The 57671-nt window shown below is 55.7% G+C and carries 48 protein-coding genes and 1 pseudogene (1 of these 49 running past the window's edge); 29 read left to right on the top strand and 20 right to left on the bottom strand.

Annotation, left to right across the window (positions count from 1 at the left end; translation table 11 throughout):
- The 12 genes from Q8N00_02400 to Q8N00_02345 all read left to right on the top strand — a co-directional run.
- Positions 1-1071: the 3' portion of a sensor histidine kinase gene (locus Q8N00_02400; GenBank protein ID MDP2381634.1), read on the top strand. 54 nt of this gene lie to the left of the window's left edge; the window shows 1071 of its 1125 coding nt (coding positions 55-1125); its start codon lies off the left edge, out of view; its stop codon occupies positions 1069-1071.
- Positions 1068-1712, top strand: coding sequence for a response regulator transcription factor (locus Q8N00_02395; GenBank protein MDP2381633.1), 645 nt, complete (start codon positions 1068-1070; stop codon positions 1710-1712). Before Q8N00_02400 ends, Q8N00_02395 begins: the two co-directional genes overlap by 4 nt.
- A 280-nt stretch (positions 1713-1992) precedes the next feature.
- Positions 1993-2415, top strand: a complete 423-nt coding sequence (locus Q8N00_02390; protein ID MDP2381632.1) for a response regulator — start codon at positions 1993-1995, stop codon at positions 2413-2415.
- An 18-nt stretch (positions 2416-2433) separates the two neighbouring features.
- Complete coding sequence (locus Q8N00_02385; GenBank protein ID MDP2381631.1) at positions 2434-2718, top strand: hypothetical protein; 285 nt, start codon at positions 2434-2436, stop codon at positions 2716-2718.
- A gap of 97 nt (positions 2719-2815) precedes the next feature.
- Positions 2816-3220 (top strand): hypothetical protein, encoded by a 405-nt coding sequence (locus Q8N00_02380; GenBank protein MDP2381630.1) that lies wholly within the window; start codon positions 2816-2818, stop codon positions 3218-3220.
- A gap of 168 nt (positions 3221-3388) precedes the next feature.
- On the top strand, positions 3389-3778 hold the full coding sequence (locus Q8N00_02375; GenBank protein MDP2381629.1) for a response regulator: 390 nt from the start codon (positions 3389-3391) through the stop codon (positions 3776-3778).
- 866 nt (positions 3779-4644) lie between these two features.
- Positions 4645-5157, top strand: a complete 513-nt coding sequence (locus Q8N00_02370; GenBank protein MDP2381628.1) for a hypothetical protein — start codon at positions 4645-4647, stop codon at positions 5155-5157.
- A 234-nt stretch (positions 5158-5391) separates the two neighbouring features.
- Positions 5392-6651, top strand: coding sequence for a TolC family protein (locus Q8N00_02365; GenBank protein ID MDP2381627.1), 1260 nt, complete (start codon positions 5392-5394; stop codon positions 6649-6651).
- A gap of 47 nt (positions 6652-6698) precedes the next feature.
- Positions 6699-7889: an efflux RND transporter periplasmic adaptor subunit gene (locus tag Q8N00_02360; protein ID MDP2381626.1), complete on the top strand. Its 1191-nt coding sequence runs from the start codon at positions 6699-6701 to the stop codon at positions 7887-7889.
- Positions 7889-11101, top strand: a complete 3213-nt coding sequence (locus tag Q8N00_02355; protein MDP2381625.1) for a CusA/CzcA family heavy metal efflux RND transporter — start codon at positions 7889-7891, stop codon at positions 11099-11101. The genes Q8N00_02360 and Q8N00_02355 overlap by 1 nt, the downstream gene beginning before the upstream one ends.
- Before the next feature lie 71 nt (positions 11102-11172).
- A complete protein-coding gene (gene sugE / locus Q8N00_02350; protein ID MDP2381624.1) occupies positions 11173-11487 on the top strand; it encodes a quaternary ammonium compound efflux SMR transporter SugE in 315 nt (104 codons plus the stop codon).
- A gap of 226 nt (positions 11488-11713) precedes the next feature.
- Positions 11714-12451, top strand: a complete 738-nt coding sequence (locus Q8N00_02345; protein ID MDP2381623.1) for a pseudouridine synthase — start codon at positions 11714-11716, stop codon at positions 12449-12451.
- 86 nt (positions 12452-12537) lie between these two features.
- On the opposite strand, the gene Q8N00_02340 is transcribed toward Q8N00_02345, so the two are convergent.
- The gene (locus tag Q8N00_02340; GenBank protein ID MDP2381622.1) at positions 12538-13449 is read right to left on the bottom strand and encodes a hypothetical protein; all 912 of its coding nucleotides are present in this window, start codon (positions 13447-13449) and stop codon (positions 12538-12540) included.
- Here Q8N00_02340 and Q8N00_02335 point away from each other — a divergent pair.
- Positions 13441-13752 (top strand): hypothetical protein, encoded by a 312-nt coding sequence (locus tag Q8N00_02335; protein ID MDP2381621.1) that lies wholly within the window; start codon positions 13441-13443, stop codon positions 13750-13752. The two genes, Q8N00_02340 and Q8N00_02335, sit on opposite strands and share 9 nt — an antisense overlap.
- 231 nt (positions 13753-13983) lie before the next feature.
- Here Q8N00_02335 and Q8N00_02330 read toward each other — a convergent pair whose 3' ends face one another.
- On the bottom strand, positions 13984-14574 hold the full coding sequence (locus Q8N00_02330; protein ID MDP2381620.1) for a DUF3365 domain-containing protein: 591 nt from the start codon (positions 14572-14574) through the stop codon (positions 13984-13986).
- 556 nt (positions 14575-15130) lie between these two features.
- Positions 15131-16765 carry a phosphoenolpyruvate mutase gene (gene aepX / locus Q8N00_02325; GenBank protein ID MDP2381619.1) on the bottom strand — a complete coding sequence of 545 codons (1635 nt, stop codon included), beginning with the start codon at positions 16763-16765 and terminating at the stop codon, positions 15131-15133.
- 801 nt (positions 16766-17566) lie between these two features.
- Here aepX and Q8N00_02320 point away from each other — a divergent pair.
- Complete coding sequence (locus tag Q8N00_02320) at positions 17567-18079, top strand: pyridoxamine 5'-phosphate oxidase family protein (protein ID MDP2381618.1); 513 nt, start codon at positions 17567-17569, stop codon at positions 18077-18079.
- A gap of 144 nt (positions 18080-18223) precedes the next feature.
- On the opposite strand, the gene Q8N00_02315 is transcribed toward Q8N00_02320, so the two are convergent.
- Positions 18224-18439, bottom strand: a complete 216-nt coding sequence (locus tag Q8N00_02315; protein ID MDP2381617.1) for a hypothetical protein — start codon at positions 18437-18439, stop codon at positions 18224-18226.
- A 135-nt stretch (positions 18440-18574) separates the two neighbouring features.
- Positions 18575-20464 carry an acetate--CoA ligase gene (acs, locus tag Q8N00_02310; protein MDP2381616.1) on the bottom strand — a complete coding sequence of 630 codons (1890 nt, stop codon included), beginning with the start codon at positions 20462-20464 and terminating at the stop codon, positions 18575-18577.
- Positions 20465-20849: 385 nt separating this feature from the next.
- On the opposite strand from acs, the gene Q8N00_02305 reads away from it, so the two are divergent.
- A complete protein-coding gene (locus tag Q8N00_02305; protein ID MDP2381615.1) occupies positions 20850-22244 on the top strand; it encodes a caspase family protein in 1395 nt (464 codons plus the stop codon).
- Here Q8N00_02305 and Q8N00_02300 read toward each other — a convergent pair.
- A complete protein-coding gene (locus Q8N00_02300; GenBank protein MDP2381614.1) occupies positions 22241-22411 on the bottom strand; it encodes a hypothetical protein in 171 nt (56 codons plus the stop codon). The two genes, Q8N00_02305 and Q8N00_02300, sit on opposite strands and share 4 nt — an antisense overlap.
- Positions 22412-22587: 176 nt before the next feature.
- On the opposite strand from Q8N00_02300, the gene Q8N00_02295 reads away from it, so the two are divergent.
- The 7 genes from Q8N00_02295 (at position 22588) to lexA (ending at position 28716) form a co-directional block, all read left to right on the top strand.
- The gene (locus tag Q8N00_02295; GenBank protein MDP2381613.1) at positions 22588-23154 is read left to right on the top strand and encodes a hypothetical protein; all 567 of its coding nucleotides are present in this window, start codon (positions 22588-22590) and stop codon (positions 23152-23154) included.
- 59 nt (positions 23155-23213) lie between these two features.
- Positions 23214-23816 carry a penicillin-binding protein activator LpoB gene (locus Q8N00_02290; GenBank protein ID MDP2381612.1) on the top strand — a complete coding sequence of 201 codons (603 nt, stop codon included), beginning with the start codon at positions 23214-23216 and terminating at the stop codon, positions 23814-23816.
- Between the two features lie 15 nt (positions 23817-23831).
- Positions 23832-25322, top strand: coding sequence for a hypothetical protein (locus tag Q8N00_02285; GenBank protein MDP2381611.1), 1491 nt, complete (start codon positions 23832-23834; stop codon positions 25320-25322).
- Entirely contained in the window at positions 25319-26482 is a 1164-nt protein-coding gene (locus Q8N00_02280; GenBank protein ID MDP2381610.1) for an LPP20 family lipoprotein, read from the top strand. Before Q8N00_02285 ends, Q8N00_02280 begins: the two co-directional genes overlap by 4 nt.
- Positions 26483-26500: 18 nt before the next feature.
- A complete protein-coding gene (locus Q8N00_02275) occupies positions 26501-26779 on the top strand; it encodes a hypothetical protein (protein MDP2381609.1) in 279 nt (92 codons plus the stop codon).
- A 4-nt stretch (positions 26780-26783) separates the two neighbouring features.
- The gene (locus Q8N00_02270) at positions 26784-27227 is read left to right on the top strand and encodes a type II toxin-antitoxin system VapC family toxin (protein MDP2381608.1); all 444 of its coding nucleotides are present in this window, start codon (positions 26784-26786) and stop codon (positions 27225-27227) included.
- Between the two features lie 943 nt (positions 27228-28170).
- Complete coding sequence (gene lexA, locus Q8N00_02265; protein ID MDP2381607.1) at positions 28171-28716, top strand: transcriptional repressor LexA; 546 nt, start codon at positions 28171-28173, stop codon at positions 28714-28716.
- Positions 28717-29398: 682 nt separating this feature from the next.
- On the opposite strand, the gene Q8N00_02260 is transcribed toward lexA, so the two are convergent.
- Entirely contained in the window at positions 29399-29758 is a 360-nt protein-coding gene (locus Q8N00_02260; protein MDP2381606.1) for an IS3 family transposase, read from the bottom strand.
- Between the two features lie 77 nt (positions 29759-29835).
- Positions 29836-29982: a hypothetical protein gene (locus Q8N00_02255; GenBank protein MDP2381605.1), complete on the bottom strand. Its 147-nt coding sequence runs from the start codon at positions 29980-29982 to the stop codon at positions 29836-29838.
- A gap of 685 nt (positions 29983-30667) precedes the next feature.
- Here Q8N00_02255 and Q8N00_02250 point away from each other — a divergent pair.
- The 4 genes from Q8N00_02250 to Q8N00_02235 all read left to right on the top strand — a co-directional run bounded on the left by Q8N00_02250 (position 30668) and on the right by Q8N00_02235 (position 40923).
- Complete coding sequence (locus Q8N00_02250; GenBank protein MDP2381604.1) at positions 30668-33997, top strand: PAS domain S-box protein; 3330 nt, start codon at positions 30668-30670, stop codon at positions 33995-33997.
- Positions 33978-34637, top strand: a complete 660-nt coding sequence (locus Q8N00_02245; GenBank protein ID MDP2381603.1) for a response regulator transcription factor — start codon at positions 33978-33980, stop codon at positions 34635-34637. The genes Q8N00_02250 and Q8N00_02245 overlap by 20 nt, the downstream gene beginning before the upstream one ends.
- 938 nt (positions 34638-35575) lie before the next feature.
- Complete coding sequence (locus Q8N00_02240; protein MDP2381602.1) at positions 35576-36364, top strand: response regulator; 789 nt, start codon at positions 35576-35578, stop codon at positions 36362-36364.
- Positions 36365-37035: 671 nt separating this feature from the next.
- Positions 37036-40923: a PAS domain S-box protein gene (locus Q8N00_02235; GenBank protein MDP2381601.1), complete on the top strand. Its 3888-nt coding sequence runs from the start codon at positions 37036-37038 to the stop codon at positions 40921-40923.
- A gap of 697 nt (positions 40924-41620) precedes the next feature.
- On the opposite strand, the gene Q8N00_02230 is transcribed toward Q8N00_02235, so the two are convergent.
- Entirely contained in the window at positions 41621-41902 is a 282-nt protein-coding gene (locus tag Q8N00_02230) for a hypothetical protein (GenBank protein MDP2381600.1), read from the bottom strand.
- A gap of 372 nt (positions 41903-42274) precedes the next feature.
- Complete coding sequence (locus Q8N00_02225) at positions 42275-42910, bottom strand: outer membrane beta-barrel protein (GenBank protein MDP2381599.1); 636 nt, start codon at positions 42908-42910, stop codon at positions 42275-42277.
- 166 nt (positions 42911-43076) lie between these two features.
- On the opposite strand from Q8N00_02225, the gene Q8N00_02220 reads away from it, so the two are divergent.
- Entirely contained in the window at positions 43077-43340 is a 264-nt protein-coding gene (locus Q8N00_02220; GenBank protein ID MDP2381598.1) for a helix-turn-helix transcriptional regulator, read from the top strand.
- A gap of 442 nt (positions 43341-43782) precedes the next feature.
- Here the strand turns inward: Q8N00_02220 and Q8N00_02215 are convergent, their stop codons facing one another.
- The 5 genes from Q8N00_02215 to Q8N00_02195 all read right to left on the bottom strand — a co-directional run bounded on the left by Q8N00_02215 (position 43783) and on the right by Q8N00_02195 (position 48053).
- The gene (locus tag Q8N00_02215) at positions 43783-44139 is read right to left on the bottom strand and encodes a response regulator (GenBank protein ID MDP2381597.1); all 357 of its coding nucleotides are present in this window, start codon (positions 44137-44139) and stop codon (positions 43783-43785) included.
- 283 nt (positions 44140-44422) lie between these two features.
- Entirely contained in the window at positions 44423-44881 is a 459-nt protein-coding gene (locus Q8N00_02210) for an avidin/streptavidin family protein (protein MDP2381596.1), read from the bottom strand.
- A 2-nt stretch (positions 44882-44883) separates the two neighbouring features.
- Entirely contained in the window at positions 44884-45087 is a 204-nt protein-coding gene (locus Q8N00_02205; GenBank protein MDP2381595.1) for a hypothetical protein, read from the bottom strand.
- Between the two features lie 346 nt (positions 45088-45433).
- Positions 45434-45586: a hypothetical protein gene (locus Q8N00_02200; protein MDP2381594.1), complete on the bottom strand. Its 153-nt coding sequence runs from the start codon at positions 45584-45586 to the stop codon at positions 45434-45436.
- Between the two features lie 769 nt (positions 45587-46355).
- Positions 46356-48053 (bottom strand): AIPR family protein, encoded by a 1698-nt coding sequence (locus Q8N00_02195; protein ID MDP2381593.1) that lies wholly within the window; start codon positions 48051-48053, stop codon positions 46356-46358.
- A 757-nt stretch (positions 48054-48810) separates the two neighbouring features.
- On the opposite strand from Q8N00_02195, the gene Q8N00_02190 reads away from it, so the two are divergent.
- Complete coding sequence (locus tag Q8N00_02190; protein MDP2381592.1) at positions 48811-52578, top strand: SIR2 family protein; 3768 nt, start codon at positions 48811-48813, stop codon at positions 52576-52578.
- 183 nt (positions 52579-52761) lie between these two features.
- Here the strand turns inward: Q8N00_02190 and Q8N00_02185 are convergent, their stop codons facing one another.
- From Q8N00_02185 to Q8N00_02165, 5 genes and pseudogenes are all read right to left on the bottom strand, one after another.
- Positions 52762-52932, bottom strand: a complete 171-nt coding sequence (locus Q8N00_02185; protein MDP2381591.1) for a hypothetical protein — start codon at positions 52930-52932, stop codon at positions 52762-52764.
- Positions 52925-53806 carry a hypothetical protein gene (locus Q8N00_02180; protein MDP2381590.1) on the bottom strand — a complete coding sequence of 294 codons (882 nt, stop codon included), beginning with the start codon at positions 53804-53806 and terminating at the stop codon, positions 52925-52927. The genes Q8N00_02185 and Q8N00_02180 overlap by 8 nt, the downstream gene beginning before the upstream one ends.
- 145 nt (positions 53807-53951) lie before the next feature.
- On the bottom strand, positions 53952-54473 hold the full coding sequence (locus Q8N00_02175; protein ID MDP2381589.1) for a hypothetical protein: 522 nt from the start codon (positions 54471-54473) through the stop codon (positions 53952-53954).
- Between the two features lie 405 nt (positions 54474-54878).
- Positions 54879-55058, bottom strand: coding sequence for a hypothetical protein (locus Q8N00_02170; protein ID MDP2381588.1), 180 nt, complete (start codon positions 55056-55058; stop codon positions 54879-54881).
- A gap of 192 nt (positions 55059-55250) precedes the next feature.
- A pseudogene (locus Q8N00_02165) lies at positions 55251-56081 on the bottom strand (bacteriophage abortive infection AbiH family protein).
- A gap of 78 nt (positions 56082-56159) precedes the next feature.
- On the opposite strand from Q8N00_02165, the gene Q8N00_02160 reads away from it, so the two are divergent.
- Positions 56160-57307 (top strand): IS3 family transposase gene (locus Q8N00_02160; GenBank protein ID MDP2381587.1). Its coding sequence is split into 2 segments (ribosomal slippage): positions 56160-56409 and positions 56409-57307, totalling 1149 coding nucleotides; the frame shifts between segments, so codons are not numbered across the junction.
- Positions 57308-57671: the final 364 nt, after the last annotated feature.

Here is a 57671-nt window from a genome sequence, read left to right as displayed (position 1 = left end):
GTCGTGCTCTTTGTCTTGGATCTTCACACGCCGCTGACTCTGGCCACTCATGTGCTCTATATCGTGCCGGTCCTGCTGGCGCTATTTTCTCCGGTTCGGTGGTTTCCTGTTACGGTTGCCATCGTGGTAACTGTATTGACGGCCATCGGGGGCATCTGGAGTCCTCACCTGTATGACATTCCCCTCTGGATCCCGTTGGTCAATCACCTGCTCAGTGGCGTCGTGATTTGGATGCCGGTCTGGTTCTCCTTCCAACGGCGCAAGCATGAAGAGGAGTTGCAACAACTCAACGAAGCGTTGGATAGGCGTGTGCAGGATCGGACGAAAGAGCTGGCATTGGTCAACGAATCATTGGTGGTTGAAGTGGCTGAACGGATGCAAACCGAGCAGTCGCTCGAGTTCAGCCGGCAAGAGCTGCAGCAGTTGGCATCTCGTCTGTTGCGGGTGCAGGAGGAAGAGCGTCGCCGTATCTCCCGCGACCTCCATGATGATATCAATCAACGGCTCGCACTTCTTGTCATGGAGATCGAAGCGGTGGAACATCAGCTGAGTTCCTCACCGGCTCATGTGGGCCGAGCCGTTCGAGCGATGCAAGATCGGGTCGTGGAGTTGTCGGAGGATGTGCGTCATTTGGCCTATCAGTTCCATCCATCTATTCTTGATGACCTTGGCCTTCCGATCGCGCTGCAGCGTTTAGTGGACGATTTCTCCGCTCGAAGCCACGTCCAAGGGGTCTTTCAGCATAAGAACATTCCAGATGTCGTTCCTCAGGAGATTGCGACCTGTCTCTATCGCGTGGTCCAAGAAAGTCTGAACAACGTGGCTCGTCATGCGCAGGCATCGCGAGTAGGTGTGGAGTTGATCCTGTTGCGATCGGAGTTGACGGTCATGATTACGGATGATGGAATAGGGTTTGTTTCCGAACGATCTGTGAACGGCGGACAGGGACTGGGGTTGCTGAGTATGAAAGAGCGCGTCGCTCTGGTTCAGGGGACCCTGCAGATTGTCTCTGCCGTGGGAGGTGGCACCACGGTACAGGTGGTGGTGCCCGTGCTGGAGGAGGACGAATGAGCAGGCCCCGGGTGCTCTTGGCTGATGACCATACGTTGGTGTTGGACGGATTCCGGAAGCTGTTGGAGGAGCGGTGCGACATTGTGGGCGTCGCGGAGGATGGCCGTACTCTTCTTAGAATGGCAGAAGAACTCCAGCCGGACCTCGTCACGCTCGACATCTCGATGCCGCAGCTCAATGGGATCGACGCCGCTAGGAAGCTGAAGAAAATGCTTCCTCGCACCAAGCTGATTTTCGTCACCATGCATGCCGATTCGGCCTATGTGAATGAAGCGTTCAAGGCAGGTGCTTCCGGTTATCTCCTGAAACGATCCGCCGGCTCAGAATTACTCCAAGCCATTGAGTCGGCTATGGGGGGGCAGTGTTATGTCACCCCATTAGTTGCAAAAGGTCTGGTGAAGGCGGTCATCACCGGCGGCAGGCCTGCCGTGTCGAAGGATGAACCATTGACGGCGCGTCAACGAGAAGTCTTGCAACTCGTTGCGGAAGGGATGACGGTCAAGGAGATTGCGACGACCCTCAATATCTCACCAAAGACCGTCGAGTTTCACAAGTCGCAGATCATGACCCAACTCGATCTTCATACGACGGCAGAGCTGACAAAATACGCACTCCTTCACGGCCTCACCGCATCGGACTAAGCCTTTGTAGGCTCCCTGCCGTACGAGCCGGCTCCCGTAGCCCCATGATGCATCGCAGCTTGTCGCGTATCCGAGCGCCGCGTCGCGGGATCGGCAAACTGAGCGATGATTGCCGCAGACGTCCGATGAAGACCCTGCCACAATCTTCAATCTTCCCAGGGAGATAGTCGTGCTTCCCTAGGGACACGCCTAGTATACGTCTTTCGTGCCTCCACTTTAATATATATCCGGAAGAGATGACCTGAGCTATCTAATCGGAGGAGGGCAGATCGTGGAGAAGATGCGGCTTCTTCTAGCGGATGACAATCAGCATGTGCTGCAGATGTTGGCCTGCCTTTTATCAGACAAAGATCGGATTGTAGGGACGGTCCCGGATGGGAGTGCCCTCCTCACTGCTGCGGTCGAACTCATGCCGGACATCGTGATTTCAGACATCGACATGCCTGGCGTGAATGGATTGGAGGCAGCCCGTCGATTGCGGGAACTGCTTCCGCACACGAAAGTCATTCTCATGAGTGGTCATGACGACTCGGACCATGTTGCGCGCGCCTTTGCCGCGGGAGCCTATGCGTTTGTGTCAAAGGGACAGGCGGGAGATTTGCGAACCACTTTTAATGAAATCATCAGCAATGCCCTTGCACGACCAGCATCCCAAGAATTTGTAGCGCATGGCATGACCGGTACGAAAGCCTGTAGTTTCTGAACAGCGGAATGTTGCCATATGAAGCCTGATGAAGATCTCACGGAAGCAACCGAGTCCGATTTTCACGCGGTTCGCTGCTTGCTCTGCCACAGGATGCGCTTGGCGGAATCATCTGAGCTTGCCGCCCCGCAATGGGATAATTTGCCCGAGCTCCTACATCGTTACCGCATTGGGTTGCCCGAGGTCTTTGTGTCCGATACGTACTGCGATGAATGCGCGGTCTTTTATCGTCAGCTCATGACCTATGGACATCCTGGGCAGGGATCGGGAGTCTGGGACGCGCTTCGCCCGCCGGTCATGTAGGACATGAACATGGCAGCGTCCATGAGGCGTTGCGCTGCGGGCCATGCGTTGAGCCCGTGACCGTGTAAGGCAAGATTTTTCAACGTGTGAGGCGACAATGGGTGCAGGCTCAAGGCCGGCGCTGTACAGTCAAACCGATGACACCGACGTCGGTATCGTCATGCTGGGAGAGTCTTTGCAACTGCATTATGCGAATGATCGGGCACGCCAGTACATGGACCGAGCAGGGGATATGGACTCGGTCGTGCCAGATACACATGACCTCCGTCTCGAAATTATCAAGTTGGGGACACAAATACGTGAACGCAACACGTGGGGATCATGGTCCCATCCAGATGAGGAAGAGGCTCGAAAGACCGTCAGAACGAAGCAGGGGGCATTTAACTTGTGTGCGGTGCGAGTGCTGGGACACAGTGAGCGAGCCGAGCAACAGATTATGATTCTCATTGAAGATCGAGTGAGTGGGGCGCTCTCAACGCAAGTGCCGGAGGCTTCCCGATAGGTGGTGAAGAGGGCGGGGGCGTTGCAACAAGGAGATACGTCATAGCGCCTCTTGAAAGAACGCAATCATCATCGTGAACGGGAGAGACCAGCGCGTATGAGAATTGCCGCTCTTGTTCGGAAAGAATCGTTATCGGAGGAAAGGGGTGCTGCCATCGGGCAGATGTCCATGCGTCGACGCATTCTGGTTATTGATCATGACGATGAAGCGAGGAACATAGTCTGTGAGCACCTGCTCGGGCTTGGGTTCTCTGTGGCGAGTGAAGACAGTGGGTTTTCCGGTCTTGTTCGAATCGCACAGGAAAAGGAGCGGGCTCCCTTCGACGGACTTGTACTTGAACTCGATATGCCCTTGCTTGGAGGGATGGCGATTTTGCAGGAAATGCGGGACCGTCATTCGGAGATCCCCGTGATTGTGACTGCGCTATCGAGCGAGATTAAGCGTCTCCGCGACGCGGTGAATCTGGGAGCCAAAGAGTATCTCGTGAAGCCGTTCGATGCTGAACTGCTCGCGAGGAAATGCCGACGCATATTTCCTGATATTGTCAGTTCGATCTGATCGATTCAAACGTCCAGACGATCAGATCCACGACGGTCGAGTAAGTGAGATCGGTCATTCTGTTCCGTCGAAGTGACCTGCTGCGCTCGACAATGGAGGCCCGGAGAGTGCAGGTTCCAGGCTAAAGATATTCCGGGATATCGCGAGTGGCATATGCGATGTGAACGCTGCTGCGGATTCATCATTCCGATGCATTTCTGCCACGAGCATACATGGGAGTATGACGGGTGGCTCTGTGTGAATTGCGGAAACGTCATCGATCCTCTCATTGAGGCCAATAGGGATGTGCAGGCTCATGGGGACGTAGGGCCCATGACACAACGAGGAATGCGTCCGGCACGGGGCGCAGTGGGTTCGCTCCAACCGCTTCGTGTCCCTCGCTCGTGATTCAAACGGCCACAGATGAAAATCGACATGACGGGGATACGCGAAGGCGATGAGTGTCTCTGCGTTCGTATATCGGGAGGGCACATTCATGAGTGACGAGCGTTAGACATGCAGCCTTTTTGTCGTCGCTCAGGGGCTGGATCTGCAGATGATGGTACGGCTGGCATAGAAGAAGCAGGATGCGAGACTCACGACGCACATGCCGTTTAGGAGCGCTGTGCGGCACATGAAACATCCCATCCCCTCATGATGGTGGATCACCCCAAGTCCCAAGAGGGAAAATTCATGCCATTCTGACAACGAAGCACGAGCATCTAACAATGAAAAGCATCGCGATCGGCAGGGTGAGCCGACCCGTCAACAGGCTGTTCGTAGACAATCCATCTGAGTGGGCAGGACGTTTTGGAGACCCTTCGCGCGTGGCGACTTCGTGAACGCGGTTGAGAAAGAATTCAACTGCATGGCAAGAGGATTACTCAATGTCTGAAGAAATTAAGAAACGCATCCTGTCAATGCTGGGACGGTCCGTTGCCAGGATCCACCAGTTTCGATTTGGTGACCGAAGGAATGCGCAGTGGATCGGCCGCACCGTTGTCTGTGTCTGCTTGGCAGTACTAGCCGGTTGTGCGAGTCCGTCGAGCACTCAGCCGGTACGGATACACGACATTGAAATCTTGGAGCATGTCAGCCCGCAAGCCTTGTATGTTGCCACTGGAGATGAGGTACGATGGCAAAATTTGCGGTCCGATCCCGTCAAAATTGGGCTTCTCAGTCATCACCATCTGAGTCTTGTGTTATGTGAAAAGGGCTTTACGCGGCTCGGTATGGTGGACGATACGGCAACGATTCCACCGATGGGTTATGTGAGCCTATGCTTTTCCCGACCTGGGATTGTTCAGTACAATGTTTGGTTGAATCCTGCCGATCCACGCGGTCGCATGACTCCCACAGCGAGAATCGAGGTCTCTAACCTCTTGGCCGGTCGAAAGTAATAAAGAAAAGCGTATCCTCAAAAAATCTGCATGCCGGAATACGGCTTGCGCGAGGCGTGAGCGCATGTCAGGGTATACAGTAGGAGATTTCTTGAAGACTGACAGCAAGGTCTTATGGTGGATAAAAGGTAGTGCACGATGAACAGAACAATTCAATGGTCGCGTTCCTCAATAGAATGTGTTCGTGAGATTTTCATCGCAAAAAGCAGAACCGCATCGGCAAGGTTCTTCTCGATGATCGCTCTCGTAACGACATGTTCGATGGTTCTCGTCTGCTCAACGACCCATGCAGCCGGAAATGCTCCAGAGACATATACGTTGGAAGGGATTGTCCAGCTGGCTCTGGAGCGTAATCCGACGATGGCAGGCGCGCAAGGGTTTATCGATCAGCAGCGTGGCCAACAAACCGTTGCAGGCTCCTATCCCAATCCGACGGTGACCGGAAACACCGGAGTGGGCGAAATCAGAGATACGGGCCGGGCTGACATCGGTCAATCGCTCGCACGGCAATCGCTGACAGAATATAACGCGACAATCGGGCAGCCCTTGGAATGGCCTGGGATGCGTGCCGCACGGCAGCGGGCGGCAGATGCCGGAGTGGCCACGGCGAATTCCGGTCTTACCGAAACCCGGTTGAATCTTATTGCCCAGGTTAAAGTGGCCTTCTACGATCTCCTGCTGGCCCAGCAGGATGCCAGCTTGGCTCGGCAGAACCTCGACATCGTCGACGGGGTGGCCCGAATCGTCAAAGCCCGGGTGAAATCAGGGGAAGCACCTCAGTTTGAGGCGATCAAGGCCGAAGTTGAAGTTCTCAAGGCGCGGCAACAGCTGGCACGGGCGGACAATTCAGTCCGGATCAGTCGTGTCGTAGTGGATACCTACACCGGCGGCGTCCTGGGACTCTCCTATTCGGTGAGCGGTGAGTTTGTCGACATTCCGAAAGGAATTCACATCGATCCCTTAATGACACGTATGCTGAATCAGCACCCCACCATCCAACGGCTGCTTCAATCGGTCGAACAATCCGAGTGGAAGCTTGAGTTTGAGCGGCAATCCCGAGTGCCGAACGTGACGGTGAACGGCAGCTATTGGCGTGAAATTGGCCGTGAAGCCTGGCAGGGAGGACTCTCGGTTCCGATCCCAACTTGGTATCGCCGACAGGGGGAGATCGCTTCGGCGTTGGGGACCAAGCGACGTGAAGAGGCTGAACTGCTGCGGGCTCGCAACGAACTGGTGCGAGCGGTGCACCAACATTATCAGGACGCCAGGACGACGGCTGAACTGATCGAGGTGTTCGACAAAGGTTTGCTGAAGCAGGCTCAGGAGGCTCTGCGGCTCGCTCAGTTCAGCTTTCAGCAGGGAGCGTCCAGCCTGTTGGAGGTTTTTGACGCGCAACGTGTGCAGCGACAGATCCAGATGGACTACGTGCAGGCTCGGTATGACTTGTCCGTGTCGCTGGCTCGACTCGAACGAGCGGTCGGAGGGACGCTATGAGCGATACCGTTTACCGTATAGAGTCAGGCGTGAAGAGGGCGCCAGGCATGAGGAGGTTGGCACGATATTTCAGGGGCTCGGCTCTCGGTCTGCTCCTCGGCGTGGCCGCGGCGGTATTCGGTTGTGATGGTGCGCCGCCCACGTCTGCGGTTGCTCTTCCGCAGGTCGCTCCCGGCGATGGACTCGTCCGTCTATCGGCGAAAGAATCCTTGCGGGTCGGGGTAGTGGTCGCGCCGGTAGTTCGGAGCGAGTTCCGAACCCACCGGGAGTTTCCTGCCCTCGTTCAGCCGAATCAGCGTGCCATGGCCGACATTACGACGCTCGTCCGGGGCCGTGTCGTCGACGTGTATGCGGATCTAGGCCAGCAGGTCGAAGCGAACGCCCTGCTGGCGATCCTCTATAGCAGCGACTTGGGACTTGCCCAATCTGCCTATCTCAAGGCGCGGGCTAAACTCCACCTCGCAGAGCAGGGGTATGCACGGGCCAAATTTCTCCTGAAAGAACAAGTGATCGGCGAAGCCGAAGCGCAGCGTCGACAGGCGGAGTTGCTCAGTATGCAAGCGGAAGCGGATGAGTCCCGGGACCGCTTGAAACTGCTGGGGATGGACGACGACCAATTTCTCCGTCTTGGCCGCAGCCGGAATATTCAATCCCATGTTCCGATCGTCGCCCCCTTCTCCGGGCGCATCATTGGCCGCAGCCTGACGAGGGGCGAAGTGGTCGAGACGACCGAGAAACTTTTTGTCATCGCCGACCTGTCAGAGGTCTGGGTGCTGGCCAACATTCCCGAGCGGGATATTGCGTTCGTTCACGCCATCCATGCCTCAGGAGCCAGGCATGCGGAGATCAGGGTCAATGCGTACCCGAAAGAGGTAATGACGGGTACCATTACCTATGTGGGCGATGTGCTGGACCCTGCCACTCGTACGATGCAAGTTCGGCTTGAGCTGCCGAACCCTGATGGGCGGCTCAAACCGGAAATGTTTGCAACAATCCGTCTCTCGTCCGAGCCTCAGCCTGATCAGCTGGTGGTGCCGGATGCCGCATTGCAGCAGGATCAGGGCCGGACCTTTGTGTTTGTGCAGCGGGATGCGGATACCTATGAAGCCCGCGATGTTCAGGTCGGCGAATCCAACGGGATTGCCACGACTATTCTCAGCGGCCTGAGCGAAGGAGATCCGGTCGTGACGCACGGCGCCTTCCTCTTAAAATCTGAATTATTGAAGAAGCAAGTTTGATGGTCGCGCGACTCCTTGAACTGTCCCTCCGCCAGCGCATGCTCATCGTGATCTTTTCGATCATGATCGCGGTAGGGGGGCTCTATGCCTTTCGAACCATTCCCATCGATGCGTTTCCCGACGTCACCAGCGTCCTGGTGCAGGTGGTCACCAAGGCACCAGGACTGTCGCCCACTGAAGTCGAACGGCTGGTGACCTATCCGATCGAACTACAGCTGACTGGGGTGCCCTCCCTGACGGAACTGCGATCCCTGACCAAGGTCGGCCTCTCCCTCGTGACGATCGTCTTCGACGACTCGATGGATATCAACCTCGCGCGCCAACTGGTGCTCGAACGGCTGATCGAGGTAAAGGAACTGCTCCCCCCAGGGGCGGAACCGATGTTGGTGCCGAACAGTACGGGGCTCGGGGAGGTTTTTCAATATTATTTGGAGGCACCTTCTCGTCCCTCGCAAGACCCTGCCGCCACTGAGCGGGCATTGATCGATCAGCGTACGGTTCAGGATTGGGTCATTCGACCGCTGTTGAAGCGCACGCCTGAGGTTATCGACGTCAATTCGATGGGCGGGTACAGCAAACAGTACCAGGTCCTGATCGAGCCGGCGATGTTGCGAAAATACAACCTCACCCTCCACGACGTTTTTGAAGCCATCGCCAACAACAATGCCAATGCCGGCGGCGATATTCTGGAAAAACATGCCGAGAAATACATCGTGCGGGGAGTCGGGCTCATCCGCACCATTCAGGATATCGAACGCATCGTCGTGAAAGCTGTCGCAGGGACGCCGGTCTTTGTGGGCGATGTGGCCCAGGTACGGGTCGACCATGCCGTTCGGCATGGCGCCACCGTGTTGAATGGAGAGCGGGAGGTCGTGAGCGGTATCGTCCTGATGTTGCGGGGAGGCAATGCCCGCGACGTCGTTGAAAGCATCAAGGCTCGCATCGAGGACATTCATGCGAAGCAGTTACTCCCTGACGGACTGAAGATCGTGCCGTTCTACGATCGGATCGAGCTGATCAATGCGGCGTTGAGCACCGTCTACAAGGCGCTCGCGGAGGGGGTGGTGTTGGTCGTCATCGTCCTCTTCCTTTTTTTAGGCAACGTCCGGAGCGCGCTGATCGTCGTCGGCACCCTGGTCCTGGCCCCTCTAGCCACGTTCATCGTGATGGGCCAGGTCGGCCTGACGGCCAACCTCATGTCACTGGGCGGATTGACCATTGCGATCGGCATGATCGTAGACGGATCCGTGGTGGTGGTCGAGAACGTCTATCGACATCTCTCGCTGCAGCATGGCAACGTCAGGAAGCACAGTGAGGTGATCCTGTCGGCGGCAAAAGAGGTCGCGCAGCCGGTCGTATTCGGTATCTTGATTATCATCATCGTGTTCCTGCCGGTGCTGTCCCTCCATGGAATGGAGGGTAAAATGTTCAAGCCGCTGGCCTACACCATCATGATCGCGCTCCTGGTGTCCCTCGTCCTATCGCTGACGCTGTCGCCGGTCCTCTGCTCTCTCATGTTGAAACGGGCGAGCGAAGAAGACCCCTGGATCGTCCGCTGGGCCAAGCGCCTCTACGCGCCCTCGCTCCGCTGGGCGCTCGGGAATGGGAAGGTTGTGCTGATCGTGGCAGTCGGATTACTCCTGTCCAGCCTGGCACTCTTGCCGTTTCTGGGGAGTGAGTTTATTCCAACCTTGAACGAGGGAACGGTTGCTCCCCAAACCATTCGGCTGCCCAGCGTGTCGCTGCAGGCCTCGATCGAGATCGAGAAAGATATGCAACGCGCGATGCTGGAATTCCCGGAAGTCGAAATGGTGCTGTCCAAGATCGGCAGAACTGAATTAGGGAACGATCCGCAAGAGGCCAACGAAAGCGACCCGGTTGTGCGGCTTCGCCCGCTTGATCAATGGACGACTGCCCGCACGATGCCGGAACTGATGCAGAAGTTCCGTGAACGGTTGACGCAGGTCCCGGGCGCCACCTTTCTGATCAGTCAGCCAATTCAACAACGAGTCGATGAGTTGATTTCTGGGGTGCGGACGGAAGCGACGGTCAAGTTGTTCGGTGACGATCTGGAGCTGTTGCGGCTCAAAGCGAACGACATCGCCGCTGTGCTTGGCACCGTGCGCGGGGTGCAGGATATCAAGGTTGAGCAACTCTTCGGACAGCCCTACCTGACGATCGACATCGACCGTGGCAAGATTGCCCGGCATGGCATCAACGTTGCCGATGTGCGGGAGATCATTACGACGGCGATCGGGGGGAGCGCTGCCACCCGCGTGTATGAGGGCCAGCAACGGTTCGACCTCTTCGTACGCTTTCCGGAACAGTACCGGAACAGTGCCGAGACCATCGGCAATATTCTCCTGACTGACGCATCCGGCCGGCTGGTTCCCCTTGGCGATCTGGGGACGGTTCGGGTGGAGGAGGGGCCTGGACGGATCAGCCGCGAGCAGCTGCAGCGTTATGTGTCTATCGGGTTCAACACGCTGGGGCGTGATATCGGTAGTTTGGTGTCTGAAGCGCAGGAGAAAATTAGCGCACAGGTGGCGCTTCCGTCCGGCTATACGATCACGTGGGGAGGGTCGTTCGAAAACATGGAACGGGCGATGGCCAGGCTCCGGATCATCGTGCCCTTGACCATCGGGCTCATTTTTCTGTTGCTGTACTCGTCGTTCGATTCGCTCCGTCAGGCCACACTAATCATCCTGAACCTCCCCTTCGCATTGGTGGGAGGAGTGGTGGCGTTATGGTTGACGGGGGAATACCTCAGCGTGCCTGCCTCCATCGGTTTCATCAACCTCTTTGGCGTGGCTGTTTTGAACGGCATTGTGCTGGTTTCGTACATGAACACGTTACGTGAGGAGGGCCGCAGTCTGGACGAGGCCGTAGTGGTAGGCTGTTTGCTTCGGTTGCGCCCTGTCCTCATGACCGCGTTGGTCGCTCTCCTTGGCTTGCTGCCCCTTGCATTTGCCCGTGGCATCGGTTCTGAAGTACAACGGCCTTTGGCGATTGTCGTCATCGGAGGACTCGTCAGTTCCACGTTACTGACATTGATTGTACTACCGGTGCTGTATCGGTGGATGGAGGGTCGGGTCGCGGCTCCGGTCCGTACAACGAAGTCCGATGTCGGCGAGGCTGCGGTGTCTTCGAGCTCTCCTACAACCGGCAATGGCCACGCGGACGGAGTAGAGCCGGTCTCGTTGCATTCGTAGTTCGAACATGCTGGGATATCAATCCTGTAGAAAGAGCTGCTAGGCGAACGATCTGAAGAGAGTGGGGTGTGATGGGTTGGTTCTATTTGTCTGTGGCGGGACTGTTGGAGATAGGCTGGGCGATCGGATTGAAATATACGGAGGGATTCTCACGCCCCTGGCCCAGTGCCTGGACGCTGTTGGCCATGGTGGGCAGTGTCTATTTTCTGGCGCTGGGGCTACGAACCATTCCGGTCGGGACCGGCTATGCCGTATGGACCGGAATTGGAGCCATCGGGACAGCCACGTTGGGGATTCTCTTGTTTGCCGAGTCGACGGCTCTTCCTCGGTTGGCCTCACTTGCCTTAATTATTCTGGGAATCATCGGTCTCAAAGCCAGTTCCTAGCCGAAGGCTGAAGAAACCCGCCAGCGTCTCACGCGCGAAACGTGCAAGTTCCACCTTCGAGTGCCTCGCCACTCTCGCTCGTTCCGTCGATCTTGCGCTACTATCCTGCCAGGGCCTGTCCTGTTATCCCATACATTCGGCATAGGCGACCTACTGTGTTCCGGACTGCTATAATCCGAAACTGTCGGTTCTCAGCGATCACTTTTCAATATGGATAGGGTTTAGGATGGCACAAAAGTCTTCGCTCTCGTCTAAACGGTTCACGGTGGATCGACTGCTCTCGAAGCTTGGTGTTGCGTCACGGAGCATGAGCCAGGAATGGGTCCGCGCAGGTCGAGTTCGCATCAATGGTCGAGTCGTGCAGGATCCGGCCACGTGGGTCCTGTGGCCGAAAGATGCCATCGCGGTTGACGACAAACCGATTCAAGATTCGGCTAAACGATTTATCATGTTTCATAAACCCAAAGGGGTCATCACGACGCACAGTGATGACAAGGACCGGAAGACCATCTTCGATGTATTACCGGCTGACCTGGGCTATCTGCATGCCGTCGGGAGACTCGATCAGGCAACCAGCGGGCTCCTGCTGCTCACCAACGATTCGACCTTATCGAGTTATCTGACCGATCCTGGCCATAAAGTGATGCGGACCTACCTGGTTTCTGTGCGAGGAGAGTTCACGGAGGCGCAAGCGACAGAGGCCGTAGCCGGAGTGGTTGAGGAGGGCGAACGCCTCCAGTGTCATACCGTGAAGATTCAGAAGAGTTCCGGACGCGAATCCCATCTTGAAGTGGTGCTGGTTCAGGGAAAGAATCGTGAGATCAGACGGCTCTTCATGGCGCTGGGACATGAAGTGACCAGGCTAAGGCGTATTCAATATGGCCCGTTCAAATTGGAAGAGCTTCCACCCGGTGCCTGGCGCGAGATTCCGATCGAGGATGTGAGAAAGGCCCTCCGACAGTAGCCAGCCCTGAGCCCCCCGTCTGTAGACTGTTATTGCTCTCTCCACCAAAGGAGATTGCCCAACCAGGACACTAAGCATTGAGCTCATCATACCGCCAGTTGTCTGAGGGCTGGCTTGAGCTGCTTGCGTAATTGTCGATGCAAGTGGTCCTCTACGGCATCGATTAGCATATGTAGCTGCGTATGTTGGAACCCCATTTGTTTTAGCCAGGGATCGCTCAGCATGCCGACGAGTAGGCTCATGGCCGTCACGAAGAGCCCCACGGTGAGCGTGGCTCCTACGACTTGCCAGAATGAGGGCTTCGGGGGAAACAGGGAATAGAAGGCCGATCCAAGACTGGACCCGAACATGAAGGTGGAAGCTGCCCTATCCTTCGCCCTGTTTCTGGCGATCTGATCGCCGATTCCTGAAATGCCGAGCGAGTGATTGCCGAAGAAGAACCACCCCGTTGCCAGTGTCAGTATCGTGGCAGTGGCATCGAATACCAATGCTCGGCTGGCTGCATGTTCGGCAATGAGGCGAGGAATCTCGGACAGGTCCTTGAGTGCTGCATCAGGCAATGCGCCTGATGCAAGCAACGGGGCTAGTTGTTGGTGCTGCACGATATGCTCACGCAATCCGTTCGGCAAGGCCGTTCGATCATTCCTCGGGCCATGCCATTCCAGCAACTCCGTGGCAATCAGCCGTTCAATCTCTATCTGATAACGCGTTTTGATGCCCGTAGGTAGGAGCGCAATCAGGTCGGCGCCTGAGCGCCAGCCTAATTTCACCGGTATCTCGGTGAGCTTTTTTAAAAAGAGAGACGGAATCGCCCAGAGGGCATTGACCGGGTGGCATAGCAGATCGCTCGCGAACGACTGTTTCTGAAGCGCAATGGTTTCCTGAAGAGAAAAATGCCCCGTCACAAAGCCGTCCACACGACCGCGGCAGTCCGCGATGTACTGTTCGATGCATTCTTCGAGCGCCAGAATCGTGGAGGCGGTCTGCTGATGATTCACAGGGATACCCTCGCGACAAAGCCGTACTATACAACGTTATGGATGCGGCTCAAGAAAATCTCCGTTAGCCGCGAAGACCGGAAGGATCGAGTGACGCCGGGTCACGCTCCGGACAGTCTTGCTGGCGCTCCAATTTACTGCGGCTCCAAGATATTCGATGAGCGGTCGAGAGGAATCGATCTGATAGGGGAAGGCCAGCTCAACCGGATTCTCTTTGCACCGCTCCAGGCGAGAGCAGGCGTGCAGGAGCGCAGCATCATTGCCAGGACGACGGGAGTGTGTGCTGTCTCTGGTTATTTATGACGGAAGGGGAGGAGCGCCAGTTTGGAGGAACAACTACCGAGCCCTCAATCGCTTCATGTAAGGCAATCGGCTTCAATCAATCGTCCTGTCTGACTATGAACCCAAACCGTTCTCGGGAAGTTTCCGTTGCATTCCCAAGAAGGCGAGCCGTTGAACAATCTTGCGGTCATTCGGATCGGCACCGCAAGATTGTTCAGTCGTTGAGTGAGAGTCATCTCCACCGGACCATGTCTATTTCACGGGAATACTGATCACAATCGCTCCCATGACATCGTTGATCTTGAAGTCCCGTTTGGGGCTGTCCTGATGGGCATTATGGCAGCCGATGCAAGCCTGGGTCACCGCAAGATCAGGATAGACGGCCTGGAAGTAACGGGCGCCTCCTTCTTTTACAAAGCCGGTATGGGGTTTCGCCGGATGAGTGAGGACCATCCCCAGGCCTGTCTTCTCGAATTCACTGGCGGCGGCATTCTTCTTGTTGATCGGCCAGAGGCTGATCAATCGATACTGTATCCCGACGCCTTTTCTGGCCATGACGCGGCCAGACTCCATCAGAAATTGAGCCGGGAGCGGTAGCGTATTCTTCTGCTCCCAGTTCTCCGAGGCCACGACCACCCCCTTGGCCTGCATCCGTTCCACGACGTGCTTGGTGTATACTTCGCGGTCCGCTTCAATCACGGCATGCACATAGCCCGCCACCATTTCGACTGGCAGACTGACAGCGGTCCCTTCCGATGCTGCATGACTCGTCCCGACTGCGCCGCAGCCCAATCCGAACACCAGGATGAGAGCTCCCCGTAGGAACTTGCCGGAGAATGTCATGGTAGCCTCCTTGGTTTCTCATGGACCGTTCGGCGCCATGCGCCACGGTTCCATGAAGGGGTGTGGTGCTGTACAGAATATAAAATAGGTCATGCCATGTCCTGCTCAGACAGCGTGGCCTCTTCGACACATTCAAGCATCATCTTAGTATTCATCGGTATCTCTTGACGTATAGATAGAGCGAGTTCTGTGCCGCAGATGCGCATGAATGAATTGCTGGGAATTGTTGAGGTAGAGCGGAAGAGCCAGTTGGGGCGTCGCTGACTATGTACCCAAAGCGATTCAGTGCTGAATCATTCTGGATTGCAGAGCATGAGAATATGCGCTTATGGGTACGCTGCAGAACGCTGTTGAGGATGCGGTAAGAGCGAGATTGGAGGTGCGGGAGTATTGGTGTCTATGCTGGGACGAATCAGATGACATCAATTCTCATGATAGGCTTTGAATCCGGCAGTGTGTCGAGCCAATGAGTTACAGGCAGACACTGTTTATGGGTTTGTCTAGTTGAGCGAAACCAAACAGACCAGACTAACCAGATAGACTAGAAGGACCGTACTTAGAAGTTTCCCGCCTGTACCACATCCTCAAGGCTGTTGATGTCGAGCCAATGGCCTGCCGTGTAGAGCACGCGGATCGGGTATTGCCGTTTCAAGAGTTCTTGGAGCAGCTGCGGGATGGTGGCCTTCCGGTTAGCTGGGTTGGCCAGCAGCTCGACAATAATCTCGGTGATCAGGGTGGCGGCGCTTGGCGAGACTTTGAGAAATCCCATCCAGACCCCGTGGATGGATTCTTTAGGAAGGTTGTCGCCCAATTGCTTGAGAAAGATCTTCGCGTTAAAGGCTCTTCTCGAATTGGGGATGGTGCATTCGGTAAACCCGCCGAGGCGGGCATAGCTGCTCTGCTCCTGCCAGTTGCTGTCGACGAAAATTACGCAGTCACCGGTTTCCTGGCAGAGGGACTGGGGAATATATTTGTTGAATAGCACGTCGCCATAAGAAATGATGGTGTCCTTTGTCGGCCCTTTGAGAGATTGGAGGGCCTTCAAGAGCGAATCCAATTCTCCGGTGTCTGCAAAATTATTGTTGTCGACATAGGTGAGGTTGGGCAGATTGACGGTCTCTTTCTTATATCCGCGGACCACCACGATGTCTTTGATCCCAACGGCATTGTAGGCGTCGACGATATGGGACAGGATGGGGATGCCCTGAATCTTGACCATCGTTTTGGGCTGCAGTTCGGTGAGTTCTCCCAGTTCCTTTCCGCGGGAGGCGGCCAGCACGATGGCCGCGGTGCCCTCGGCTCCTTTGGGCAGATAGCGGTCTTCAGCCTCTTGCAGCTCTGCGGCGTTTTGCAGGCGGAAGATTTCTGAGACCGGCGCGACTTTGTCTTCGATGGAGAGCAGGTGTTCCTGCTCCTGTAACGTGCGTGCGGTTTTTTGCATGGCAGCCACGGCCGATCGAAGCATGTGATTGGCCCAAATCACCATCGAAATCCCATGCTGCCGAAATACGTCGGTGGGGGTGGCGTAATATTTGGTGGGCACGATCACGACGGGGCAGCGATTGCCCCATTCCTGTTTGAATGCCAGGATTTCATCCGGCACCGAGAGGGCGCTGTGAATGAGGATGCCGTCCGCCCCCGCCTGATGATAGGCCTCGGCGCGACGCAGCGCTTCCGCCAAGCCCCAGCCGCAGATGAAGGCTTCCACTCGGGCGATAATACAAAAGTCCTGGTCAGTCTGCGCGTCTTTACCTGCTTTGATCTTGCCGCAGAATTCCTGCATGTCCGCCATGGGTTGAGCGTCCCCCTTGATGAAACTATTCGTCTTGGGGAAGAGTTTGTCTTCGATGCAGACCGCTGCGATTTTGCGTTGTTCGAGTTTGCGGACGAGGCGCTGCATATTATTGAAGTTGCCGTATCCCGTGTCGCCATCAAGAAGAATGGGAATCGTAGTGGCGTCGGACATAAATTCCAGAGTCTCAAGCACCTGGGTCCAGCTGGCTTCGTTGTTGTCACGGACGCCGAATTGCGCGGAAATGGAGAGACCGCTGCCCCAGATACCTTTAAAGCCGGCTTCTTGAACGATTTTTGCGCTGAGGCCATTGTGCGCCTCGCAAATGAATTCGAGCTGCTCCGATAACAGAAGTTTTCTAAATTGACGTGCTGTGGTCATGCCTGTGGTCGAACTCATGGATTCCCTTCCTTCTCACGACTCACTCTCATTGAGGCGGTGACGCTCTTGGTATTCGCCGGCTGGAAAGAATACCGTTTTCCCCTGGAGAAATCATCCTGGATTAGGGGCTGTGAGCCCTACGATGTACGAGATGAAACGAGGCGGAGTTTCCTCACCCTCGTTTCGATGGTCTTCTGTTGCGTTAGGTGGTGAATTATCTAGTTATTTGAGGCGGGTAGTTGGCCGATCTGTGAATGCTTGCAATATTTTTCCTGGCGAGATGTAACTTCCACTTTAGCTCTACCGGACAGAGTGCAGATAGCTCTAAAGTTCGGTTCCCCAACTTCTGTGGACAACTCTGTGGACAAACATCATTTTGGTTACGAAATGACTGATACGGAGAGAGTTGCGAGCTGATTGCCTTAAAAATAGGCATTGTGGCCCGCAGAACGGACCCACAACATTTTGTGGCTTGACGGGTATTTCAGCCGTTTTACTACCAGCCGTGGGATTATTTTCAGGACCGACTGATTTCGTGCTTGAAGCGCCAGTCTGAATGTGGGGTGTCGCACGGCAGACCTGACTTATGCACAGCTTCTGAAATATTGCTCAGATGTCAAGAGGAAAAAATCACAGATTTTATGCTCTTTTGGTGAATTGTCGGCTAGCGAGGCCGGTCGATGGTGTTCATCGTTGTTAGTTGTTCTCGACTTCAACAGAGAAGGTTTGTGGAGGGAAGGCAACTCAGCCTGGTTGCTCTCGGGAAGAGGTGGTAGTCTCGAACCATGTGTATCGTGATGTAACGAGGAGGGTATTGCTATGGCAATGACTGAGGCACTGTCGGACGGAGAGGTGCAGGCTGCGTGGGCCAACCTAGCTGAGGAGGTCCGTACGGGGGTTTTGCTGACGCTGAGAAACGGGCGGCCGTTCGGGTCACATGTACCCTATGTTTTTGGCGAACAGTGGACGCGCGCCTATATTCATGTGAGTGGTTTGGCGTTGCATACCGGACATTTGTTGCAGGATAGCCGCGTCGGGCTATTTGTCTCGGAGCCGGATCGTCCAGAGAAGAATCCCTCGGCGCTCCGACGGATGAATCTTCAGGGCGAGGCGGTATTGTTGAATGCTGGTGCACCGAATTATGCGGACGTGAAAGAGCGGTATCTGGCGCGCTTCCCCCAGTCGGCCATGATGTTTGGTTTTGCGGACTTCTCACTCTGGGAACTGCGGTTCCAGGACGCGCATCTGGTTCTGGGATTCGGGCAGGCCTACCTTTCCGATGCGACCCCTCCTCTGGCATGGACACATCAAAAGCCGGAGCAGAAGAAATAGCAGGATGCTGAAACAGTCCGCCAGCTTCGTTCTCGGCTCCTCGAAATCCTCAACGTACCCCGGAGGGTACGCTTCCAGTTTCGACTCACCTGCGGCCTTGCGGGACGACCTTTTTGAGCAACTTGTGGGGAGTGATCTCTGGCGCTAGGGTTCGTTTTGGGCCGAAGCCCGGTAGGTGAAATGCAGCAGGATGGCTCCAGCGGCGGCAATGAACAGGCCGGCGATAAACCGGGTGGAGAAACTCAGTTGCTGGATATAGCGGTGATAGAGGAGCGGTAATAGAAAAGAGGCAAGCAGGGCCAGGGCAAGGCCTAACATATGTCGCTTGAGATAGATCGGTTCGCCCGGCTTACGTTTCATGTTCGACGTGTTCCATTCATCTAATCACGCGTCCACGAGCACTCAGTTTTCTTTCATGAAAAGTCGGCTTGTGCGGTCTTCCGCTGTGCTCGCCTCGCGAAGGCGCTCAGACTATTTCGGCTGAAGCCGGTTGAATCAATCTTCGATCGTCGAGATATCGCCAAGGTCTTGTCCGAGTTCCTTGGCTTTGAGCACCCGTCGCATGATTTTCCCGGACCGGGTTTTGGGGAGCGAGGGGACGATGTCGATCTCAGACGGCACCGCGATCTTACCCAACTCCTGCAGCACTTGATCCTTGATCGACTGGATCAGAGCCGGGCTTTCCACTTCCCCCTGCATTAAAATGATGAAAGCCTTGATGGATTCGCCGACGAGTTTGTGTGGCTTGCCGATGACTGCCGCTTCAGCCACTGCATGATGGCTGACGAGCGCGCTTTCTACTTCGGCGGTGCCGAGCCGGTTGCCGGCCACTTTAATCACGTCGTCGGCGCGGCCCATGAACCACATGTAGCCGTCTTCATCTTTGTGGCAGATGTCCCCGGCGCTGTAGCAGTTCGGGATGGTATTCCAGTAGGTCTTGTAGCGTTCCGGATCTTTGTAGATGGTCCGCATCATCGCAGGCCAGGGCTTCTTGATCACGGCGAAGCCGCCGGTATTGGCAGGGAGGCTGTTGCCTGCGCTGTCTACGACATCGGCTTCGATACCGAGGAATGGTCTGGTGGCAGATCCTGGCTTCAAGGGGACGGTCGGCAGGGGGGTAATCATGATCGATCCTGTCTCCGTCTGCCACCAGGTATCCATGATCGGTTTGTCCCCACCGGTTGCACGATGGAACCATTCCCAGGCTTCCGGATTGATCGGCTCGCCCACGCTGCCCAGGATGCGGAGGCTGGAGAGGTCGTATTTCTTGGGCCAGTCTTCTCCGTAGCGCATGAGCAGACGAATGGCGGTGGGGGTCGTATAGAAAATCGAGACGCCGTAACGTTCGATCAAATCCCACCAACGGCCTGGTGTTGGATAGTCAGGCTTGCCTTCGGCGGTCAGGATCGTGGCGCCGTTCAGGAGGGGGCCATACACAATATAACTATGGCCTGTGACCCAGCCAGGATCGGCGACGCAGAAGTAAACATCGTCTTCTTTCAGGTCGAAGACGTATTTCGTCGTGATGTAGGTCCCGACCATGTAGCCGCCATGGACATGGACCACGCCCTTGGGTTTGCCGGTGGTCCCGGAGGTATACAGGATATAGAGAGGATGTTCGGCATCCAGCTGTTCGGCTTCGCAGACCGCCTTCTCGTTCTTCAGCCAGTCGTGCCAGTCGATTTCTTTCGGCGAGGACAACGTCATACCAGGGGTTTGCCGCTGTAGGACGACGACATGTTCCACGGTGGGAGAGGTCGCGACGGCTTGGTCAACCACCGTCTTGAGTTGCAGGACTTTTCCTCGGTCGTACCCGACATCGGCAGTAATGACCAGTTTGGCTTCGGCATCCTGAATGCGGTTCGCGAGGGCCGGCGCGCTGAACCCGGAATAGACGACACTATGAATGGCACCGATGCGGGCACAGGCGAGCATGGCGACAATCTGTTCGGGAACTTTTGGAAGGTAGATCGTGACCCGGTCACCTTTCGTGATCCCCAGTTTCTTGAGCGCATTCGCGCAACGATTCACCTGTCGATAGAGTTCCGCATAGGTGATGACCCGTTCCTGGTCCTGCTCACCCACCCAGATAATAGCGACCTTGTTCTTGCGCCAGGTTTTGACGTGTCGATCGAGACAGTTATAGGCAATGTTGCAGGTGGCGCCGACGAACCACTTGGCCCAGGGGTAGTTCCATTCCAGGACTTTGGTCCAGGGGGAGAACCACTCCAGCTCCTTGGCGACGTTGGCCCAGAAGCCTTCCGGGTCGGCAATCGATTTCGTATAGGCGCTCTCGTAGTCTTGAATGTGAGCCGCGGCTTTGGTCTGAGCGGTCGGCTGATACATACGGCTTTCCTTGAGGAGGGTGTCGATGTTCTCTGACATGGTGCAATGGCTCCTTTAGCAGGATGCTGAAAACGTCCGCCGGCATCGTTCTCGGCTCATCGAAATTCTCACGTACCCCTGAGGGTCCGCCTCCGGTTTCGATTCGCCTGCGGCCTTGCTGGACGGTCTTTTTGAACATCCGTGTTGGTGTTCTGTTCTTGCTCCAAGCATACAGGGTATCGAAGTCCTGTTGGCGTAATCAAAATAGTTTCTTCGAAGCCTGCTAGATCACGGGGCAAAGCACAGCCTTGATATTATGCTGGAGGGCCAGGGGGAACTCAACTATAGCCGCGATTGCTAAGGCAGTGCTCCATTTCTTGACAGTCACGCAGAGGCGAGAGTAGGCTGAATTTATTCTGCGTTATACACGAGGCTGGCTTAATTGATGTTGCCTATCGTTTCCCGAGCACCGCGGCATTTTCTTCTCGCGTTTCTTTCCTGCTTGCTACTCGCATTGGTTTGTCTGCCATCGGCTTCCGCCCAACTGGGGAAGCCGGAGGGGCTCTACTACAAGTCGTGGGCCATTATCATCGGGGTGGAGAACTATCTTCTGGCGCCGAAGATTCCCGGCGCGATTGAAGATGCCAAGGCTGTGGCCCAAGCGTTCCGCCAACTGGGCTTTGACGAGGTCGTAGAACTCTATGACAAGGATGCCAGTTTCCGTCGTCTCCAGCAGACCCTCTCCGATTTCCTGCCCCGTAAGGTCGGTCGGCATGATCGGCTTGTGCTCTATTTCGTCGGGCATGCCGGGATGACGCAAGATCTTGATGGCAAGGAGCTAGGCTATCTCGTTCCCTGGGATGCGCAGATTGGGAATGTGTCAAAATCGGTGACATTCGAGCAACTCAAAGAATTCAGCCGGCGGAGTGCGTCTAAACATACGCTGTTCCTCGTGAACGCGGCAGTTCGCGGGTGGGAGGTGAGTACGGTTCAGCCCCTTTCCTTTGAAGGGCGCTTGGCTCCAGAAGATGATACGGAGCGGCGCGCGGTGCAGCTGTTGACGGCGGGCGACAAGGGAGAGTCCCTGAGTCAGGAGAATGGGAAGAGTGTCTTCGTGCAGGTGTTGGTGAATGGTCTGAGTGGCATGGCAGATGGCAATAAGAATGGCTGGCTCATGGCTTCGGAAGTTGGGGACTATGTAAAGCAGCACGTGCTGGAACGATCGAAGGGCACCCAGCACGCCCAGTTGGTACAACTTGAGGGGGACGGGGATACGGTCTTGATAGAAGGTCGAAAGGCCGCCTATACGACCGGGGCAGGGCCTCAGTCGTCGGCTGAGCGGCGGCAGGCTGCAAAGATGCAATATGAGCAGGCGTTCGCATTGCTCCAAACAGGGAAGTTGGCGGAGGAAGCGCTGGAGCGGCTGAATAAAGCCTTGGAATACGACCCCACGTTCGGCGATGCCTATGTGCTCAAGAGTTATGTGTTGTTAGAAGTGATCCCGAACCTAGATGCCGCGTTATCGACGGCGGAGCTGGCGGTACAGTATGCGCCGAAGAATCCAGACTCTCAGTACACGCTTGGGTTGATTCACGAAAAGCGCGGGCAGTATGCCGAGGCTGAACGCGCGATGCAGGCGGCGCTGGTGGTCAATCCCAACTATGTGGATGTCTATTTCTCCTTGGGGATTCTCTATGCCGACGAGATGAAGGATCAGGCTAAATCGGTCGAGGCCTTCACGCGTTACCTCGAACTCGGGGGAAGTCATGCTCGCGCCCGAGCTGCCGTTGCACAGCAGTCATCACCCGCCGCACCTGTCGTACCATCTGCCAAGCCTTAGGGTTTTTCTCCGCCCTTGAGATATCCCAGTCCGATCTTCACCGCTTTCCGTGTAATCTCTGCCCAGCGGACTTGAGGGTATTCGGCAAGGACCGCGGCTGCTTTGGGATCTTGCACTTCCATGTTCACAATCTTAATGATACCGTCATTGATCTGAATGTCTGCCACGGGGATCCTCCTTACAGAGAACATTGAGACGGTCAACCGTTGATCGCCTGTTGCGTTGACTGAGGTAGGGGTGCATGTTAGCATGATTTCGTTTGGATTTTCGAACGGTTGTCGCGAGCATCTACCGTTGTGACGTGCTGTGTCACTGTCCAGATCATCACCAAGGAGGCATGGGTATGAATAGGGTACTGGGATTCAGGTCGAGGCTAGTCGGGGGGGGAGTCGCCGTTGCCCTGATGATCGGACTTGTTGCTTGTGGCGGGCCTCCGAAGTGGGTCAAGCAGGGGTCTGGAGCCTTTAACGAGAAAGATAGTAAAGCCTTTTATGGCGTCGGGTCCGTGTCCGGTGTTCGGAATGAGCCGCTGGCTTGGGACACGGCCGAGAATCGTGGGAGAGCCGAAATCGCCAAGACGTTTGAGACCTATACCGGCTACCTGATGCGCGACTATGCGGCCTCCACGACAGCTGGAGACTTTACGAAGAACACGGAAGAGCAGAATGTTGAGCGGGCCATTAAGACGGTGACGACGACGACGCTCAGCGGTGTGCGTCCCATCGAGCGGTACAAGGACGAGAAAACGAACACCTATTACGTGTTGACCAAGTTGAATCTCGAGGAGATGAAGGATAATCTTGAGAAGGCGAAGGAATTGAACGCGCAGGTTCGCGATTATGTCAGGAAGAATGCCGATAAGCTCTTCGATCGGCTCGAGAAAGAAGAAGATAAACGGGCGCCGAAGTAAGGGCGCTGACTCATCGATTGCCAATGGCTGTATGTGCGAGGAGGTATCGCGTGAGCGTGATGGATCGTGGACGAATCGGGGTGATGGCGCTGGCGGTGCTGGTGTTGGCCGGTTGTGCGCAGGAAACGAAAATTACCAGGGTCGATTCCGGGGTCGTCACGGATCTGAGCGGGCGGTGGAACGATACCGATTCCAGGATTGTCGCGGAATCCATGGTCAAAGAGGCGTTGGAGTATCCCTGGCTCAATAATTTTTCCAGTTCGAAGCATCGTCAGCCGGTCGTGGTCGTCGGGGCCATTCAGAACAGCAGTCACGAACATATCAACGTCAACACGTTTGTCACCGATCTTGAACGTGAGCTCACGAATTCTCAAAAAGTGACGTTCGTGGCTGGAAAGGGTGATCGCGACGAGCTGCGCACCGAGCGCAAAGAGCAGGCGATGTATGCGCGCGAGGATACGCAGAAAGCGCCGGGAAAAGAGATCGGCGCCGATTACATGATGAAGGGCAGCATTGCCACGATTCTCGACGAGGCCGATGGGACGAAGGCAGTATTCTACCAGGTCGATCTCCAGATGGTGGATCTGGAGAGTAATGCCAAGGTCTGGTACGGCCAGAAGAAGATCAAGAAAGTTGTCGAAAAGAAACGTTCCATTTTTTAGGTTCCACAACCTCCGTTGAGCTGTCTCGCCTCATGCCCCACCGCCCTTATTCAGGCACGGTGGGGCTTTTTTATTTTCACCCAGTTTCTATCGGCCTTCGTGGCCTTGTCGCTGCTGGCCGGATGTGGCCCCTCGGTCAATCGCTATCTCCATATTGAAGCCAGTCTTCGCGCCCACGACCCCAAGGGCGCCGATGCCATTGTCGCTGCAGCTGAGAAGGATTATGGCTCAAAAAGTCGAGTGCTCTACGGTATGGACCGAGGCATGACGCTTCAACTCGCCGGCGAATACCAGCAGAGCAACGCGGTGCTCGAACAGGCAGAGGATGAGGTTGATCGCCTCTACACGAGGAGGATCAGAACGGAAACGCTCGCGTTCATGACGAACGATACGGCGCTACCCTATGAGGGTGATCCCTATGAACAGGTGCTCATCAATGTCTTGAAGGCCCTCAATTATGCGACGATGGGTCAGTGGCAGGATGCGCTGGTCGAGGCCCGGCGTATCGATCATCGGCTCAACGTCCTGTCGGATCGGACCAAGGAGAAGACTGCCTATCGGGATGACGGTTTCGCCCGCTATTTGACCGGCATTCTGTATGAGAGCACCGGGGATGTGAATAATGCGTTTATTGCCTATCGGAAGGCATACGAGACTCTTGAGGCGACTCGCGCATGGTCCCATACAGCCGTTCCCTCTCAACTGCGGGCCGATCTGCTCCGAACGGCCGAGGCGATGCACTTCACGCAAGAGTTGGCCGAGTACCAGCAGGCGTTTCCCGAGACGAGATGGGAGCGCAGTCAGGCGCTGCAACAACTCGCTCAAGTGGTTGTGATCAGCTATAATGGCCGCGCGCCACACAAGGAGGATCAGTTTCTTGATCTGCCGATCAGTCTCGATGCTCTCCAATTGGTGCTGTTGAATCGCGGAATTTCGCAGTCGAATCGGCAATCCAATCGAGGAGTGGACACGGTTTTGTATGGACTGAATGGCCGCGTCGTTCGTGTGGCTTTGCCACGTCTCGTTCCACAGAAGACGCACGTGAGGGTTGATACCGTCAATCTGATTTCTGACAATGGTTCGCGGGTGACGGTAACCATGGAGTTGGCACATAACGTGACGGCACAAGCAGATAAAGCGCTGTCGGAACGAATGGCTGGCATTATCGTCAAGGCTCTTGCCCGTGCTGGTACGAAGTTCGCCCTGGCAGAGGGAGCGACGAGAGGGGCGCAGCAGGCGGCAGGGAAGGATGCGGCACCATGGGTGGGTCTACTCGTCGGACTATTGACGAAAGGACTGGCCGTGACATCCGAAGAAGCAGACAAGCGCAGCTGGCAGACGTTGCCCGATGAAATCCATCTTGCGCGGGTCTGGGTTCCCGCTGGTCGCTACCAGGTCCAGCATTCAGCCGGTGGTCCTCTTGACCCGTTGAAGCCTGAAACCATGCGGACCCTCTCTCTCGGGCCTGGCGAGACGGCAGTCGTGATCCAACGAGTGATGCCATGAGGGACGGATCGTCATTCGTGAGCCGGATCGGGATGGCACTGATTGCGTTGTGTGCTCTCTCTGGCTGTTCCTGGTTTGGAGGGCAGGCGAAACCGGACTGGATTGACGGGGTGAGTGCGGCCTATCCGTCCGGACAATATCTCCTTGGGGTGGGACAGGCAGAAAGTCGCGCGGTAGCTGAAGATCGCGCCTATGCGGCAGTGGCCAGGATTTTTAAAGCCGAGGTGAGTGCGCAAGCCAAAGATTGGGAGTCCTATCTGCTGATTGAACAGCGGGGGCACAGCAACGCAGAACGGCGTCTGACCCTCGACAATCTGACGAGTGTCTCGACCGACAAAGTATTGGAGAACGTCAAGGTCGTTGATCGGTGGGTGGATCTGCACAGCGGCCTCCACTTTGCTTTAGCGGGGATGCAGCGGTCACAGGCAGAGTCCTCGTTCACGGAGAAGATTACCGAGCTGGACCGATCGATTGGAGAGGATGTCGGTGAGGCTCGCCGCCCCTCTGATAAGTTGACCAAAGCCAGGGCATTAAGACGAGCTGTCAGAAACCTTGTGCTCCGTGAGACCTATAATGCCAATCTTCGTGTGATTCGCCCGAGTGGACAGGGGACTGCTGCGGCCTACCACGTGAGTGAGCTCACGCGTGAGCTCGAACAATTCCTTGCGACGAATCTTGTGATCGCAGTGGCGGTAACCGGCGACCAGGCTGAACCGGTTCAGCGTGCCTTGACGGAGGGTCTGTTGAAGGAAGGGTTGCAGGTCACGAGTCGTCCAGGGGGTGGAGATCGATCGACCGGTGGCGAGACCAACGGATCATTTCCGGAGTTGTTGGTGCGGGGCATGGTACGGGTATGGCCCATCGACGTGCGTAATCCGCAGTTCAAGTTCGTGCGTTGGTGCAGCGACTTCGAAGTCGTGGATGTCGCCAACCAGCGAGTGGTCGGCGCCTTATCGAGGGGCGGGAAGGAAGGCCATTTGTCTGAGCGTGAGGCGACAGCCAAAGTTGTGCGTGTCATGCAGCATGAGTTTTCCGACGATGTGGCGAAGGCCATTGCGGCACATGTGTATGGAGAGGCGGAATTACCGGCATTATCAAGCCAGCTTGCGGGATGTCCGCGGGATGGGCAGGTCTCTATGCCGGCGGTAGCACCCCACTAATTCAGAGAGAGGGAGGGTATGGCCAAAGCGAAATCAGGAACAGGACAGGCAACCACTCGTGCACCACGGAGCCGTGGCCGCGGGTTGACGGTTACACATCAACGAGTCCCCAGCCGTTTGGCGAAGCGCCGGCTTGGCGATCGCCTTAAGAACGACACCGCGTCGTTCAACCAGGGAAATCTGGCCGACAAGTTTCGGAAAGAGGGCTATGACGAGTTACCGCTTGATGAAATCCAAGATCGGCTCTCGAAAATGCCGGGCCCCTTGGCGGCCATCATTCTGAAGGGGAGGATCTGATCGCATGCCGTATTACTATTTCGACTCAACGGCTTTGGTGAAACGGTACAGCATGGAGCGCGGCACGCGTATCATTGGCAAGCTGATGGTGAAGCGGGGCATGGTCGCGATTGTGCCAACGTGGTCCGTCACCGATTTTTATACGGCATTCTCGAATCGAGCCCACCACGGCGACATCACCCGTGACGATTGTTATTCGGTGATTCATAAGTTCGAAAAAGAGTCTCAGGAGGGCCTCTTTCAGTTCATCGCCCCGACGATGCAGACGTATTTGTCGACGAAAGAGCTTGCGTTGGAGTATCCGGCCCTCCGCTCACCACAGATCTTGCATTTGGCGCTGGCGTTGGAACTCAAGCCGTTACGATTGACTGTCGTCAGTGCCGATCAGCAATTGTTGACGGCCTGTCGTTCTGCTGGCCTGCATATCATTAACCCGGAAGAAGACTAGTTCGTGGACGTGCTCAGTACTGAGATCAGAGTGGGAAGAAGAGGCAGGTGTTAGCGGCATTGATAGTCGGCGATCAGTGAGTCAATGACGGCCACCCAGTCAGTGGCGGTCTCGCGCAGTTAAGTGGCCTTCGTTGCGACCGGCCCTGGTGCATTCTTCTGGTCATTGAGCGTTGCGAATGCCTGTTGGCGAATGCTCTGTGCGAGTGGACATATTTTGCAGACTCCGAAGAAACCGGCGATGGTCTTTTGCTAGAGGAAGGAGGGCTATGGTTTGCTCTCTCCTCCTGTAAATGGAAGAGGGCGTTGTCGTATCTTTGCACGACCCTCGATGGGTAGTTCGCGTAGCGCCCAGCACGACGGATGTTAGTCCCACTCTCGCCCAGTTATTCGCACGGCATCAACATCAAGCCGTCATCCTCTCCTATGTGACCATCGGAAGACTCTGGTGAACAAAGTCTGTTTGTTCAGGTGGGAACCCCTCTCTCTCATTTTTCGCCTGTCTCCAGTCTCATCCTGCGACGGGTGAGAGACGCATCTTGGGGTGTAAGTGATAAATTTGCAGACAAAGGTCAAGCAAAATATTCACCAAATCCTCTCCCCAGCTTCTGTGGATAAGTCTGTTCATAAGATCTCTCTGCCTGCCAAATACTGCGCATTTCTCTACTCTCGACACGTCTTTGCCTAAAAAATAGGCATTGGTTCAATTATTATGGCCACCACAACATATAGGGGGTATCTCGCGAAAAATATAATAAAAACAACAAATCCTAGATAATGACAGCTGTTTCGAACGTCATACTATGAACTTCTGCCGTGGGAGCGCTGTTCGTGCCTCACTTATGCACAGATACTCTCCAGGCCTGTGTTTTCAGCATCGTGATTAGGAGTCCTGTAAGGAGCCTTGACAGCTATCGATGTTATGTGTAACCATTGGTTACACCATGAAGCCGATTGACCTAAAACGAGTTCGAGAACAGCTTGGTCTGACCCAACAGCAACTTGCCGATGCGTTGCTGACGACACGTGTGTCGGTTGCACGCTACGAATCTGGTATGCGTCGTATTCCTGGAATGGTCCAAGTCGCATTGGAGCGGTTGGGGCGGTCGTCTGAAATTCCCATGGCAGGGATGGTGGCGGCTGGCGCGCCGATTGAGCCGGTCCCCCAGTCCGAACTCATCGATGTCCCACCCAGTATGTTACGGGGAGGAGATACGTTTGCACTCCGTGTCAAAGGGGAGTCGATGAAGGATGACGGGATCCTCCCTGGCGATCTGGTCGTGGTGAGAAAACAGGCGATGGCGCAGAACGGGCAAATCGTCGTGGCGTTGGTGAATCATGAGGCGACGATCAAGACCTACTTCAAGAAGGACTCACACATTGAGCTGCATCCTGCAAATGCGACGATGCAGCCGATTATCGTACGAGCGTCAGATACGTTTCATATCGAGGGCATTCTCATCGGCGTGATTCGGCACTGTGCGGTGTAATCAAAACATGGAGGGCATGATGAGCACAGCAGGAAGACTATTCGGGGCAGATCGGCTTGTTGATCTGGAGCGCACGGTAGACTCTCTGAATGACCAGTTACGTGAGATGCAAGGGGAACTTTGTCGGGCCAAGGCAAAACCATTTACAGTTCGGTTGTGGAGAAATCTTGTTCATCTCAAAGGAGGGCAGGAGTTCATGTCGGACGTCTGCAATCGTCGTTACCGCCCGAACACGAAGATGGTGTCTCATGTTGACCCAAGAGCGTAGCAGAGACGCGTTCATCGCTGGCACTTGCTCCGACTGTGGGGTGGTTGCTCATCGACGCATTACTTGTGTGGATGAAATGACCATGCAACGGTTTAACTCTGTGAACGCGGCTGGAGTGCTTCTCTGCTGCTGCAGGCCGTTGGAGGAGACTGGAGAGAATAGGAGTGCTGGTCAGCTGTCTTGAGGCGATGACTGAATGTGGGGGCATTTGCGCACGCAGTGCGCGTGTGGTGGCGGTGTCCCGGATTGAACGGGAGACCCGCGGCTTATGAGGCTGATTAGGTAGCAATTATTAACTCCCTGTTTTGACTCTGGTTTCCCGTTTTTCTATTGGCAGACAAGGCGTTACGAGACATCGATCTCGTCGAGTCTGTTCGATCGGTCCCGGTCTTTTCGGCTGTGTTTTAGCACAAATTAGCACAACGTGACCTTCCCCACGTTTGTTACACCACTGAACCGTCGGCCCGTGACAGGCCGTTCATGGACAAAGTCCATGGCATAACAGCGTTCTGATTGCGTTGGTTTCGGCAAGGCGACCCGTGGAACCGCCGCCTTTTTCCGTCTGCGTCGCCGTAACGCCAGCCCTTTGTCGCGATAATAGGGCCGCGAGACTTTCTTATGATTCACGGACCAGCTCTCTCGACGCAACCGCACATGGATGCGCGGGCATCCCCAGCGTCGCTTCCTCTCAGCAATCTCTCGGATTCGCATCCGCAGGGCCGCATCCTCCTGGCGCAGACTTCGGTACCGGAGCGTGTTCCGATTCAGTGTCACTAAGCGGCACACCTGCCGCTCACTCAGCCCAAAGCGCTCGGCCACCCACTGGGCCGCTGCTCACTTCGCCTTGCGCGCTACCAACTTTTTGCGGTGAGCGCCTTCAGCGCCTGAATGTCTAACGCTTGTTCCGCCACCATCTGCTTCAACTGCCGGTTTTCGTCTTCTAGTTGGCGGAGCTTCTTCACGTTGCTGACTTCAATCCCTGCATACTGGTCCGCCACTTATAAAAGGTAGCACCCGAGATGCGGGACTTGCAGCAGAGCTCCTGGATCCCAATGCCCGCTAGGGTATCCTTGAGTATTGCGATGATCTGATCCTATGTGTGCCGTTTCCGTGTCATGATCCCCTCCTGTGGGGCCCATCTCAGTACTTCCAAGCCAATGGTCTAGTTATCCGGGGGGAAAGGTCAATTCCATGCCTTGAGAAGCAGATTGCGCCCTCTGGTGGCTCCTCAATCTGTTGATCTAGTGACAGAATAGCGATCTGAGGGTTCGGATCTATCTTTTTGCATTTTTCGTAGGGAGAAGTGTCTGGTTGGTATTGCGTGATGAGGATGGGGCTCTGGTTGCTCGCCGACCTTTCTTCGTCTTTTATCGAATTCTTAATATCCCCCCACCGAATTATTAACATCTCTCCATGTCTTCACGTTGGCATGATGCCGAAGGATGAGGGCTGCCGGGCATGTACAGAGAATGGTGGCGCCTTGACAAAATACCCGTATTCACGTACTTCCACCAATCATTCAGTGGCTTGCAACCTGCAATGTTCCAGGCCTGGGCAGGAGAAGGATCTCAGCCGCTATGGGAACAGTTCCTCCACGTCGCCCGTCAGTCCTTGCCCCTCCCTTGAGATACGCGCCTTCTTTCAAGTGGTCACTGGTCGATCGCGAGGCATGATCTCCCACCCATGACACAGCGATTGAAGAATCAGCATCGATGGGTACCGCTCACGGTGGTTCTCGGAACGGCGACGGCCTATGAACTGGCATTTGCGCCCCTGCATCAGATGGCGGGTGATGTTGTTGGCGTATTCACCGTCCTCCCGGTGGCAGTGGCAGGATGGCTGTTGGGGGCTCGTGCCGGCCTCGTTGCCGGGCTGCTCGGGACTGTGTTGAATATTATGAATTTCACTCTGGCAGGGACGATCGGGTCGGAAGTGGTGATGAGATGGTGGCCGGCCGTGCTCGCGAGCCTTGCGCTTGGTGTGATGGCGGGCTGGGCAGGTGAGCGTGCCGCCCATGCCAAACGAGAGTCTCGTGAGGCGAATCAAGAACGGGACAGGTTTTTTGACCTGTCCATGGATCTTCTCTGCATCGCGGGAACCGACGGCTATTTCAAACGGCTCAATCCGGCATGGGAACGAGCGTTGGGGTTCAGCCGGGAAGAACTGTGCTCGAAACCCTTTATCGAGTTCATCCATCCCGATGACCGTTCTCGTACGCAAGAGGTCATGGAGAAGCTGTCGCGCGGGGAGCCAGCCATCAACTTCGAAAATCGATATCGGTGCCGTGATGGGTCCTATCGATGGCTGACCTGGATTACCCCGGCTCCGGAACAGGAGCCGCCGATGTTGTATGCGACAGCTCGCGACATCACCGAGCGCAAACGGATCGAAGAGGCCCTGCGCGAAAGCGAGGAGCGGTATCGCCTCCTGACCGATGCCACGTTCGACGGCATCGCCATCCACGATCAAGGCATCATTATCGAGGTCAACTCCGGTTTGGAGCGGATGTTCGGTTACGGGCCGGGGGAACTGATCGGAAAGCACGTGCTGGACGTGGTGGCCGACGAATCCCGCGAGATGGTCATCGCCTACATGAGGGAGGGAGTGCAGGGCCCCTATGAATCCGTGGGACGTCGTAAAGACGGCTCGGCGTTCTACGGGGAAGTCGTCATCAAACCCTACCGGTATCAAGGGCGGGATGTCCGCCTCGTGGCTGGCCGCGACATCACCGAGCGCAAGCAGATGGAACAGGCGCTACGGCGGGCGAACGATGAGCTGGAACAGCGGGTGGCTCAGCGAACGCAAGAGCTCCTGGTGGCGAACGACGCCCTGTGCCTCGCCCGAGCCTGGCAGCGCGACTTGATCGAAGCGATCCCGGGGATCGTATGGGAGTGCGACGCGCGGACCTGGCGGGTTTCTTTCGTCAACCACCAGGCCGAATTGGTGCTCGGCTATCCCGTGCAGCAGTGGCTCGATGAGCCGGACTTTTGGCAAACGCACCTACACCCGGACGATCGAGATTGGGTCACCGAGTATTGTCTCGCCTCGGTACGGGACACACGGAAGTTCTCGTTCGAATACCGGATGATTGCAGCCGATGGGCGAATCGTCTGGCTCCAGGACATTGTGACGGTAGAGATCGACGAGCAGGGCCCGGCCATTCTGCGGGGCATTATGTCGGATATCACCGAGCGTAAACAGGCAGAAACGGCGTTGCGGGAGAGCGAGGCGCGCTTCCGGAGCCTGTTCGAAGAAGTGCCGATTGCCTACCAATCTCTGGACATCGAAGGGTGTTATCTCGATGTCAATCAGGGACTCTGTGCCCTGCTCGGCTATGCTCCTGATGAGCTACTGGGCAAGCGATTCGATGATTTCTGGCCACCCGACGCGCGTGAGTGTTTCCCCGGAGGATTTAGCAATTTCAAGCGAAGCGGCGGTGTCACCAACCATCTTAGGCTCAAGAGAAAGGACGGGAAAGAAATCGCTGTCATCCTGGGTGGACGCGTCCAGCGCGACCCGATGGGCAACTTTCTTAGGACGCACTGCATTCTGACCGACATCACGGATCAAAAGCGGATCGAAGAGGACCTGCGCCGATCGGAGGTCTTCATCGACTCCGTCCTTGAAAATCTCCCCAATATGATTTTCGTGAAGGACGCGGAGAGCCTCCGTTTCGTACGGTTCAATAGGGCGGGGGAAGAATTGCTGGGATATGGACGGGATGAACTCTTGGGCAGGAGCGACTACGATTTTTTCCCGAAGGAGGAAGCCGATTTTTTCACGCTCAAAGATCGGGACGTCCTGCGCAGCGGCCGTTTGTTGGATATTTCGGAAGAGCCCATTCAGACCAAAGAAAACGGGGTGCGGTTGCTCCACACGAAAAAGATTCCGATCTACAGCGCCGACGGGACTCCACAGTACCTATTGGGCATCTCGGAAGACATCACCGCCCGCAAACAGGCGGAAGAGGAACGGAAGAAGCAAGAGCTGCTCGTCACACTCATGCTGAGCACGGGACCCGGTTGCATTAAGCGCATCGCGGCAGATGGGACCTTGCGCCAAATGAATCCGGCTGGTCTGAAATGTATTGACGCGGACAGTGAGGAGGCCGCACTCGGTCTTTCGGTGTTCAATCTGATTGTTCCGGAGCACCTGGCCGCGTTTATGGAGATGCATCGAGACGTCATCAATGGAGGCACGCGGGTACTCCAGTTTGAAATTCTGAGCCTGAGAGGCACCCGCCGGTGGATGGAAACCCATGCCGTCCCGTTTCAGAATCCCGTCAGTGGACAGACGGAGCACCTGGCGGTGAGCCACGACATCACTGAGCGTAAACAGGCGGAGGATGCCCTGCGAACGAGTGAAGAACAGCTCCGCAAAGTGCTCGAAGAGCGGGAGCAGCTCTCTCAGGACCTCCACGACAATATTGTTCAAACCATCTATGCGATAGGAATGAGCCTTGAGGAATGTCGCCATCTCTTCCAGGAGGATTATCAGGTAGCCGACAAGCAGCTGGAGCATGCCGTCGTGTCCTTAAACAAGGTCATTGCAGATGTTCGGATGTATATCGTGTGGGACAAGCATGAAGCGGTGAGCGGGCAACAGTTCTGTGCGAAGTTAGCCGAGTTGGCCGCCACCATGGAACATGTGCAGGGGATCCGTTTCTCGCTCCATCTCGCGGTGGACGCGGCACGGCGGCTGACTCCCCTGCAAGCGTTTCATATTCTCCATATTGTCCAAGAGGCAATGAGCAACAGCCTTCGCCATTCACAAAGCCGAAGCGGTCTCGTCTCTCTGCAGATGGAAGACGGGCGCATCCGGCTTGAGGTCAGCGATGACGGGATCGGCTTCAATCTTGAGGAGGCGTCCGGGCAGGGGCACGGGTTACAGAACATGACGGCACGAGCGCACAAGCTTGGCGCGAACTTTCAGATCATTTCACGGCCTGGATCGGGGGCTCAGATTCTCGTCGAACTCCCGCTGGAGGATCAGCATGCTGGCGCAAGCAGTTAAACCGATTCGGCTGCTACTGGTGGACGACCATGAGGTCGTCCGCATGGGGCTGGAGGCCCTCTTCCGCAGAGTGAGGACGGTGCAGGTGGTGGGTGAGGCAAATACCGTCGCGTCCGCCGTCACGGAGGCGATCCGTCTCCGACCCGACATCGTGCTGTTAGATCTCCGCTTGCCTGACGGCAGTGGCATTGAAGCCTGCCGAGAGATCCTGGGGACATGCCCCGACACCCATGTCGTCTTTCTCACGTCATTTGCGGATGAGGATGCGATGCTGTCGACCACTTTTGCGGGTGCGAAGGGGTACCTCTTGAAAACGATTGGGGGGACCGCATTGGTTCAGGCCATTCACGCCATAGCCGGCGGGCAGTCCATTCTCGATCCGGCGGTGACGGAGTCCGTTCTCGCCCGCATGCGATCCCTTTCGACGATGGATGCCAATGGCCAACAGGCCATCTTGTCTCCCCAAGAGCGACGGATCCTGCCCTTGTTGGCCGACGGCAAGACGAACAAGGAAATTGCCGTCGCCCTTGGCCTGAGCGATAAGACCATCAAGAATTATCTGTTCAACATTTTTAGGAAGCTTCAAGTCACCAGCCGCACGCAAGCCGCGACCATGTTCATCAAGCAGCAATCCAGCTAGGCCCATTCGGCGGTAGCTGCGTAGCGCCGAAAAACATTCGCACGTACCGCTCCTCGCCGCTACTGCGATCCGCATTTCTGGTCGATAAGTAAGAGAGTAGGGATCAGGCTAATGGAATGGCGTCAAGGCCGAGGTCGAATTCGAGAGTCTCGAGAAAGCCCGGTGGTCTCCCATCTCGATTGACAGTCTTTCCTTCCCGCTCATCCTGAACCGTTGAGTACTCAGCGCCCTCGAATGAGGGGGGCGAACCTCATGGTCGAGCTATGTCCATCGTCCCGCGCGACTCGTTATGGGTGTCTCTGCGTCCGTCGTACGAGGGCGCTCGAACCGCCGCTTGGTACGGAGGATTCCCTGAAGTCTGTCGGCCCTGATTAGGGAGAGCGGCGTTGTGCTCCACATGCCACGGCATCGCCACTTCGTGGTTCATGGTGTGGGGAAGGAGACTCAGAGGAGTCGATGGCACGGATTCGTATCATGACGACCAAGAGGCAGTCCTGACGACGCGCCGTACGCGCGAACGAAGGACATACTGTGGAGGCATGGCCCAACGGCCATGCAGCGTTCGCTCTGCTTCACGAGAATCCGGCGGAGGTCTCGTCACCGGGAGGGCATTCCGAAAGGACGTAGCCGTAACGTCGTTCTGGTGGAGTTGCCGCGTTGGGCCCTGATATGACAGGTGATGGCCATGGCAAGTGGCGCCAAACGTGGCAAACTCCTCTGGGGGCAGCGGCGTTCCTTCGAGGCGCGTAACGGATGCTCGCGAGGTGCTGTCCGCGGTTCTCGATAGGGCCCTGGTAGCGGGACAGGCATGGAACAACCGGCGGTTAGCATGATCCTCCACGCCACGGTGAAACGGCTCTCGTCGTGGATACCGCCGGAGAGAATCTTCCTCCAGCGATTCTCAACCCTCGACTCGTTCCGAGAGTCACCGGGCGCTAATGGCCACGATTCTGTTGATTGTTGAAGCCGCGACCCTGCTTGAGCAGCTCAATGCCGCGTTAGGGCAGTGGGGGCATACGGTCGTCCTTGCAACCGAAGCGCAAACGGGGTGGATGCTGTTTCAGGCCACGCATCCGAACATCACGATCCTGAGCCTCGACTTCGCAGAGCGCGCTGGCATGCTCTTTCTCTCGAAGGTACGGGCGGCCGATTCCGAAGCTGTCGTCATCGGGGTAACGGGGGCAGACACAGACGAACGTCGTCGTGTCGCTCGTGAGCTGGGGGTCCGCGTGATACTCCGGGCGCCATTCACGCTGGCAGATATTGATCATGCCCTTCATCAGGCGTCACTCCCAGCTGGCTCTTCGAGTTCGAGGGGCTCTCCGCGAGCCGCTGTCCTGATCGTTGATGATGAAGCGCCGATGCGTCAGCGTTTTCGTGAGGCGCTTGAAGAAGCCGGCTACCAGGTCTGGGAGGCATCGACGGGGATTGAGGGCATGCGCCAGGTCTGTGACCAGTCCATCAATCTGGTAATCACTGATATCCGCATGCCGGACTTGGATGGTCTGGAGGCGGTGTGCCTACTGCATCGGAGCTTCCCGACCATTCGAATCATTGCCATCTCCGGCGGAAGTAATGATCCGGATTACTGTGCCGCCGCCAAAATGCTGGGTGCCCACGAGACACTGACCAAGCCGTTTGAGCTGCAACAGCTCCTGGAGGCAGTTGATCGCCAGGTGGGTAAACAGATCTCAGCAGGGACGAGGACACCCGATCTCCTTGCCTAGTCGTTCACCCCGGGCGACGAATCCTCATGCGGAGAGGATCGAGAAACGAGATGTTCCGCGAGTGGGACGTGGTGAGAATGGGGAGTGCGTCTTACGGACATCCGTGGGAACACAGTATTCCACGTGATCCCCCCAGGGGGTGTTGTCCCCACTGAGAATTCGGACAGGGCGCGTAGTCAGACGGACGGCAGGAACCTCAATGCCATCTGTTCAAAACGATCGCGAAAGGAGTTCACGGAGGATCTCCGCGCAGAGGATCAGGTGGCTGCGCTCCACCCATCCCGTTGGACAGGAATCCTCAACGACGCCAGAATGCCCTGTCAGAGGAATGGCCAACGAAAAAATCCACGCGGTCCCGTAAGTGCATGGGGCCGGGTCGACCCCGATCACGTCTGACCCCTGTTAAGTTCAAGCACGAGCAGACCGAAAAGTAAGAGAGAAGAGCCGTGTCATCCAGCAACACCGATTCGAATCGGGGGGAGTCCGCTGTACCGGCCACACATTCCTACGGCATGCTCCGATTGTAATGGAGCAGGTGGGACCCAGGCTGCATGCCGGCCGGCGCGCTGGCTCGGTGCAGGATGCGCCGAGCTGAGTATGCGGGGGCGTGGGTTCGTCCTCTCCAGGGTGAGTCATTCACGCGGGCGTTATTCTAACGAGGTGCAGGAATCGTGAGACAGACAGTCCGTTCCTACGCACGTGGGCTGCCGGCGTTGATCGTTGCCATCACGGTGGTGACGATCCTGATCGGGGGCCTCGCCCTCCATTATGTCGAAACGCGCCTGGTGGCCGCTGCAGGCGAGAGCCTCACGATGGCCGCAGTCACTATCGCGGATAAGCTCGATATGCAGATGGCCGAGCGCTACGGCGACATCCAGCTACTTGCGCAGGCCACGGTGTTTCACGGGCACGACCATGCGGCGATGGGGCGACGGCTCCGCACCCTATTGGAGGTCTATCCCGTTTATCGCTGGGCGGGCGTTACCGATGCCGAGGGCCGGGTCCTGGTGGCCAGTGATCAGACGAGCGTGCACCGCGATCTTCGCGAGCAGCCTGGATTCCTGGCGGTGAAAGCGGGAGCACGCGCCGTGGTTCAGGATGCGACCCCGGACGATGAGGGAATTCTTGCGGTAACGTTTGTAAGCCCACTGCACGATGCACGAGGCGCATTTACCGGGACAGTGATGACCCAAGTAGGGTTGCCGGTGCTGGAGGATGTTTTTGCGCGTACCGTGAACGCCTTGCAGGCGCAATGGGGATCGGCGGCAGGCATCGAGTATATCTTTCTGGATCAGGACGGCAAGGTGTTCGTCGACTCCTTTCTGAGGGAAGAGGGACAGGTCAATCTCAAACGGCAGGGGCTCCCCTCGGCGCAGATGTTCGACGCGGCTCCAGCCGGATTCATTGAGGAACGGCATGTCCGCCGGCATGTTGACGTGGTGACCGGGTATGCGCAGACCAAGGGCATCGACGGGATCGATGGCCTGCGGTGGGGCGTGCTCGTGCGCGTGGACCGGCATGACATCCTAAGTCCCATCAGAGCCATCCTGTGGAAGCTCGGGGCGGCAGGCGTCGGCATGACGCTGCCGCTGATCGGCATCTTGCTCTGGAGCATCGGTCGCCTCTCGCACTGGTGGAGGGTGGCGGACGAGGAGCGCACCCGAGCGCAGGCCGCAGAACGCAAATTTCACACGCTGGTGGAGTTGGCGCCGGATGCGATTGTCGTGACCGATCTCGACGGCCGAATCCTGTTGACCAACCGGCAGATGGAACAGGTATTCGGGTATCCAGCCGGCGACTTGACCGGCCAATCCATCGAAACCCTGCTGCCCGCACATATTCGTGATCGGCACCGGACGCATCGCGCGCGCTACAATCAGGCGCCCCAGCCCAGACCGATGGGCGCAAACCTCGATCTTCTCGGGTGTCGGCGGGATGGGAGTGAGTTTCCGGTGCAGGTCAGTTTGAGCCATGCGGACACGGCGGATGGCCATGTCGTGCTGGCGGCCATTCGCGATATCTCTCGGCACAAATTCGAAGAAGCCGAGCGGGAACGCCTCAACAATGAGATTCGGCTGTTGCTGGACTCTGCGGTGGGCGGCCTCTACGGCATTGATTGCGCGGGGCGCTGCACCTTCATTAACAAGGCCGGGGCCACGATGTTGGGCTATCGGCCGGATGAGATGCTCGGCAAGGACATGCATCAGCTAATCCATCATTCCCGCTGCAATGGCACGCCGTATCCGGTTGAGGCATGCTCCATCTATCGGGCCTTTCAAACCGGGCAGGGATGCCGGATCGATGGCGACGTGCTGTGGCGACGAGATGGAACGGATTTTCCAGCGGAGATCCAGGCCCATCCGATCCAGAAGGCCGGCGTCATCAAAGGTGCAGTGGTCACCTTCGCGGATATTACCGAGCGCAAGTTGGCGGAAGCGGCGTTGCGCGACAAAGACCAGCGAATCCGGCTGGCGATCAAGGCGACCAAGGTCGGGGTCTGGGAGTGGAACACCCGGACCAACCGCGTTCGATGGGATGAGGAGATGTTTCGCCTCTATGGGATTTCTGCAACAGCGGAGGGTGTGGTCGACTACGCCGACTGGAGCGGGGCCGTCCTTCCGGAGGATTTGCCGGAACAAGAAGCCAGCTTACAGGATACGATTCGCCGCAAAGGGCAAAGCGCACGTGAGTTTCGAATACGCCGGCGCAACGACGGCGCGGTGCGCGTCCTGCAAGCGGTGGAAGCGGTCAGGATCGACGCCGAAGACCGGGTGGAATGGGTCGTGGGCACGAATCTCGACATCACCGACCGCAAAGAGGCGGAGCAAGAATTGCTTGTGGCAAAAGAGGCCGCGGAAGCCAGTGCCCGCGTCAAGAGCGAGTTCATGGCCACCATGAGTCATGAGATCCGCACGCCGATGAACGGGGTGATCGGTATGACCAGCCTCCTGCTCGAGACCGCGCTCACGCCGGAGCAGCGGGAGTTCGCCGAGATCGTCCGCCGTAGCGGAGAGCATCTGCTCACCGTCATCAACGATATTCTCGACTTTTCCAAAATTGAAGCCGGCAAAATGAGCTTGGAAATCATCGACTTCGACCTCCGCACCCTGGTGGACGAGACCGTGGATTTGTTGGCCGAGCGGGCGGCTAGCAAAGGGGTGACCCTGGGCTGCCTGTTTCATGCAGAGGTGCCGGCGGCTCTGCGCGGGGATCCGGGACGACTCCGCCAGATCCTGCTCAACCTCCTGGGGAATGCCGTCAAGTTTACGGAGCAGGGTGAGGTGGTGCTGTCCGTCACGCGGCTCCACCACACCGATACCGAGGCCACGGTACGGTTTGAGGTACACGATACTGGGATCGGCCTGTCCTCTGACGCGCAAGGGTGCCTGTTTCAGTCGTTCAGTCAGGTCGATAGCTCGATGACGCGCAAGTACGGAGGCACAGGATTGGGGCTGGCCATCTGTAAACAGCTCACGGAACTCATGGGCGGCCACATCGGGGTGAACAGCACGCCGGGTGAAGGCAGTACGTTCTGGTTCACGGTTCAGTTTGGAAAGCAGCCGCAGTCTCCGGCCTCGGCGGTGGGTGTGGCGTCTCAGGACTTGCACGGGCTGCAGCTCTGCGTCGTGGATGACAATCCCATCAATCGGCGCATCCTGGAACGCTATGCTGAACGATGGGGAGTCCAGTGTCATATGGCGGAGGATGGCCGGCAGGCGCTGGCGCTCTTGCGTCAGGCGGCGGCAGAAGGGAGGGCGTGTGACCTCGCGATCATCGACATGCAGTTGCCGGGCATGAACGGCCTGGAACTGGCGGGAGCCATTAAGGCCGATCCTGTCCTGGCGCCGACCAGGCTCGTGCTCTTGACGTCTCAAGGTCAGCGCGGCGATGCCAAAGCGGCGCAGGCAGCCGAGTATGCCGCCTACCTTTCCAAACCGGTGCACGAGCCGCAATTGTATGAATGTTTGCTGGCCGTCCTCAAACCGTCCGCTCAGCGTACCACCGGTCCAGGACTGTCCGAAGGCCGAACCGACGCGCCCGAACTGGTCACGCGTCATAGTTTGGCCGAGAGGAACGCCCAGGCCACCGCGAAAATTCTGCTCGCCGAGGATAACGTCATCAATCAGAAGGTCGCCGTCCGCCTGCTGGAAAAGTTGGGCTATCGAGTGGACCTCGTGACCGACGGTCTCGAGGTCCTCGACGCACTGACGCGCATCCCCTATGCCGCGGTCTTGATGGATTGCCAGCTGCCGGATATGGACGGATTTGAAGCGACGCGAGAAATCCGCAGGCGAGAGGCGAGAGACAAGGGCTCAGAGGCACACACAGAAGAGCACGGCTCGTTCCGCTCGCCTCAGACCTCGCGCCACGTACCGATTATTGCCATGACGGCCAATGCCCTGCAGGAGGGTCGAGACCAGTGCCTCGCTGCCGGCATGGATGACTGTATAAGTAAGCCCATACAACTTACGGTGTTGGCAAAGATCCTTGCGGGCTGGGTCAGCGCGCCTGCCGCGCGCGCCCCTCGAACTCCGAGCCGAGGGCGGCGAGGCGGCTGATGGGCGATCAGCAGATCCGTTGCGTTCCCAGCCCGCCAAGTCGTTGATTGATTGACCAGGTCAAGACTGCTGCCTATGCCCAGTCGGGGACGTGTCGGCGTGGTGTAGGCGAGGGGTCCGAATCACCGGGGCGCGGGGAGGGGAGGGCGACCTCCAGCAGGGTGTCGTCCTCAAAATCTGACTCCAGCTCACTCGCGCTATCCCTATCTCTACTGATCGACCTTTTTAGGCGAGGTCGGCAATGTTTCGCTTCACAGAATCGTGAGGCTGGAATCAGGTTTTCCCTCCGCGGGTCAGAGAATAAACCTATGATTACTATTGGAGACGCGATCCGCAACACAATGCGCTGTGCTCGTCCTGTGCTGTGTCCATGGCACAAGTACTCACCTATCTGTCCCCTAACCCTCTGGTTAAGGAACATTCCCACTCGCACTTCGGAGCAGCGTTTTGCCAACCGCTTAGAGCGATCACATCAGGCAGGGTTTAGAGGCATGGCTATTGGCGTTGGGGAGAGGGGAAACAGAGGATATTGAATCCTTCGCGTTTCGGTGAGCCAGTCAACGGTCGGCGAGGCCACGTAACTCTATTCGTGACGTGGAACTATGGTTTTGTAACTCATGCAGAGGGTGTTCGCAACTGAGTGTGTCCACCATGCAATGCGAGAGCATTGCAATCACATGCGACTGATACATGCGCATTACCCACGTTCAGTCTTCCCAACGGGAAGGGACTTCCGCCCCTGCTTAATAAAACGGGTATTCCAAGGAGGACAGTAATAGCGGATGAGGTGGTATTCCCAACTATTAGCCTGATTCATCGCTTTCGTACCCGCAAAGACAATTGCAATCATCGCTGTCGGCCAATGGGCAGCAAAACGCTTACGCGTTTGAGTCAATTCCTTCCAGAGGTCACTTCCGGCGACCCCGATGTACAAGACATAGGCCTTTGCATCATCATATCGTGAGGGATGATACAGCAATGCATATACTCCTGAGCCTTCAGGAACTCGGAAACTACAATCGCCCCGTTCTGGCCATCTCTTCGGGTGACCTCTATGTGTAATTGTGTCTCCCAAGTCACCCGGATAGTTCCACCCTTCCCAACGCGTACAAAACGCACCAGGGTTTCGTTTGCCTCGATCATGTACGGTTCGCAGGAATCGACGTTCCATCTAACGACGCCTCATGTCTCGAACGGAGCCCTGTAAATACAATCTTCCTAACGTGTCTTCCAGCTCTGTCTGATGCCCTCAAATTCGAAATAGAACAAGCCAATTTGGCTTTCGGCCTTTCCAACAAAGGTCAATAGAGACCGGGACACCCTCCCGCCACCTCGGCATCAGTCACACGCGTCAGAAATGATACCCCACCCCAAATACGACGAAGTGCGCATTGTAGTTGGCGTTGAAATCCCCGCCGGGAAAGCTTGAGTGGTTGTATTTGTATTCTCCGAAGAGGGCTATCTGTTGCGTGATAAGCACACGCGTTCCTGCCAGGACGTTTAAGCCCGGTCGGACTGCCGAGCCTGCCGTTGAAGTGGGAGTGGTGAACCAAAACAATCCGAGCCCCACACCCGCGTATGGTTGAATGACGTGTCCTGGGTATCGATACACCACATTCAAGGCTGCCGTTGTCACTCGCAGGTGGGCTCCCGGAATGGTGGCAGTTTGTGACCCTGTTGGGCTACTCAGCGTGAGCTGCTGTTGCTTGAGATAGGGAGTGGCGGTATACAGTTCCGCCTCGGCACCAAAGTACTTTAGGTCATCTAGAAAATGCCCCACCTTCAGCCCATAGATCGGGGAGTTCTGAAGACCAAGATTCGATCCTGTATTACCTGAAATGCCCCCTGTCCCCCTCACGTCACTCAACTGTGCAGACAATCCATAACCAGCGAAACCAGCCACATAGGACTCTGCGTGTGTGTCCGTTGGCTGAAAAAGAAGGCAGAGCGTGAGGCACGCGAAGAGAGCGGATGAGACCCAATGCATGAACCTTCTAGACAGGCAAGACCATACCTTCATATCAGTGCTCCTTCGTTCTGCTTAGATGATACTTATAGTCATCAGTAAGGGTAGCAGGTTCTCTTCAGGTGTCAACAATACTGCTACTTAAAGTCTGTAGACTGATAGTCTTCTTGTTTGTAGCCTCTCTTCTGTGAAATCCAGAAATCGAGATCAGGAAGCGTTTGGGAAGGCTACGCGCAAAGCGAGAGAAGCTGCGGGGATGTCCCAGGAAGAACTAGGAGAACGGGCTGAGTTGCATCGGACCTACATAGGCGGCATTGAGCGCGGGGAGCGAAATGTCAGTCTCCTCAATATGGAGAAGATCGCCAATGCGCTGAAAGTGAAGTTGAGTGTGCTAGTGCGTCAGATGGAGAAGCATATGGGGAAAGGGGTTCCGTCGAAAAAGAAAGAGTAGTCGGTTGTTGCAGAAGATGTGCTGATTCCGAAGCGCGAAAGATCTGCTTGTGGTATCACCTCGCCTGGGTTAGTCGGACACCTTTCTGAAATTGCTCCAGTCCAGTCATCGCGGCGATTTGTTGTGTCGAAAATAGGACAATAGTAAGTCTTACCAGTCGGCTCACTTGCTGGGTCATCGATCTCACGCTCTCGACGCTTTGTGCATTACCCTCCATGACCTTCCCCCTTTGAGCCAGGCCAGTGTTGTCCATGACGACCCATTGCAGGGGAAAACGGCGATAGTGGCGAATCAAGAAGGGCCTGAGAGCCTCGCGGTGTGGCGTGTTTTAGGCAGGGGACGATCAAACCACAAGACAGGGGATGCGGAAAAACTTGCATTGATTGGCAGGCGTGTGTCGTCGGAGCCGCGTAACGGACACCCGCTACGTCGGAAGATAGGTCTAGAGGAGTAGGCGCTTCAGCGAGTCCCCCAGGAGATGCAGCGAGAATTCTTTTTCGACGTACTCGGTCACCCCCAGCGCATGGATCTGCTGTTCCATCTCAGGAGTCCCTGCCCCCGTCAAAATGATCACCGGCTGCTTTGGGTTGATATTGCGCACCTGTCGCAAGACCGTGAGCCCATCCATCCCTGGCATTTTCAGATCAAGCACCACGACATCGGGGTGTTCTCGACGAAAGAGATCCAGACCCTTCTGGCCATTCTCCGCGACGACCACGTCATAGCCTTTTCGGCAAAGCAGTGTGTCGAGGAGATCCCGGATGCCCTGCTCATCATCAATCACCAGAATCTTGGCCATGGTGTCTCCTCAGACTAACGTGTGTATTCCTTAGTATATCACAAGGAGGCACTATTGGGGCCTCGGGAGATCCCCGGCTCGGTGTTACGTAGGACTAGGCGGGTTGAATCTGCAGGCCTATGGTGCACAGGCCCTTTCGTTCGAGCACTTCCATAATTGCGGCGATCTCCCACATGTTAGAGCTGGTGGCCTCTTCAAGGGACATGCTGTCGCGTTTGGGGTGGTCGTTTCTCATCTTCCTTTTCCGTCGCTCGTTCGCGTCCTGGTTGCTGTGAAACGGATCTCAACAACCTACGCCCATGAGTGAGAGGGAACCGGGTTTACAACCCGACTTTACGGTGCTTCTAGTGAATATATCTGCTCCCGCCAGTGTCGATTTGAAGGTTACTGGACTAACACCAATAGGCAGATGCCATAGCGTGGAAAGGCTCTCATTCCCTCCGTCCACAAGGAGATGTCCGTTCCAAGCTGTGATGGATTCGCATTCATCGAAGTTGACTAAGAAGGATATGGCAAGTCCATTCATCGTCCCAACAACTTTGCGGGCCTTACCAGCCCCACATCCCACGGCTGTAGTAAAAGTTCCCGATACCATTCCGCTGGCCTCGACGGTCAGCTTCAAAGCCGATTTGTGCTGATTTGTCCATTCTGAATCACCTTTGAGCGCGGGCGGACTGCTCCACGCATTATCAACGGGAACGAGCAGCGCGCAAGCCAGCATTAGAGACGCAACCGTCTTCATTTCTATACCTCCTTGTTGTGAATACTGGGCTCCTTGATGAGTCGTTTGACATAATGCAACAGCCGCGCATGTGTGTGCGGCTCCACCACAATATTCTCAATCGCGAATTCTTGCCCTCTCGACCATCGCCCAACCGCCTCGTGGACTTCGATGTGTTGCTCATTTGGCAGCCTGACAGTCGGCGAGAGGGTTTCCCCTGGTCGCATCGGCAGATTCCCAGAGAGAGTCGCCACCCATTTACCGAAAGATTCCAGGTCAAACCGTGGCCTTCAGACAGACCATTACGATAGGTCACAGAGTATTGCACGGGGAAGCGACGGCAGAGACGAATCGTGAAGGCATAGGAGCCTCGCAGGGAAGTTCATTCTAGGAGGGATGCGTATAGGGTGCAAGAGCCAAGTGGGGCAAATGGTTGTATTTCGGTGGTTGGTTTGTCTCGCCGTCAGTCTTGCTCCTCATTGGCGTATCCACCACGATGCGGCATGTCAGCATTCCGTGTGTTCTTTTGTCCGAGAATCTCCGCTCCGTCTGAAACCAGTCATCAAGAGGACCTTAGCGGACACGTCGCTTGTAAATCTCGTAGGCTCGTATGGCAATCCATTCGTGGAGAATTGCCGATACGGCAGGTGTGGGGGAACCTGGTTTCGTTCGGCGGGCTGGTTTCTGGCGCGTCGTCTTCGATGTGATCGGGTGCTTCGATTTCATGGGTTCCCTCCCATGTCATCCATCACGCATCAGATCGGTGACGGGAAGGCTAGGCTGTCCGTGAGGAGGTGTCAAGGCTCTCAGGCGCGTGTGGGATGGCGAGAGTGACCATTGCTGTCGCCCCTGTCCATAAAAGCTTCTCAGGGCTTTCTAGATGTTCAGGACGGTGCGATGGGAGGGGAGCCGGTGATGAGTCTTGTTCCGTGCAAGCCCACCGGTTCGCGTTGTACTACTCCCGGTTTTGCTCCCGCTTCCAGGTCGCACTCCATCTCACTCTATCCCTGTCTCCACTGATCGCCCTTTTAAGGCGTGGTCCATTTGATTGATGAGCGTGACGGTGTAAGGAATGGCAGGAGGAGATCCACACGCCCACGGGTCGCGCGACCGCCTCGTGGTCAGGGAGGCAGGTTTTCCCTCCGCGGATCGACGCCTGCTTAGTGCGCGAGAATCCAACGAGTCTGTAGGAAACCCCCAGACGGAGAAATAAGGCTGTGATGAAATAAAAAAACAACCCGCCAGAACGCCCTGTATTCAACGATCTCTAACGTGGGAAGGGGCAAGCGACCACCGAAAACGATTTACTCGAGCCCTCAAGGGGGTTTTCTCAGCCTCGTTAGACGGCGACTCAACGGCCAACGTCTGATATCCGCCTGAGCGGAAGTTCGGCGCTGAGATCACACCGCCATAAATCGGTCCTTAGCCCTGTCGCCTTAACGAACTGCCCTTAAGCTGCTGAGGCGTTTACGCCCTCGTCAGCTTCAAGCGCGGGCTAGGCTGCAGCTGCGAGTACCTTCCGTGCTTCTGTCGCCAAGTGCTCACACTTCTTCAGATTCTTGAACAATGTTGGGATAATGGAAGTGGGGTAGTGTTTTTCGAGGAGATCGCTCAGAATCTTGACCCGGGCATCCACGAGAGCGATGATTGCCTCATCGGTGATCGTAGCAATCGGGTCGAATGCGGGCTCCTTGAAGCGCTGAACAGCGAGTGCCTCGAAGGCGAGGGTTGCAATGATGCGATTGCCGTGGGTTACTAGGCCATAGTCCTTGTAGGAATTGACTCGCTTTACGTAACCATCGATAGCCCGATCGATTCTTCTCTGGAGTTGAACACACCGCCATACATGAATACCTACCACTGACGCGTTGAAAAGCTCGCGATATGGCGCCTTTGAGATGTCGTCCCAGAGCTTGCCGATCTCGCGTTTCAATTGGACGGCGAGCCGGACAGCACCCGAGGCACATGCAAGGGCAGTAGTCGCGTCCACGAGGTCGAAAGCACTTTCAGCTCGAAGCACAGAGTCCCCTCGTAGCACCTGGTAATCGATGTTGTCGATCGCTAGTTCGGTGCGGATTCGCGTTTGCTCCTGGTCCAAAGTGACAAAGTCTCGGTTTTCGATCTTGTTCTGGCGATTGTTGGTACGGGTGACGTCGGCTGCGAATGAGTCGTCTTGCCCGCGTACGATGATTCGTACAGGAAGGTAGACGTCTTTAGCGCTCGTGGGATTGGCTTCGCCGGACTTTCCGACTGTACTGACGGTTTGTGCTCCGTTTACAACGCTAATGTCTTCGCAGTGGAAGATACTAAAGTCATTGCCGGCACCGCCAGCCATGGGCCTAGTAGCCTTCTTCGTTAGGATCGTGATCCCGTTGTTAAAGTACCAAAACAAACTGGGGGTTTGCTCAATTGTTTGTCGCATCTCCACATTAACATCGGTTTCGCCGAGCGTATTGCGCAGATTCTTGGCAAAGAGACGCTGGCGGTATTGCGTCCACCAGGCAACGATTTGGTCGGCCGAGACCTGTCCGTAGTAGGCTTCATGCGGGGTATCCTTCCGCCCCCAGGACTTTATTCCGATCTGGAGGTTGATCGGTTCCCCCGCAATTCCAGCTGTTAGCGACTTGTGAAGCTCCGCCTGGTTCAGCACGCTGACATATAGCACTTCGCTGACATCGTTGAACTCGGCGGCCAAGTCTTCGAGGTCGCGCATCGAAGGGGGAGCCAAGCGGCTAGCACCGGTGTGTGCTACAACCACCTCGTAGCGTGTCGAGGGATCATTCAGCGCAGCAGAAATGATTGTCTGCTTCGCGGCTATCTTCGGGTTAAAGCGGTCAAATCGCAGATTGACGAGGTCGCGTACACCCGCAACGAACTTCTTGATTTCCCCGTTATTAGGCTCACCGGAGCCATCCTTAATCCACTTGGACTGTACTAAATAGAGTCGCTTGTTCGGCTCGTCGAAGTAAATGGCATCGAGGCCATTGTCGTTGCCGGCATCCGTTACGGCGCCAGCTGCGTCTGCCGGAGTAGATCCTGAGAGGTAGTGGATAGCGTATGCAGCCAGACCACGCGTAAGAAAGAAGGCCTCCCGAATTTCAGCGGGTGGGCTTCCTAGATCGCTCAAGTCAACCAAGGACTCAAAGAGCCGCACGACCTGATTCTTGATCTGATTGACGTGAATTATGCTCATGATGGCCGGACGGTATGAAAGTTGTGGTGCAGCCTAACTACGTTTAGGCCGATCCGCATAAGAGCCGGATCTGCATTTTCTGTCCGTATAACACACCACTACGGTTCGTGAACAATACGCCATAGTTGCTGCCGTTTCAATGCGTTGCGACTGGGCGCCCATGAATCACGGGTTCTTATGCGGATCGGCGTAAGATCCCCCCTCCGGTAGCCGTCGGTCGTGGACGTCGGCTCAGGGTCGGATACCGATGGTCGAAGAACGGCCACTTTGCGACAGTCGCTAAGGCAATCCCCGCGCCGGAAAGCTGCCGTTCATTAGAGATTGTGCGCGCTTCACGCTACGCTTGGCTGGATTGGGTCTGAGGAGGGTCGTAGAACAGTTACCTAACCTCGTGTCGGCGTCCACAAAAGCTGCCCAAGTGTCGTTCCGTAAGTTCTCGAAATCATGTGAATCAAGAATTCGACTTGCACCGTCAATAAATCAAACCACTGAAAAGATAGGGGAAGATACTCATGGCCCCGCTCATACCCATATGGAGTCAATTGAAACTTGGGGCGACTGTGCAGGCGGCTAACTCCAATCCGCACAGCCGCTTGGTTATCAAGATCTGCGTAACCACATCAGTGACCGTTGGGGCAAAACTAAGCGATCTCCTCGCTCTCACGACTGTTTGCACAAGAACGCCCTCCTTTCTGATCTAATCATTCTGACGTATACTTCCTAGCCTATTAGCTTTGTTCATTGAGGCGAGATCCTAGTGCGATTTATTAAAGGCGGCCCCGAGGTTCCTGACCGATTGGTGGAGTCTCATGAGGATGGTAAGGTCGTTTTCTTTTGCGGTGCAGGCATTTCGTATCCAGCGGGATTGCCGGGTTTCGAGGGGCTTGCTCGAAGACTTTTTGAGGATCTTGGCGAGGACCTTAATTCTACTGAAAAGGCAGCTTTTGAGGAAAAACGGTTTGATGTGGCTATTGATCTGCTGGAAAGAAGAATCAGGAATCGTCCGATGGTCCGTGAAAAGATTCAGACCATCCTCACTCCGCCAGACCTGGCGAATCCCATTTCAACAAATACTCACAAGGCCATTCTCACGCTAGGAAAGTCAAAAGATAATTCTCTGAGAGTAGTTACAACAAACTTCGATCGAATTTTTCTCGAAGTGGACCCCTCCCTGATGCCGTATGCTGCTCCCTTACTCCCAATACCAAAGAAAAGCCGATGGAACGGCCTTGTTCATCTTCATGGGTTGCTTCCGAAAGACAATGATCCGACAGCACTGAATAGCCTCGTCGTATCAAGTGGGGACTTTGGTCTGGCTTATCTTACCGAGCGCTGGGCTAGCCGATTTGTTACAGAGCTATTTCGCAATTATGTCGTCTGCTTTGTGGGATATAGCCTCGGCGATCCAGTCCTCAGATATATGCTTGATGCACTCGCGGCAGACAGGATTCTTGGAGAAGAATCGGACGATGTCTTTGCGTTTGCTCCCTTCAGGGAAGGACGCGAGGACGCAGATAAACGAGATTGGCAAGCCAAAGGAGTTGTTCCCATTCTCTATTGCGAAGCTGGAAGCCATGATCTGTTGCACAAGACTCTTTTTGAATGGGCAGGACTATACCGAGACGGAATGACTGGCAAGCGAGCCATCATAGCCCGTGAAGCCGTTATGCCTCCTTCACCCAATGCAAGTGATGGTCAGGTTGATCGAGTAATCTGGGCTTTGATGGATCCAACGGTGACTAAGGCCTTTGCCGATCTAGATCCTATACCGCCGGTTGAATGGCTCGACGTTTTTGCAGAGTCACGATTCAAAATATCCGATCTCTCCAGCCTTGGGGTAACAAAGCCATTTTCTATCGAAGATGTGAAATCATTTTCTTTAGTAAATCGTCCAGCGCCACAGAATAACAATTCCAACATGGCGCTTGTGTCACTCGCAGATGCTGATTTCCTTGCGCCTCGTTTAGACGAGGTGATGGGGCATATCGCAAGATGGATATGCCGCCATCTTGACCAACAGAAGGTGCTTACATGGGTCATCAAGAGTGGCTGTTTACTCCATCCACAGTTTAGAGAATTGGTAACCCGGGAGCTGATTGCCGATCCTCCTCGGATTTCTGGGCCTCTTGCTTTGATCTGGAGATTGATTTGTGCTGGACTCGCGACGAGCATGCGGAATTATTCTTCAATGTCTCTCTATCGTTGGTGCAATCGGTTCAAGCGGTTTGGTTGGAGTGTTTCTCTAAAACGAGAGTTGTCGCAGATGCTTCGTCCCATTGTGGGACTCAGGGAGCCATTACAGTGGGACGCGCAACGGGAAAATGGCGAGGAGGATCAAGGAGATCGCCTTAGAGCAAAACTAGCCGGGGACTACGCTAGTTGGGAAATATGTCTTCGGATCGGAGAATCTCCCTGGGAAAAACTGAACGAGATCAAAGAGTGCACTGACTGGCCTAAGCTGGCAATTGACTCACTTTCTGAATTTACGACATGCCTGCAAGAAGCCTTGGATCTAATGGCCGAGCTGGGTGAAGTTTCCTGGCAAAGCGACCTTTCATACATCGCCCGTCCATCTATATCTGACCATCCTCAAAATAATAATTTCCATGATTGGACTGCTCTGATCAAAATTTGTCGAGATGCATGGCTATCAACATCAACGGGTGCGCCTACTCTGGCAGAGTCTGAATTGGAGAGATGGAATCTGATCAAATACCCGCTCTTCAAAAGGCTGGTCTTCCACGTTGCAACAGAATCTCCCCTTATCAACCACACACAGGGACTAAAATTCTTGTTGCAGGATAATGCTCAGTGGTTGTGGTCACCTGAAACTCAGAGAGAATCACTGCGCCTGCTAATACATCTAGTTGCCAGGCTTGATGCTTCTCAGAGGAGTGAACTCTGCAAGGTTATCTTGGCTGGGCCACCGCGGAGCATGTATCGCGAAGACCTCCAGGATGAAGAGTGGAGTGGGATAGTGGACCGTAAGACTTGGTTGCGATTGAAAATATGGGAAACAACGGGTTCTGAAATGACGGGTAAGGCAAAGGAACGTCTTGCCGCAATTTCCGGTAGATTTCCACAATGGCAGCTTTCACCAGATGACCAAGACCAATTTCCCTATCGGATGGAATCTGGTTCAGGAAGAAGTTTTAGGACTCATATCGTTTTGCCGAGACAACATGAACAGTTGGTGAACGCACTCAAGACTCGCCCTGTCGATGATCATTGGTACGAAGATGATTGGAAAGATATCTGTCAAACCGCTCCAGATAAGGCAATGGCAGCAATTCGTATTCTCGGAGAAAATGGGATCTGGAATGCTGGTGTATGGCGAGTAGCATTGCAGGTGTTTGCTGAGAGTGAAATTGGTTTGACGAGCCTTAGCGAGATTGGACCGTCCCTGCTTCAGGTGCCCATAGATACATACTCCAACCTCAAGCACGCCTATGGTTGGTGGCTCAAGAGGTTAGCGAGGCAGGTACCGTCATCTTCACATCAATTATGGTTTCAGCTCCTCGACAAGATCTTGGAGTATGCTACTGATGACGTTTCAGATGGTAAGCCTGTTCATGCTGCAATCAACAATCCTGTTGGGCAAGCCACGGAGGCTCTCCTCGACTTCTGGTATCAGACTGAGCCAGCGGTTGATTCAGGATTGCCTGAACCCATTAAACTTAGACTAACACGACTCTTCGATCCGCAGCCAAGGGAGTACGTTCATGGTCGGGTCATCATGGCTGCACATCTCAGATCCCTATACTCAGGTGACCCGGTATGGACCACGCAAATGTTGCTGCCAGTTTTTAACTGGGACACCAATCCGGTTGAGGCGAAGGGAGTATGGGAAGGTTATTTATGGACACCACGGCTAAGTGCTGAATTGTTGGATGCATTTAAGAGTTCTTTTCTCGCGACAGCTCACCATTACCCTGATCTTGGGAAACACGATTCGCAATACGCTTCCCTGCTCACAGTGGCAGCACTGGAGCTAGGTCAGCATTTCATGACAAATGAATTGAGAGAGGCGTTCAATGCCTTGCCTAAACAAGGGTTAGCTGAATCGGCTGTGATGTTGGTACGGTCTCTTGAGGGCGCAGAGGATCGGAGTGAAGAGTATTGGAGTAACCGGGTTAAGCCTCTCATTGAGTCAATCTGGCCAAAATCATATGATAAGCGTTCCAGTCATGAATCGACTGCTTTAGCGAGGATTTGTGTTCTCGCCCGGTCACTTTTCCCTGAGGCAGTGGCATTTTTGATGCCGTTCTTGATTAAAACCAAGAACTTTTACCTACCACTAAGCGAACTTGCTGAATCGGGTCTTGCGACAAAATATCCCCTGGCGTCCCTATCTCTGCTCATTGCAATTGTGGATGAACATGATCCATGGCCAGCCAAAGATCTGAAAACCTGTTTGGACCAAATCAGTTCAACAGAGTCCAGTTTATCTTCAGATTCAGGCTTCCGACGCTTGCAAGCATATTGGGCACGATATGAGAGAAGCGGAGGAACTAACGAAACCTGAGACAGCGGTAACAATGTTCAGTTTGCCTTAAAGACAATCCTTCTTCAGCAGTACCGTTAGGTGCCCGCAGTGCTGTGAAAGTTTGTTCTTTTACACCGTGCGGGAACCGACGGCGCCGTCATTCGATTGGACCACCTGATAGCCGTCGGTCGTGCATTTCGGCTTTGGGTCGCATGACGACGGTCACAGTTCGGCCAAGTGCGGAAGTTCGGCGCCGAGATCGCACCGCCACAATGCGATCCTCAGCCCTGTCGCATTGACGCCTTGCCGCTCAGCCGCGAGCGGCGCGCACAACAGCTCAGATCCGGTCTCGGCGGCCGCACCGCTCGTCGGATGCAGCGGCAGGTTAGACACAGGTCCCTCGTCGAACGCGCAAGACCATAAGGATCAGGGCAAACATCCGGTGGAAGAGGTAGTCAACGTGGTGACTGTTCTCGATCGGAACTTTGCTGGTCTCCGTGTGCCGAATCATGAACGTATTTCCAATCTCCGTAAGTTCCCGAGCCTCTCGCTCGATACGTTCACGGAACGTGGGCTCAACCACCGCAGAGTCGAGAAGAGCTTTAACGCTAGTCTTCTTGTCACCTGGAAGAATGGTCTTGAGGCGTTCCCAAGCATCCCAGACCTTCTCCAGCGCCTCCTTTCTGACCTCACAGTCTGGATGCTTGAACTTCAGGCAGGCAATAGCGAGAAGGTGATCAAGTTCGGTGTCACCACTCGCGAAGACCGATGCAAGCTCATCCCGCAGGACAGGCGGGCCTACTCGCTGGATCTCGCCACTTGAATCGAGTTCGTAGGGATGACCGCATCGCCGGAGCATTGTATTGATCTCCCGCTGAAACTTGGCGAAGCCGCTCTCCGGATCGAAGGCAGTGATGTGGTTGTGCTTCCCGTAATCGTGGTAGGTCCGACTTGTTGGCATCGACACGATCTGGGCGAAGAACTCGACCGAGTCCAAAACCTCAAGCGTATCAGGTGGGGTCCGCCCGTCGAGCGGCCAGGGAACTCGTGGATTGTGCGCCGCGAATGCTGCGCCAAGGGCGGACGCATCGGTTTCTACCGGAAGAGGTGCCTCGAAGCAGTGGCTGGGATAGCGTTCGGCAAACCAGCCGTCTCGGGACCGAGATTCTACAAACGCGACGAAGCCGCCCCAGAAGGCGGCCGAGATCGTTTCGTCCTCCCGAGGTGCCTTGCCTGCAAGTCTTTCGCTATAGTAACGGCTTCCCATTACACGACCCGTTCCCTGAGTCTAACACCCGGCTTCACCTGCAGGGCGCGCCTCAACGACCGGCCGCGAAGCGGCCGCACCTCCGCGCCCTGTCTGGTGCAAGCCGTTGTTATCCGGCCCGGCGCTATTGGCGCTCATGGCTTGACTACTGATATGCAAACTCGACACGGCGAATCCAGTGCTCGTTGCCGAACTGATCCAAGACGGCAACGTCGGTGATGAAGGTCTCGCCTTTTTTCCGAACAGGAGGCACGATCCAGAAGTCTAGGTGGAGGTCTGTCGACTCTCCTGGCGGGATCACGAACGCCCCGTGCATCTGCGAATTGATGTCGCGCACCATTACGTGGCCGAGTGACTTGGGTTTTCGCATCCTGGCAACCGTGGGTACGATCCCGATCTTGGTCATGTTGGTGACCGTGTATCGAGCGACAATCTGCATGGCTGGCTTCTGGGCCATTGCCCCCATGTGCCACCAACACGACCTCCCGTCCGCCTTAGGCAGGATGATGAGCGTCTTCTTGGGTACATTGAGCGCAAGCTCGTCGCTGCCCTTCAAGAACCCGACCAGCTTCTGCCAAAGCCATTTGAATGCCCCGCTGAGGGCACCAACAATCGTGACGACACCAACGATGATGCCAATGACGACCGAGAGGGTGTTTATCTCCACAGTGGCGCTTCCTCAAACCGTCGCCCCATAGGGTCCGGATAACAATGTTCAGGCGGATCCATATAAGAACCGGATCTGCTATTTTCTATCCGCATAACACACCTTCAATGATCGTGAACAATATCCCATCATCGACGGTGGTGCAATGAGTGACGGCCCATCGATCATCGATCACGGGCTCTTATGCGGATCGGCGTAAGTCCCCCTCTGGTAGCGGTCAGTCGTGTACATCTGGTTTGGGTCGTGATTTGCCTGTAAGGGCATCAGGCAAGTGTCGGCCAGAGTGCAGAAGTTCGGCGCCGAGATCGCACCGCCATAAAGCGGGCCTCAGCCCTGTCGCATTAACGCGAAACTCAGCGGCGCCAAAAAGGCGCTAGCCTTCTTGGCGTCCGATGGAGCAACTGGTTATATGTCTTTGCCACTTCTCTCTTCCAAGTGCCTTCTTATCTGCTCTACTGACATGGCTGGTCTAGTGCGATGATTGATCGCGTGGCAGTTCGGGCAGACAGGCACGAGGGCCTTAATCGAATTCAGAACGTACTCCCGTCCGATCTCCGAAAGCCAGATTACATGGTGAACGTGGATGTATTTGTCACCAATTGAGCCTTAGATCACAGCAAAATCTAACTTGCATACGGCACATCTATAGCCGTGATGTTTGATGCACTTAGCCCTTGCTTCCGCATTACGCTCATAGGTGTTGACAGCCACTGTCTTTGATGCACCTTCAATGAGGCGCCTGTGCGGCTTTTCGTGCAGGTCGCCTCGAACGCAGGGTTAGGTTTCAGGATGGATGTCGGTGATGCGTGCATACGTGACTTTTACGGCCGGTAAGCCGAACTCGAAAAACGCCTTTTTCATCAGAGGAATCTTCGTTTCATCGTGATAAGAGGCAATCCAGTGCGGGTCGGACGCCTTGGTTTTTGCTGCAATCAGTGCGAAGTACGGCCAGTCCACCTCAGAGAGTGAGTGCCCAAGAACACAAATGCGCTTGACGTCCGACAGAGAATCGAAAAAATCTTGATGGGCTGAAATAACGCGATCAGTTGGCTTGTAGGTTCTGGAGAAGTAGTCGTCGATGCATTCGTTCGCCTGCGTAACGCGCGTGTCTTGATCTTCAAGATCGGCGCGAGCATTAAGGGACGCAATCGTCTTGGGATTGATGCCATGCCCAAGTACCAGATCAGAGTCAGGACCGGCGGCATAGTTGTGAATGTAGGTGATGCGGCTAGACGAGACATCGTAGAGTTTCCGAAGCGTATTCGTGTAATTGAAGGTTAGATACAGCGCATGCAACGGGAGGTCGAGCAACGGTATTTGGAAAGAGGATGGGCTGGGAATGGTCAGTCGACAGATCCATTCAGTGAATCGTCTTTTTAATTTCTCCGATAGCGAACTGACGATGCGATCTATCTCATACTGGTAGTCATGATGAAACGCATCGCTCCAATAGTCTGCAGAATATGGAACAAAGGAAGCGGACGCTTCGTCAAGTATGAGATCAACGTCGAGATGCGCAAGGGTGTTTTCAAAATCAGCCCAATTTCCATCGAAGGAGAAGTAGTTTTCGAACAGGCGATGGAGGCTTGGATCAACACCCGACACGTAGCGGCCAAAGTCGGCATTGGGCTGCTGCCGGTTTCAAAGACACCGAGTTAGGTGTATGAATGAAACCGGAGGTAGGTCATGGAGCGACGGAAGTTTACGCGAGAGTTCAAAATTGAGGCGGTGAAGTTAATCCAGCAGCGCGGGGTGACGGTGGCGCAAGCTGCGCGGGATTTGGGCGTGCATGGGACGGTGTTGCGCCGATGGGTGCAGGAGTCTGCCGCCGATGCGGCACAGGCCTTTCCGGGCCAGGGGCAGATGAAGCCTGAGCAGGCGGAACTGGCTCGGCTCCGCCGAGAAGTCATCAAGCTAAAGGCGGAGCGCGATATCCTAAAAAAAGCCGCGGCCTACTTCGCGAAGGAGGCGCTATGAAGTTCGCCTTTATCGCGAAGCACCGGGGGATTTGGCCGGCGGGGTGGTTGTGCGAGGCGCTCGGGGTCTCGCGGGCAGGCTTCTATGTCTGGCGAACCCGATCGCCGAGTGCCCGGGCAAGGGCCAACGATCAGCTGCTGACCAGGGTGCGAGCCAGCTTTCTCGCCAGCGACCGGACCTATGGAGCCCGGCGTGTCTGGCACGATCTGCTAGCGGACGGAGTCTCCTGCGGCCGACATCGGATCGAGCGGCTGATGCGACACGCGGCGTTGCGCGCCCGCCCCAGGCGCCGGAAGATGCCGTTGGATACTGGCGTGCGGTCGACAAGCGCCGTCGCGCCGAATGTGCTCGACCGGACGTTCACGGCCGCGTCGGTCAATCGCAAATGGGTCGCCGACTTCACCTATCTCTGGACCGCCGAAGGCTGGCTCTACGTGGCCGCGGTCGTGGACCTGTTCTCGCGACGGGTGGTTGGCTGGTCCATGCATGCGACGATGACCACGCAACTGGTCACCGATGCACTGGTGATGGCGATCTGGCGGCGAGGCAAGCCTGAGGCGGTCCTGCATCATTCGGATCGGGGGAGCCAATACACCAGCGAGCCTTTCCAGCGGCTGCTGGCTGACCATGGCGTGACCTGTAGCATGAGCCGATCCGGCAACTGCTGGGACAATGCCGCGATGGAGAGCTTCTTCTCCTCGCTCAAGACCGAACGCACAGCGGCTAAAACGTACCGCACGCGAGACCAAGCCAAAGCGGACGTGTTCGATTACATCGAGCGCTTCTACAATCCCACGCGGCGGCACTCGACGTTGGGCTATCTGAGTCCGATGGCGTTCGAACGGCAGGCAGAATGAGCGTAGGTTGGTGTCAACTAAACTGGCAGCAGCCCAATATTGCGTGGGCAACGATAGTTTACTTGAAGCTCATATGAGCTAACCTTCCGCCCAAGATGTTGCTCTAGGTCAATAATGTAGTCCGGCGTGCATCCCCGGAATCCATAGATTGCTTGATCGTCGTCTCCTGTTACTACAAGGGTAGCCTTTTCCGCTAGGCATTTGATTAGCATGAAATCCAACTTGTTCAGCGACAATTAGAATTGCGGGGTAACGACAACTAGAATTGCGGGGTGCCGCGCCTCCTAACCGCCAGTCCTGTACCCTCTTCGCTCTACCAAGGGAGGGCGCATGGTCACGGACCGGCAAGTGAGGAGACTGATAA

Source organism: Nitrospirota bacterium, from assembly GCA_030684575.1.
Classification (GTDB): domain Bacteria; phylum Nitrospirota; class Nitrospiria; order Nitrospirales; family Nitrospiraceae; genus Palsa-1315.
The sequence above is the reverse complement of the archived record's forward strand: the minus strand, read 5'-3'. Positions and strand labels throughout refer to the sequence as shown.

Excerpts from the sequence above, each read along its gene's own strand:
- Q8N00_02375 (MDP2381629.1), top strand. The coding sequence starts at position 3,389 with ATGCGTCGACGCATTCTGGTTATTGATCATGACGATGAAGCGAGGAAC.
- Q8N00_02295 (MDP2381613.1), top strand. The coding sequence starts at position 22,588 with ATGAATAGGGTACTGGGATTCAGGTCGAGGCTAGTCGGGGGGGGAGTC.
- Q8N00_02210 (MDP2381596.1), bottom strand. The coding sequence starts at position 44,881 with ATGAAGACGGTTGCGTCTCTAATGCTGGCTTGCGCGCTGCTCGTTCCC.
- Q8N00_02330 (MDP2381620.1), bottom strand. The coding sequence starts at position 14,574 with ATGACATTCTCCGGCAAGTTCCTACGGGGAGCTCTCATCCTGGTGTTC.
- Q8N00_02370 (MDP2381628.1), top strand. The coding sequence starts at position 4,645 with ATGTCTGAAGAAATTAAGAAACGCATCCTGTCAATGCTGGGACGGTCC.
- Q8N00_02335 (MDP2381621.1), top strand. The coding sequence starts at position 13,441 with ATGATTCACAGGGATACCCTCGCGACAAAGCCGTACTATACAACGTTA.
- Q8N00_02305 (MDP2381615.1), top strand. The coding sequence starts at position 20,850 with ATGTTGCCTATCGTTTCCCGAGCACCGCGGCATTTTCTTCTCGCGTTT.
- Q8N00_02215 (MDP2381597.1), bottom strand. The coding sequence starts at position 44,139 with ATGGCCAAGATTCTGGTGATTGATGATGAGCAGGGCATCCGGGATCTC.
- Q8N00_02270 (MDP2381608.1), top strand. The coding sequence starts at position 26,784 with ATGCCGTATTACTATTTCGACTCAACGGCTTTGGTGAAACGGTACAGC.
- sugE (MDP2381624.1), top strand. The coding sequence starts at position 11,173 with ATGGGTTGGTTCTATTTGTCTGTGGCGGGACTGTTGGAGATAGGCTGG.
- Q8N00_02245 (MDP2381603.1), top strand. The coding sequence starts at position 33,978 with ATGCTGGCGCAAGCAGTTAAACCGATTCGGCTGCTACTGGTGGACGAC.
- Q8N00_02180 (MDP2381590.1), bottom strand. The coding sequence starts at position 53,806 with ATGGGAAGCCGTTACTATAGCGAAAGACTTGCAGGCAAGGCACCTCGG.
- Q8N00_02390 (MDP2381632.1), top strand. The coding sequence starts at position 1,993 with ATGCGGCTTCTTCTAGCGGATGACAATCAGCATGTGCTGCAGATGTTG.
- Q8N00_02200 (MDP2381594.1), bottom strand. The coding sequence starts at position 45,586 with ATGAAATCGAAGCACCCGATCACATCGAAGACGACGCGCCAGAAACCA.
- acs (MDP2381616.1), bottom strand. The coding sequence starts at position 20,464 with ATGTCAGAGAACATCGACACCCTCCTCAAGGAAAGCCGTATGTATCAG.
- Q8N00_02385 (MDP2381631.1), top strand. The coding sequence starts at position 2,434 with ATGAAGCCTGATGAAGATCTCACGGAAGCAACCGAGTCCGATTTTCAC.
- Q8N00_02205 (MDP2381595.1), bottom strand. The coding sequence starts at position 45,087 with ATGCGACCAGGGGAAACCCTCTCGCCGACTGTCAGGCTGCCAAATGAG.
- Q8N00_02290 (MDP2381612.1), top strand. The coding sequence starts at position 23,214 with ATGGATCGTGGACGAATCGGGGTGATGGCGCTGGCGGTGCTGGTGTTG.
- Q8N00_02365 (MDP2381627.1), top strand. The coding sequence starts at position 5,392 with ATGATCGCTCTCGTAACGACATGTTCGATGGTTCTCGTCTGCTCAACG.
- Q8N00_02275 (MDP2381609.1), top strand. The coding sequence starts at position 26,501 with ATGGCCAAAGCGAAATCAGGAACAGGACAGGCAACCACTCGTGCACCA.
- Q8N00_02280 (MDP2381610.1), top strand. The coding sequence starts at position 25,319 with ATGAGGGACGGATCGTCATTCGTGAGCCGGATCGGGATGGCACTGATT.
- Q8N00_02315 (MDP2381617.1), bottom strand. The coding sequence starts at position 18,439 with ATGAAACGTAAGCCGGGCGAACCGATCTATCTCAAGCGACATATGTTA.
- Q8N00_02345 (MDP2381623.1), top strand. The coding sequence starts at position 11,714 with ATGGCACAAAAGTCTTCGCTCTCGTCTAAACGGTTCACGGTGGATCGA.
- lexA (MDP2381607.1), top strand. The coding sequence starts at position 28,171 with ATGAAGCCGATTGACCTAAAACGAGTTCGAGAACAGCTTGGTCTGACC.
- Q8N00_02360 (MDP2381626.1), top strand. The coding sequence starts at position 6,699 with ATGAGGAGGTTGGCACGATATTTCAGGGGCTCGGCTCTCGGTCTGCTC.
- Q8N00_02380 (MDP2381630.1), top strand. The coding sequence starts at position 2,816 with ATGGGTGCAGGCTCAAGGCCGGCGCTGTACAGTCAAACCGATGACACC.
- Q8N00_02225 (MDP2381599.1), bottom strand. The coding sequence starts at position 42,910 with ATGCATTGGGTCTCATCCGCTCTCTTCGCGTGCCTCACGCTCTGCCTT.
- Q8N00_02240 (MDP2381602.1), top strand. The coding sequence starts at position 35,576 with ATGGCCACGATTCTGTTGATTGTTGAAGCCGCGACCCTGCTTGAGCAG.
- Q8N00_02195 (MDP2381593.1), bottom strand. The coding sequence starts at position 48,053 with ATGAGCATAATTCACGTCAATCAGATCAAGAATCAGGTCGTGCGGCTC.
- aepX (MDP2381619.1), bottom strand. The coding sequence starts at position 16,765 with ATGAGTTCGACCACAGGCATGACCACAGCACGTCAATTTAGAAAACTT.
- Q8N00_02355 (MDP2381625.1), top strand. The coding sequence starts at position 7,889 with ATGGTCGCGCGACTCCTTGAACTGTCCCTCCGCCAGCGCATGCTCATC.
- Q8N00_02395 (MDP2381633.1), top strand. The coding sequence starts at position 1,068 with ATGAGCAGGCCCCGGGTGCTCTTGGCTGATGACCATACGTTGGTGTTG.
- Q8N00_02250 (MDP2381604.1), top strand. The coding sequence starts at position 30,668 with ATGACACAGCGATTGAAGAATCAGCATCGATGGGTACCGCTCACGGTG.
- Q8N00_02320 (MDP2381618.1), top strand. The coding sequence starts at position 17,567 with ATGGCAATGACTGAGGCACTGTCGGACGGAGAGGTGCAGGCTGCGTGG.